Source organism: Nocardiopsis ganjiahuensis DSM 45031 (genome assembly GCF_000341085.1).
GTDB lineage: Bacteria > Actinomycetota > Actinomycetes > Streptosporangiales > Streptosporangiaceae > Nocardiopsis > Nocardiopsis ganjiahuensis.
On the sequence record NZ_ANBA01000016.1, the window covers coordinates 57,098 to 114,768 of the forward strand.

At 71.1% G+C, this 57,671-nt stretch carries 43 protein-coding genes (2 of these 43 running past the window's edge); 19 read left to right on the forward strand and 24 right to left on the reverse strand.

What is annotated here, in order from left to right; genetic code table 11:
- A protein-coding gene (locus D458_RS0122895) for a CHAT domain-containing protein (RefSeq protein ID WP_017589069.1) crosses the window boundary here: on the forward strand, positions 1–964 show its final stretch. 1,235 nt of this gene lie to the left of the window's left edge; only the last 964 of its 2,199 coding nucleotides appear in the window; its start codon lies beyond the left edge, outside the window; the stop codon is at positions 962–964.
- 44 nt (positions 965–1,008) lie between these two features.
- On the opposite strand, the gene D458_RS0122900 is transcribed toward D458_RS0122895, so the two are convergent.
- The 4 genes from D458_RS0122900 to D458_RS0122915 form a co-directional block, all read right to left on the reverse strand.
- Entirely contained in the window at positions 1,009–1,662 is a 654-nt protein-coding gene (locus D458_RS0122900; RefSeq protein ID WP_017589070.1) for an MBL fold metallo-hydrolase, read from the reverse strand.
- A 183-nt stretch (positions 1,663–1,845) separates the two neighbouring features.
- Positions 1,846–2,670: an enoyl-CoA hydratase-related protein gene (locus D458_RS0122905; RefSeq protein WP_017589071.1), complete on the reverse strand. Its 825-nt coding sequence runs from the start codon at positions 2,668–2,670 to the stop codon at positions 1,846–1,848.
- 374 nt (positions 2,671–3,044) lie between these two features.
- Complete coding sequence (locus tag D458_RS0122910) at positions 3,045–3,623, reverse strand: DUF5998 family protein (protein ID WP_017589072.1); 579 nt, start codon at positions 3,621–3,623, stop codon at positions 3,045–3,047.
- Between the two features lie 86 nt (positions 3,624–3,709).
- Positions 3,710–6,430 carry a bifunctional acetate--CoA ligase family protein/GNAT family N-acetyltransferase gene (locus tag D458_RS0122915; RefSeq protein WP_017589073.1) on the reverse strand — a complete coding sequence of 907 codons (2,721 nt, stop codon included), beginning with the start codon at positions 6,428–6,430 and terminating at the stop codon, positions 3,710–3,712.
- A 277-nt stretch (positions 6,431–6,707) separates the two neighbouring features.
- Here D458_RS0122915 and D458_RS0122920 point away from each other — a divergent pair, with 277 nt between their 5' ends.
- A complete protein-coding gene (locus D458_RS0122920) occupies positions 6,708–7,643 on the forward strand; it encodes a carbohydrate kinase family protein (protein ID WP_017589074.1) in 936 nt (311 codons plus the stop codon).
- A gap of 107 nt (positions 7,644–7,750) precedes the next feature.
- Here the strand turns inward: D458_RS0122920 and D458_RS0122925 are convergent, their stop codons facing one another.
- Entirely contained in the window at positions 7,751–10,078 is a 2,328-nt protein-coding gene (locus D458_RS0122925; RefSeq protein ID WP_017589075.1) for a RecQ family ATP-dependent DNA helicase, read from the reverse strand.
- A gap of 327 nt (positions 10,079–10,405) precedes the next feature.
- Between D458_RS0122925 and D458_RS0122930 the strand changes: the two genes are divergently transcribed.
- The 5 genes from D458_RS0122930 to D458_RS0122950 all read left to right on the forward strand — a co-directional run bounded on the left by D458_RS0122930 (position 10,406) and on the right by D458_RS0122950 (position 18,466).
- Positions 10,406–13,348, forward strand: coding sequence for a glycosyl hydrolase (locus tag D458_RS0122930; protein ID WP_017589076.1), 2,943 nt, complete (start codon positions 10,406–10,408; stop codon positions 13,346–13,348).
- 236 nt (positions 13,349–13,584) lie between these two features.
- A complete protein-coding gene (locus D458_RS0122935; RefSeq protein WP_017589077.1) occupies positions 13,585–16,080 on the forward strand; it encodes a DNA gyrase/topoisomerase IV subunit A in 2,496 nt (831 codons plus the stop codon).
- Positions 16,081–16,168: 88 nt separating this feature from the next.
- On the forward strand, positions 16,169–16,699 hold the full coding sequence (locus D458_RS0122940) for a beta-class carbonic anhydrase (RefSeq protein WP_017589078.1): 531 nt from the start codon (positions 16,169–16,171) through the stop codon (positions 16,697–16,699).
- 165 nt (positions 16,700–16,864) lie between these two features.
- A complete protein-coding gene (locus D458_RS0122945) occupies positions 16,865–17,191 on the forward strand; it encodes a tetratricopeptide repeat protein (RefSeq protein ID WP_017589079.1) in 327 nt (108 codons plus the stop codon).
- A 138-nt stretch (positions 17,192–17,329) separates the two neighbouring features.
- Positions 17,330–18,466 carry an L-cysteine desulfhydrase Cds1 gene (locus D458_RS0122950; RefSeq protein ID WP_017589080.1) on the forward strand — a complete coding sequence of 379 codons (1,137 nt, stop codon included), beginning with the start codon at positions 17,330–17,332 and terminating at the stop codon, positions 18,464–18,466.
- Positions 18,467–18,545: 79 nt separating this feature from the next.
- Here D458_RS0122950 and D458_RS0122955 read toward each other — a convergent pair whose 3' ends face one another.
- Positions 18,546–20,651, reverse strand: a complete 2,106-nt coding sequence (locus tag D458_RS0122955; protein ID WP_017589081.1) for a DNA gyrase/topoisomerase IV subunit B — start codon at positions 20,649–20,651, stop codon at positions 18,546–18,548.
- A gap of 495 nt (positions 20,652–21,146) precedes the next feature.
- Here D458_RS0122955 and D458_RS0122960 point away from each other — a divergent pair, with 495 nt between their 5' ends.
- Entirely contained in the window at positions 21,147–21,371 is a 225-nt protein-coding gene (locus D458_RS0122960; RefSeq protein WP_026119599.1) for a DUF7455 domain-containing protein, read from the forward strand.
- Between the two features lie 108 nt (positions 21,372–21,479).
- Here the strand turns inward: D458_RS0122960 and D458_RS0122965 are convergent, their stop codons facing one another.
- Positions 21,480–22,172, reverse strand: a complete 693-nt coding sequence (locus tag D458_RS0122965; RefSeq protein ID WP_017589083.1) for a GNAT family N-acetyltransferase — start codon at positions 22,170–22,172, stop codon at positions 21,480–21,482.
- 104 nt (positions 22,173–22,276) lie between these two features.
- Here D458_RS0122965 and yaaA point away from each other — a divergent pair, with 104 nt between their 5' ends.
- Complete coding sequence (gene yaaA, locus D458_RS0122970) at positions 22,277–23,071, forward strand: peroxide stress protein YaaA (protein ID WP_017589084.1); 795 nt, start codon at positions 22,277–22,279, stop codon at positions 23,069–23,071.
- Positions 23,072–23,419: 348 nt separating this feature from the next.
- Here yaaA and D458_RS0122975 read toward each other — a convergent pair whose 3' ends face one another.
- Together D458_RS0122975 and D458_RS0122980 are read right to left on the reverse strand one after the other, a co-directional pair.
- Complete coding sequence (locus D458_RS0122975; RefSeq protein ID WP_083936402.1) at positions 23,420–25,087, reverse strand: RNA polymerase sigma factor; 1,668 nt, start codon at positions 25,085–25,087, stop codon at positions 23,420–23,422.
- A gap of 197 nt (positions 25,088–25,284) precedes the next feature.
- On the reverse strand, positions 25,285–27,342 hold the full coding sequence (locus D458_RS0122980; RefSeq protein WP_017589086.1) for a SpoIIE family protein phosphatase: 2,058 nt from the start codon (positions 27,340–27,342) through the stop codon (positions 25,285–25,287).
- 579 nt (positions 27,343–27,921) lie between these two features.
- Between D458_RS0122980 and D458_RS0122985 the strand changes: the two genes are divergently transcribed.
- Positions 27,922–28,197: a hypothetical protein gene (locus D458_RS0122985; protein ID WP_017589087.1), complete on the forward strand. Its 276-nt coding sequence runs from the start codon at positions 27,922–27,924 to the stop codon at positions 28,195–28,197.
- A 228-nt stretch (positions 28,198–28,425) separates the two neighbouring features.
- Positions 28,426–30,039, forward strand: coding sequence for a hypothetical protein (locus D458_RS0122990; RefSeq protein ID WP_017589088.1), 1,614 nt, complete (start codon positions 28,426–28,428; stop codon positions 30,037–30,039).
- A gap of 197 nt (positions 30,040–30,236) precedes the next feature.
- Here D458_RS0122990 and D458_RS0122995 read toward each other — a convergent pair whose 3' ends face one another.
- The 5 genes from D458_RS0122995 to D458_RS0123015 all read right to left on the reverse strand — a co-directional run bounded on the left by D458_RS0122995 (position 30,237) and on the right by D458_RS0123015 (position 36,538).
- Entirely contained in the window at positions 30,237–31,034 is a 798-nt protein-coding gene (locus D458_RS0122995) for a tyrosine-protein phosphatase (protein WP_017589089.1), read from the reverse strand.
- Between the two features lie 46 nt (positions 31,035–31,080).
- The gene (locus D458_RS0123000) at positions 31,081–31,815 is read right to left on the reverse strand and encodes a nucleotidyltransferase family protein (RefSeq protein ID WP_017589090.1); all 735 of its coding nucleotides are present in this window, start codon (positions 31,813–31,815) and stop codon (positions 31,081–31,083) included.
- Positions 31,816–31,851: 36 nt separating this feature from the next.
- Positions 31,852–34,353 (reverse strand): AAA family ATPase, encoded by a 2,502-nt coding sequence (locus D458_RS0123005; RefSeq protein WP_026119601.1) that lies wholly within the window; start codon positions 34,351–34,353, stop codon positions 31,852–31,854.
- 196 nt (positions 34,354–34,549) lie between these two features.
- Positions 34,550–35,284 carry a ribonuclease HII gene (locus D458_RS0123010; RefSeq protein WP_051049766.1) on the reverse strand — a complete coding sequence of 245 codons (735 nt, stop codon included), beginning with the start codon at positions 35,282–35,284 and terminating at the stop codon, positions 34,550–34,552.
- 18 nt (positions 35,285–35,302) lie between these two features.
- Positions 35,303–36,538, reverse strand: a complete 1,236-nt coding sequence (locus D458_RS0123015; protein WP_017589092.1) for an MFS transporter — start codon at positions 36,536–36,538, stop codon at positions 35,303–35,305.
- A 56-nt stretch (positions 36,539–36,594) separates the two neighbouring features.
- On the opposite strand from D458_RS0123015, the gene D458_RS0123020 reads away from it, so the two are divergent.
- The 4 genes from D458_RS0123020 (at position 36,595) to D458_RS0123035 (ending at position 39,065) form a co-directional block, all read left to right on the forward strand.
- Complete coding sequence (locus D458_RS0123020) at positions 36,595–37,146, forward strand: CGNR zinc finger domain-containing protein (protein WP_017589093.1); 552 nt, start codon at positions 36,595–36,597, stop codon at positions 37,144–37,146.
- A gap of 142 nt (positions 37,147–37,288) precedes the next feature.
- Positions 37,289–37,930, forward strand: coding sequence for a DoxX family protein (locus D458_RS35730; RefSeq protein ID WP_394296596.1), 642 nt, complete (start codon positions 37,289–37,291; stop codon positions 37,928–37,930).
- A 72-nt stretch (positions 37,931–38,002) separates the two neighbouring features.
- Positions 38,003–38,659 (forward strand): hypothetical protein, encoded by a 657-nt coding sequence (locus D458_RS0123030; RefSeq protein WP_017589094.1) that lies wholly within the window; start codon positions 38,003–38,005, stop codon positions 38,657–38,659.
- 217 nt (positions 38,660–38,876) lie between these two features.
- Positions 38,877–39,065, forward strand: coding sequence for a hypothetical protein (locus D458_RS0123035; protein ID WP_017589095.1), 189 nt, complete (start codon positions 38,877–38,879; stop codon positions 39,063–39,065).
- Between the two features lie 137 nt (positions 39,066–39,202).
- On the opposite strand, the gene D458_RS0123040 is transcribed toward D458_RS0123035, so the two are convergent.
- Positions 39,203–40,675 (reverse strand): SPFH domain-containing protein, encoded by a 1,473-nt coding sequence (locus D458_RS0123040; protein WP_017589096.1) that lies wholly within the window; start codon positions 40,673–40,675, stop codon positions 39,203–39,205.
- Positions 40,676–42,487, reverse strand: a complete 1,812-nt coding sequence (locus tag D458_RS0123045) for an SPFH domain-containing protein (RefSeq protein WP_017589097.1) — start codon at positions 42,485–42,487, stop codon at positions 40,676–40,678.
- A 310-nt stretch (positions 42,488–42,797) separates the two neighbouring features.
- Here D458_RS0123045 and D458_RS0123050 point away from each other — a divergent pair, with 310 nt between their 5' ends.
- Positions 42,798–43,103, forward strand: a complete 306-nt coding sequence (locus tag D458_RS0123050; protein WP_017589098.1) for a hypothetical protein — start codon at positions 42,798–42,800, stop codon at positions 43,101–43,103.
- Positions 43,104–43,149: 46 nt separating this feature from the next.
- Here the strand turns inward: D458_RS0123050 and D458_RS0123055 are convergent, their stop codons facing one another.
- The 4 genes from D458_RS0123055 to nrdR form a co-directional block, all read right to left on the reverse strand.
- Positions 43,150–43,581, reverse strand: coding sequence for a CBS domain-containing protein (locus D458_RS0123055; RefSeq protein ID WP_017589099.1), 432 nt, complete (start codon positions 43,579–43,581; stop codon positions 43,150–43,152).
- A 133-nt stretch (positions 43,582–43,714) separates the two neighbouring features.
- Positions 43,715–44,086, reverse strand: a complete 372-nt coding sequence (locus tag D458_RS0123060) for a hypothetical protein (RefSeq protein WP_017589100.1) — start codon at positions 44,084–44,086, stop codon at positions 43,715–43,717.
- A 92-nt stretch (positions 44,087–44,178) separates the two neighbouring features.
- Positions 44,179–48,048 (reverse strand): vitamin B12-dependent ribonucleotide reductase, encoded by a 3,870-nt coding sequence (locus D458_RS0123065; protein WP_017589101.1) that lies wholly within the window; start codon positions 48,046–48,048, stop codon positions 44,179–44,181.
- A 154-nt stretch (positions 48,049–48,202) separates the two neighbouring features.
- Positions 48,203–48,688, reverse strand: a complete 486-nt coding sequence (gene nrdR, locus D458_RS0123070) for a transcriptional regulator NrdR (RefSeq protein ID WP_017589102.1) — start codon at positions 48,686–48,688, stop codon at positions 48,203–48,205.
- Positions 48,689–49,410: 722 nt separating this feature from the next.
- Here nrdR and lexA point away from each other — a divergent pair.
- Together lexA and D458_RS0123080 are read left to right on the forward strand one after the other, a co-directional pair.
- On the forward strand, positions 49,411–50,142 hold the full coding sequence (gene lexA / locus D458_RS0123075) for a transcriptional repressor LexA (RefSeq protein WP_017589103.1): 732 nt from the start codon (positions 49,411–49,413) through the stop codon (positions 50,140–50,142).
- 83 nt (positions 50,143–50,225) lie between these two features.
- Positions 50,226–51,341: an alpha/beta hydrolase family protein gene (locus D458_RS0123080; protein ID WP_017589104.1), complete on the forward strand. Its 1,116-nt coding sequence runs from the start codon at positions 50,226–50,228 to the stop codon at positions 51,339–51,341.
- Between the two features lie 42 nt (positions 51,342–51,383).
- Here D458_RS0123080 and D458_RS0123085 read toward each other — a convergent pair whose 3' ends face one another.
- From D458_RS0123085 to leuS, 3 genes are all read right to left on the reverse strand, one after another.
- Positions 51,384–52,124: a hypothetical protein gene (locus D458_RS0123085; protein WP_394296597.1), complete on the reverse strand. Its 741-nt coding sequence runs from the start codon at positions 52,122–52,124 to the stop codon at positions 51,384–51,386.
- Positions 52,121–52,717, reverse strand: a complete 597-nt coding sequence (locus tag D458_RS0123090; protein WP_017589105.1) for a hypothetical protein — start codon at positions 52,715–52,717, stop codon at positions 52,121–52,123. The genes D458_RS0123085 and D458_RS0123090 overlap by 4 nt, the downstream gene beginning before the upstream one ends.
- 127 nt (positions 52,718–52,844) lie before the next feature.
- Positions 52,845–55,340, reverse strand: a complete 2,496-nt coding sequence (gene leuS / locus D458_RS0123095; RefSeq protein ID WP_017589106.1) for a leucine--tRNA ligase — start codon at positions 55,338–55,340, stop codon at positions 52,845–52,847.
- A gap of 275 nt (positions 55,341–55,615) precedes the next feature.
- Here leuS and D458_RS0123100 point away from each other — a divergent pair, with 275 nt between their 5' ends.
- Positions 55,616–57,196 (forward strand): long-chain-fatty-acid--CoA ligase, encoded by a 1,581-nt coding sequence (locus tag D458_RS0123100; RefSeq protein WP_026119605.1) that lies wholly within the window; start codon positions 55,616–55,618, stop codon positions 57,194–57,196.
- 78 nt (positions 57,197–57,274) lie between these two features.
- Here the strand turns inward: D458_RS0123100 and D458_RS0123105 are convergent, their stop codons facing one another.
- On the reverse strand, positions 57,275–57,671 hold the final stretch of the coding sequence (locus tag D458_RS0123105) for a carbohydrate ABC transporter permease (RefSeq protein WP_017589108.1). It continues 512 nt past the right edge of the window; only the last 397 of its 909 coding nucleotides appear in the window; its start codon lies beyond the right edge, outside the window; the stop codon is at positions 57,275–57,277.

The following is a 57,671-nucleotide window of genomic DNA, read 5'->3' on the forward strand; positions in this document are numbered from 1 at the left end:
GAGCAGCCTGGACGGCCAGGCGTACGTCCACTACACCGTGGCCGGCACCGAGGCCGTGGCGCTGGTCGCGGTGGCCGGACGGGTGCACGCACGGCCCCTCGGGCCCCTCCTGGCGCTCCGCCGCACGCTCGGCAGGTTCATCCACGAACGCTCCGTCCCGCTGCCCCACGAACGTTCCACGGCGGCGCCAGGTACGCACACGAAGGCGTCAACGGCCCCGGGACCGGGCCACCGCACGACCACCGGGCACGGGCGCCCACCGGAGGCACTGGTGTCCGACGCCCTGCTCGGTCCGGTCCTGTCGCTGGTCGGGGACCGCCCCCTGGTGGTGACCGGCGATTCCTACCTGGGAGACCTGCCCTGGGGAGTGCTCCCGCCGCTGCGGGGGCGGCCGGTACGCCAGGTGTGCACGGCGCGTTCCCTGACGGAGCGGCCCACCGCACGGCACGGTTCCGGGAGGGTCCTGCTCGCGTGCGGGACCGAGCCCCGGGAGGCCCGGCTGGAGGTGGCGGCGCTGGCCGGGCTCCACCCGGGCGCACGGGTCCTGGAGAGGGCCGGCCGGAAGCAGGTCCTGGCAGAACTGCCCCGCTCCGACCTCGCCCACCTCGCCGGGCACGGGCAGGTCGGAGACCGGACGCCCATGCTCTCCCGCCTGGACCTGCACGACGGCCCGCTGCTCGCCTGCGATCTGACGGCCCTGCCGACGGCCCCGTCGCTGGTGATACTGGCCGCCTGCTGGGGCGGCCGCGGTTTCGGCGGGACCGCCGGGCGGCCGAGCGGGTTCGTGGGCACGCTGCTGGCCCGGGGCGCCCACACCGTGGTGGCCAGCCCGATCCCGGTCGACGACGCGTTGACCGGAGCGGCCATGCGGGCCTTCCACCGGGCGCTCGCGGTCGGCACCGACGTGTCCGAGGCGGTGTCCGACCACCTCGGACACATCGGTTTCTGCTGTTACGGCGGCTGAGGTCCGAACGGTCGGGGTGCGACCGGGGCAGGACCCGGCAGGCGTTACCAGCCGCGCTCGCGCCACTGCGCGAGGTGGGGGCGCTCGGCGCCCAGGGTGGTGTCCTTGCCGTGGCCGGGGTAGACCCACGTGTCGTCCGCCAGGGCGCCGAAGATGCGCTCCGACACGTCACCGAACAGCTTCCGGAAATCCGCGTCGGACCAGGTCTTGCCGACCCCGCCCGGGAAGAGGCTGTCACCGGTGAACAGGTGGGTGTGACCCTCGGGGTCGTCGTAGCGCAGGGCGATCGACCCTGGCGTGTGGCCGCGCAGGTGGATGACGGTGAGTACGCAGTCCCCGACGGGGACGGTGCCGCCGTGGGCGACGGGCTCGTCCACCGACACCGGCAGTTCGTCGGCGTCGTCGGGGTGGGCGACCGTACGGGCACCGGTCTGGCCGACGATCTCGGCCAAGCCCTGCCAGTGGTCCTGGTGGCGGTGGGTGGTGACCACGCGGGTCAGCCCGTTCTCACCGATCAGCTCCAGGATCCGGTCGGGTTCGGCCGCTGCGTCGATGAGGACCGCTTCACCCGTGCTCCGGCAACGGAGGAGGTAGGTGTTGTTGTCCATCGGGCCCACGGCCAGCTTGGTGATCGTCAGGTGCGGTAGTTGGCGCAGGTCGGCGGGACCGCCGACCCTGGTATCTCCGGAGTAGCTCACCCGACCATTTTGACATCCTCCCCTGCCTGAAAGAGCAAGGGATTCCAGTCACCGGCTCAGAGGGCTTCGCGGTGCACGGCCCGCCTGCCCGTGGCGTTCAGCGGCGGCTCACCGACGGGGTGCGCAGGCGGGCGCCCGGCCGGTGCCGATGGCCGGGCGTCCGACTTCTGAGGGGTCCCCGCGTCACTGAGTCCAGCGCGGCGGGCGCTTCTCGAAGAAGGCCGCCCGCCCCTCCGCCGCGTCCTCACCGGCGAAGAACTCGGCGGACAGCTCGCCCATCCGCGTGAACGCCTCGGTGCGCCGGTCCGGCGCGGCCTGCGCACCGCCGCCCAGCTCGCCGAGGAGTTCCTTGGTGCGCGACAGCGCGCGCGGGGCCGACCCCCGCAACCCCTGCAGGACCGCGTCCACCGCGTGGTCCATCTCCCGGTCCGGGACGGCCTGGGTGATGAGCCCGGCCTTGGCGGCGGCCGAGGCGTCGAAGAGCTCACCGGTGAGGAAGTAACGGCTGATCTGGCGGGAGTGCATCCGGGCCGAGACCGGGACGGAGATGATCGCCGGGACCACACCGATCCGTACCTCGGTGAAGGCGAAGGTGGCGCTCTTGGGGGCCAGCGCGATGTCCGCGGCGGCCACGAGACCGATCCCGCCCGCGCGTGCTGCGCCGTTGAGGACCGCGATCACCGGTTTGGGCGCGCCCATGATCTGCTCGAAGATCTCCGGGAGCTCCGGGGCGGGTTCGACCGGGGCGCCCTGGAGTGCGGCGCCGATCTCCTTGAGGTCGGCCCCGGCGCAGAAGACCGGACCGCTGCCGGTCAGGACCACCCCGCGGACCTCGTCGTCGGCCATGGAGTCGGAGAGTGCCTTGGAGAGTTCGGAGCGCAGCCGAGCGGAGAGCGCGTTGCGGTTGCGGGGCGAGTCGAGGGTGATCGTGGCGATGGCACGGTCGACACTCGACCGCACGAGGGGAGCGTCGTCCGAGGGGTTCGGGGACGTCGGGTGCTGCGTCATCGCAGACTGACCTTTCTCCGTTGAACGCGCGCGGACCCGGTCACGGCGCGCGGTGAGCGCGGGTGGCTCGTGGCCGTACGCGTCTCGCTTGTGGCGGTATGCACAAAACCGTCACCAACAGTAGACGGGTGGACTGTTACGGCACCACGTCCGCCCACGCCGAATCGGTTAAGTCCGCATCACACGCGGACGCGCCGGTGTTACCTGGACCTCACGACGGCGTTCGCGTTCACCACGGGTCCCGCCCGCCCCGCTCTTCGGCCCCGCCCGCTCCCGGGGACACGAACGGGGCCGGGGGCGGACCTCCGGACGCGGAGGATCGCCGCCCGGCCCCGCCGAGCGTTCTTCGGACGGCCCGTGGGCGCTGCCCGGGGCTAGCCCCGGGTGGTGGCCGCTGACAGGGCGTCGGCGAAGTGCATCATGGTGCTGACGGCGTCGGCGCCGTCAGCCGCCTCGCTGACCCTCAGGGTGAGGGGCTCGGCGGTGATGGCACCGGTGTAGCCGTGGTCGAGCTCGCAGCTCTCGTCCGCGCAGGAGGCGGGTTCGAGGTCGATGTGCGCGACCGCCCCCCAGTTCACCGAGAGGTTGACGCTGAGCACCAGCTCGCTGGGCAGGCTGCCCGGCGTGTACTGGGCGGGGTTGGGCACGACCCGGGTCAGCGCCACCGACTGGATGTTGCCCAGCTGGATGCTGTCGGTCGTGGTCGAGGCGTGTGAGGTCCCGCCCGGTTCGCCGGGCGGGTGCTCGTCGGTGTGGCAGACGACCAGCCGGGTGTCGGTCAGCAGCATCACGGTGATGTGCCGCCGCATCTCCATGGCCGGATCGAAGGTCGCCTCGTGGTGCACGATGAACGCCTTGGCGTCCTCCTCGCCCAGGGTGGTCGCGACGGCGTCGATGACCAGAGCGGGGTAGTACCCGCTCCGCTCGATCTCCAGGCGCCAATCCGTGGACACGGCACGTGTTTTCCTCATACCCCTATCCTGCCTCCTCCCGGTGACACTTCGCGACCGTCCACCGAAACGAGACGCCCATTCCCTGATCAGAACGTCACCCCGCGCAGTCGGCGGGGACCGGCGTCGGGGCGCACGTCAGGGGCTTCGCGCAGCCACATGCGGGCACCCAGGACGTGGGCTCCGGTGGCGTTGACCAGGACGGGGTCCAGGTCCACGTAGCCGATCTCGGGGAAGGCCTCCACCAGGCGGGACACCCGGATGAGCAGTTCCTCCAAGGCCTCGACGTTGGGCTGTTCGGCCAGCGAGGTGGCCCCCGCGGGCAGTCCGAACAGCAGCGGCGCGGCGCGGACCGCGTGGATGAGGTCGGCGGCGTCCATGTCGGTCAGCGGCGCCAGCCGGAACGCCCGGTCGTCGAGCAGTTCGGCGGTGACGTCGGCCAGCCCGAAGGAGACCACCGAGCCGAAGGACTGGTTGTCGCCGGCGCGTACCACCGTGGGCACACCGGGCGCCGCCATGCGCTGGACGACCAGCTCCGCCTCGCCGCCGAAGCGGTCCAGCAGGGAGAGGTAGGCGCTCCGGACGTCCTCGGGGGTGCGCAGGTCGGCGCGGACGAACGTGCCGCCCGCGCGCACCCGCAGGTCGGGGGCGTCGGCCTTGACCACCGCGGGGTAACCGAGTTCGCCGGCGGCGACCACGGCCTCCTCCGCGGAGTTGACCTTGATGTCGGGGTAGGCGGCGATGCCGTAGCAGGCCAGGAGGTCGCGGGCGTCCTCCGGGGAGATCGCCGTCTCCTCGTCGTAGCGGCGCTCACCGCCGAACCAGGCGACGTCCTCCATGGCCGGGGTCGCCTTCTTGAGCGCGCGGCCGATGGTGGCCCGGGCCCGGGCGCGGTCGATGTCGGGCAGCTCGGGGTGGCGTCCGGGTTTGCGGTTGCGCCACTGGGCGTAGCGGGTGGCGTGGGCGACGGCGCGCACGGCGTCCTCGGGCGAGGGGTAGGAGGGGACCGAGCCGTGCAGGGTCTGGCCCTGGTCCCCGACGTGCCGCAGCTCCTCGGGGATGCCCTGGCGGGCCAGGTAGGTGGTGACGATGGGCTTGTCGGAGTCCAGTGAGCGGGCGCGCAGGACGCGGGCCACGTCGTCGCCGATCGGGTGCAGGGCCGGGACGAAGACCACCACGACCGAGTGCACGTCCTCGGCGGCCAGAGCGGCCCGGATCGCGGTGTCGAAGTCCTCCGCGGTGGCCTGCGGGCCCAGGTTGACCGGGTCGTGCGGTTTGAGTCCCTGGCGGACGGCGGCGTCCTTGACCAGCAGCTCCAGGGAGTCGGAGTTGCCGATGATGCCCACGCGCGGCCCGTCCGGCAGCGGCTGGTAGGCGAACACCTGGGCGGCGTCGAACATCTGGGTGATGTCGTCCACACGCACCACGCCGGCCTGCTGGAACAGGGAGGTGACGGCGTAGTCGGGCAGGGCCAGTCCCCCTGCGGCGTGGCCGGTGGGCGTGGTCTGCGCCGAGCCGCCGCTGCGCACCGCCACGACCGGCTTCTGCTTGGCCAGGCGCCGCGCCAGCCGGGTGAACTTGCGCGGGTTGCCCAGGGACTCCAGGTACTGGAGCACGACGTGGGTGGCGGGGTCCTCCTGCCAGTACTGCATGAGGTCGTTGCCGGACACGTCGGCGCGGTTGCCCGCGGAGACGAAGGTGGACAGGCCCATCCCGCGCTCGGCCACCCGCTGGAGGATGGCCCGGCCCAGGGCGCCGGACTGGGAGAAGAACCCGATCGGCCCCTGGGGCGGCAGGTCCGGGGACAGGGTGGCGTTGAGGGAGACCGAGGGGTCGCTGTTGGCGATGCCCAGGCAGTTGGGCCCGACCACGCGCATACCGGCGGCGCGGGCGGTGCGCACCAGTTCGTCCTGGCGTGCCCTCCCCTCGGGTCCGACCTCGCCGAACCCGGAGCTGACCACGATCAGCCCGTGCACACCCTTCTCGGCGCACTGCTCGACCACGTCGACGACCGTGTCGGCGCGCACCGCCACGACGGCCAGGTCGACCTGGTCGGGGATGTCCAGGACGGAGGGATAGGCGCGCACGCCCACCACGGCCTTGGCCTCGGGGTGGACGGGGTAGACGGGGCCCTGGAACTCCCCGCCGAGCAGGTTGCGCAGGGCGGTCTGGCCGATGGTGTGCGCGGTGCGGCTGGCACCGATGACCGCGACGGACTCGGGGAAGAGCAGGCGGGCGATGGAGCGCGACTCGGCGCGCTGCTCACGGGCCCGCATGACCTCCTTGGAGTCGTCCGTGGGCTGGAGGTCCAGGGTGAGCCGGATGACGCCCTCGTCGAAGGTCTGCTGTGCGGTGTAACCGGCTTCGCGGAAGACGTTGATCATGCGCCGGTTCTCGGGCAGCACGTCGGCGATGAAGCGGCGCACCCCGCGTTCGCGGGCGGCGGCTCCGATGTGCTCCAGGAGCACCGAGGCCAGGCCCCGGCCCTGGTGCCCGTCCTCCACGACGAAGGCCACCTCGGCTTCCTCCGGGGCGACCTTGTCGTAGCGCACCACGGAGACGAGGGTGCCGGAGATGGTGGCCACCAGGGCCACCCGGTCTTCGTAGTCGACCGTGGTGAAACGTTTCACGTCACGGTCGGAGAGCTTGGGGTAGGGCGCGAAGAACCGGTAGTAGATCGTCTCCGGCGAGAGCCGGGAGTGGAACTCACGCAGCAGGTCGGCGTCGTCAGGGGTGATGGGGCGCAGGTGCGCGGTGCCTCCGTCGGTCAGAACGACGTCGGCTTCCCAATGGTTCGGGTAGGACTGCACGACTGCGAGACTAGACGACAATCGGTCGAATCCGGGGAAAGTCCATGCGGGCTCCCCGAAATCCCCTCCCCGGGACCCGCCCGCCGAAGGGCTTGGGGCCCGTCTCAGCCGGGCGCCGCGTACCCTGGTGCGGTGGGTCCGTCGACCCTCGGCAGCCCTTGTGTGACCGCGTGTCCGGGGTGCTGTCAGTTCGTTACCCGACACTGATCGTTAAGCTGTTAACGTCGTGCGGGCACAGATTCTCAAACCCTCGGTGGTGGCTGGCGAAATGACTCGAGTGGTCGTGATCGGTGACCTGATGACCGATGCCGTCGCGCGCGCGTTCCACCCGTTGGCCCGCGGCAGCGACACCCCTGCGTCAGTGATCATGTACGGCGGCGGTTCCGGGGCGAACATAGCCTCGTGGCTCGCGGTCGAGGGTACCGAAACCACGTTCGTCGGCCGTCGCGGCTCCGACATCACCGGACGCACCCGCGAGATGGAACTCATGGGCTACGGCCTGGACTCGCGCATGGTGATGGACCCCGAGCGCCCCACCGGCACCTGCGTGGTGATGATCACCCACCGCGGCGACCGGACGATGCTGAGCGACCCCGGCGCCAACGCCCGGCTCCAGCCCGAGGACCTGCCCCGTGACGTGTTCGGCGCCGACGGCCACCTGCACGTGTCCGGCTACACGCTGATCAACTCCGACTCCCGCCGCGCGGCCCGGGTGGCCCTGCGCATGGCGCGGGAGAGCGGGATGTCGATCTCGGTGGACGGCGGCTCGCACGCGCCGCTGGAGCGCGCCGGCGCGGAGAACTTCCTGGACTGGACGCAGGGCGCCCGGCTGCTGTTCGTCAACGTCGACCAGGCCCGGGTGCTCACCGGGCGCGACGACGCCGAGGCCGCCGCCAAGGTGCTGACCGCGTGGTTCCCCAATGTCGTGATCAAGCTCGGCCAGGAGGGCGGGCTGTGGGCCTCCAAGACGCGCGAGGACTGCGTGACCGCCCCCGCCGAGCCGGTGGAGCCCTCCCCGGGCTCCGTGGGCGCCGGTGACGCCTTCATCGCCGGTTTCCTGCCCGCGTGGCTGGCCGGACGCCACCCCAAAGAGGCCCTGGGCCGGGCCAGCAGACTGGCCGCCCGCGCGCTGCACCAGCCGGGGGCCCGCCCGGACCTGGGCGAGGGGCAGCCGGTCCGCCGGGGCGCGCCCCGGGGCCAGCGCATCCGCTGACCCCGCGCACACGTCCGTCAAGGCCCCGCCGCCTCGATGTGGCGGGGCCTTGACGTGTCCGGGATCCGAACCGCTGCCGAACCCGCGGCCCGCGTCCCCGGGCCCGCTCAGCCGCCGGTGGTGGCCAGGGTGAGGGGCAGGACCTCCGGGGCGCCCGCCTTCCGGAGCAGGGCCGCGCCGACCGTCAGGCTCCACCCGGTGTCGACCTGGTCGTCCACCAGCAGAACCGGTCCCGGTGTGCGGTTCTGGAGCTCGGCCACCCGGGCCTCGAGGGCCTCGTCGGCCACCAGCTCCGAGTACACCTGCTCCAGGCGCATGGCGCTGTTGTGGCGGCGGGTGCCCGGCCCGCCCCCGGTCCGGTAGGACAGCGAGCCGAGCGGAACCAGCCGGCCGAGCTCGGCGATGCGGGCGGCGAGGTCCGCGACCAGGGCCGGCCGGGTGAGCGAGGGCATCGCGACCACGCCGACGGGCCGGTCCCGCCACCCCCAGGAGGCGAGGACGCGCACCACGCCCTGGAGGAGCCGTTCGTCCACGGGTGCGTCCGGTGCGCCCTCGGCGAGGATCCGGCGCAGTTCGGTGCCCCAGCCGATGTCGGTGAGGCGGCCCAGGGCGCGTCCCTCCGCCGCTCTGAGGTTCTCGGGGATCTTGCCGGACAGGCGCACGCCGAGGGTGTCCATTCCGGTGGGCCACTGGCGGCGCGGGGTGATGGGGGTGCCGGGCCGGTCCAGGTGGTCGGCCGCGGCCTTGCGGCGCCCTGAGTCGACCTCGGTGGGCCAGTACCGGCCGGTGCACACGTCGCAGCGCCCGCACGGCTTGGCCTCGGGGTCGTCCAGCTGGCGGCGGAGGAACTCCATCCGGCAGGTGTCGACGGCGATGTAGTCGAGCATGGCGCGCTGCTCGCGTTCACGGGCGGCGCTGACGGCGGCGTAGCGCTCGGCGTCGTAGGTCCAGGGCCGGCCGGTGGCGGTCCAGCCGCCGCGCACCCGGCGCACCGCCCCGTCCACGTCCAGCACCTTGAGCATCTGCTCCAGGCGGGTGCGGCGCAGGTCCACACGGGTCTCGAGGTTGGCGGTGGACAGGGGTTTGTCGGACTCCCCCAGCACCTGGAGGGTCTGGCGGACGGTGTCCTCGGGCGGGAAGGACAGCCCCGCGAAGTACTCCCAGATCTGCACGTCCTCGCGGCCGGGCAGGAGCACGACCTCGGCGCGCTCGACGCCGCGGCCCGCACGGCCGACCTGCTGGTAGTAGGAGATCGGGGACTGCGGGGCGCCCAGGTGGACGACGAAGCCCAGGTCCGGCTTGTCGAAGCCCATGCCCAGCGCGCTGGTGGCCACGAGCGCCTTGACCCGGTTGCCGAGCAGGGCGTCCTCGGCCAGTCTGCGCTCGTCGGGGTCGGTCTGCCCGGTGTAGGGCAGCACCTCCATGCCCTGCTCGGTGAGGAACCGGGCGGTCTCCACCGCGGCGCTGACGGTGAGCGTGTAGACGATGCCCGAACCCGGGATCCGGGGCAGGTGTTCGGCCAGCCAGCTGAGCCGGGCGGTGGGGTCGGGCAGCTCGGCCACGCCCAGGCTCAGGCTCTCGCGTTCCAGGCTGCCGCGCAGGACCAGGGTGTCGGCGCGGTCGGCCCCGGCCTGCAGCTGCTCGGCGACGTCGTGGGTGACGCGCTCGTTGGCGGTGGCGGTGGTGGCCAGGACCGGGACCCCGTCGGGCAGGTCGTGCAGCAGGGAGCGGATGCGCCGGTAGTCGGGGCGGAAGTCGTGGCCCCAGTCGGAGACGCAGTGCGCCTCGTCGATGACGACCAGGCCCGCCCCCGCGGCGAGTTCGGGCAGGACGCGGTCGCGGAACTCGGGGTTGTTGAGCCGTTCGGGGCTGACCAGGAGCACGTCCACCAGGCCCTGGGAGACCTCGGCGTAGGTGGACTCCCAGGCGGTGGTGTTGGAGCTGTTGATGGTGCGGGCGCGGATGCCCGCCCGTTCGGCGGCGGCGATCTGGTTGCGCATCAGCGCCAGCAGCGGGGAGACGATGACGGTGGGACCCGCCCCCTCGGCCCTGCGCAGGGCGGTGGCCACGAAGTACACGGCCGACTTGCCCCAACCGGTGCGCTGGACGACCAGGGCCCTCCTCCGGTCGGCGACCAGGGCGTGGATGGCGGTCCACTGGTCCTCGCGCAGGCGGGCGGAGTCCCCGGCGAGGGCGCGCAGGTGCTCCTCGGCGCGTTCGCGCAGGGCACCGCCCGGCCGGGGGCCCGCCGGGTCGGCGGCGGGGTCGGCCGGGCCGCTGCCGGGCTCCTCGGAGCCGGCGGGGGCGTGCCCGGGTTCCGCAGGAGCCGCGGGCTCGTCGACGGGGACCTCCGGGGGCGCGGCGGGTGCCGCGTCCGGGTCCGTTGCGGATACTGCGTCCGGGGCGGGGACGTCGGGCGGGGTGGGAGTGGCCATGACTTCTTTGGTACCAGAGGCGGAGGGGATCGGTGTGGTCGTCCACAGGCTCTTCCGCCCAGCGCAGGGGCGAAACGGAAGATCTCTCTGACGGTGCGGCGGCCTCGTGGGCACCGGCCGCCCCTTGTGGAACACGCGTACGAACCGGCACCCGGTCCCACATCTCCTCCCAAGGCAACAGTGGTAACGGAATAGAAACATTCCCCACATATGGCATTGCGCTCACGCGGTGTTATCTGAACACTCGCCGCAAGGGCTCATGTGTTCACGTATGGGAGCGCTCCCGAAAGGGGAGGGCTCTCCCGAGAGAAGCACGAAAGGCACCCGATGGCAGCACGAAGCCGCCCCACCCCCGACGGCTCCGTCCCCCGATCCCCACGTTCCCTCCTCCCCGGTTCCACCGGACCCCGGCACGCCCGTGGGCGCAACCGCACCACCCTGGGCCTGCTGGCCACCGCCTCCGCCCTCGTGGTCGGCGGCGCGACCCTGGCGGTCGCCGGGGCCGGGACCGACGCCACCCCGGCCTCCGCCGACAGCGCGGCCGAGGTGCCCGTCGGCTCGGGCAGCTACACCGACTCCCGTCCCGCGGGCGCCTCCGGCCCCTCCGACCTGAACGGGGCACCGACCTCCCCCAAGGTCACCGACGACTACACCGGCCCGGCCCCCACCAACGAGTGGTGGTCCTCGCTGATCTTCCAGCGCTACCCCGACAACCCCCACGGCGAGAACCTCTTCGCCCACCCCCTGAGCTACCGGCCCCACGAGGGCGGGCTCGACATGGGCTACCCCGACTCCCACCAGCTCGTGGGCGACGACCTCAAGTACGAGTACACCGCCGTCTCCGACCTCACGCTCGGCGCCGCCGGGCTGGACTCGCCCGACACCCGCACCGCGGACAGCGGCGACTGGACGGTCACCGCGCACTGGGAGGGCGGCGGCGCGCAACTGCGGGTCACCATCGGCCAGGGACTCCCCTTCGCCTACGCCGAGACCGACGGCGCCGGAGCCGAGGTGACCTTCGAGAGCTCCCCCGACATCTGGCACGAGGACGGATCCACCGTCGGCGCCACTGTCAACGGCAGGCACTACGCCCTGTTCTCGCCCTCGGACTCCCCCTGGACCGTGTCCGGTGACACGCTCACCGCCGACACCGGGGACGACGGGTACTACTCCGTGGCCGTCCTGCCCTCACCCGAGGACCTGGACGCCTTCGCCCCCTACGCCCACTCCTTCGTCACCGGCTCCCTCGTGGAGTACGACTACGACGAGTCCGCGGCCACCCTCACCAGCACCTACCAGCTGGAGACCGAGGCCAAGGAGGGCGACGAGACCGGCACCCTCACCGCGCTCTACCCGCACCAGTGGGCCAACGTCACCGGCGGCCTCACCGACCTGTCCTACGTCTCGCCCCGGGGCGAGATGAAGGTCTCCGAGGGCGCCTCCTTCACCACCGAGCTCACCACCCAGGGCATCATGCCCAGCCTGCCCACCGTCGACAGCGCCGACCACGACCGGATGGCCGCGCTCATCGACGAGGTCCTCGCCGAGGAGGAGCTCTTCCCCGAGCCCGGCGACACCTACTGGGACGGCAAGGCCATGGGCCGCCTGGCGCAGCTCATCCCGATCGCCGACTCCATCGGCCACACCGAGGCCCGTGACGAACTCCTCGCGCTGGTCCAGGGCCGCCTGGAGGACTGGCTGACCGCCGGCGGGACCCGCCAGTTCCACTACGACGAGCAGTGGGGCACGATGCTCGGCTACCCCGACAGCTTCGGGGCCGCGACCGAACTCAACGACCACGACTTCCACTACGGCTACTTCGTCTCCGCCGCCGCCGTTGTCGCCCGCTACGACCGCGACTGGGCCGACGAGGACGCCTGGGGCGGCATGATCCGCCTGCTCATCGGAGACGTGGCAGAGACCGACCCCGACAGCGACATGTTCCCGCGCCTGCGCTCGTTCTCCCCCTACGCCGGACACGGCTGGGCCTCCGGCCACGCCGGGTTCGCCGCGGGCAACAACCAGGAGTCCTCCTCCGAGGGGATGCACTTCGCTGCCGCCACCGCCCACTTCGGCGCCATGACCGGCGACGAGGAACTCCGTGACCTGGGCGTCTACCTGCACACCACCCAGGCCTCCACCATCGCCCGCTACTGGCAGAACGCGGGCGGGGACACCTTCCCCGAGGACTACCCCGAGGACGTCGTCGGCATGGTCTGGGGCGACGGCGGCGACTACCGCATCTGGTGGGACGGCGGTGCCGAGGAGCACTACGGCATCAACTACCTGCCCATCACCGCGGGCTCGCTGTACCTGGGGCACGACCCCGAGCACGCCGGTGTGATCTACGAGTCGCTCGTGGACAAGCTCGGCGGCGAGCCCGACATCTGGCGGGACATCCACTGGGCGCACCGCGCGCTCTCCGACGGCGAGGACGCCCTGCGGATGTTCGAGGAGCAGTGGGACACCTACGAACCCGAGGCGGGCGGCTCCAAGCCGCACACCTACCAGTGGGTCTCCACCCTCGCCGAGGTCGGCACCGTGGACGTCTCCGTGACCGCTGACACCGCCCACTACGCCGTGTTCGACAACGGCACCGAACGCGCGTACACGGCCTTCAACCCGGGTTCGGAGCCGCTCACCGTCACCTTCTCCGACGGCACCACGCTCCAGGTCGAGCCCGGCGCGCTGGGCTCCACCGTGGGCGAGGGCGGCGGAGGCGACCCCGGCGGCCCCGGTGACGGCGGGGACCCCGACCCCGACCCCGGTCCGGGCGAGGGCAACGTGGGCGAGGGCTCCCTCCACCTGACCGACACCGCGCTCTCCACCGACCCGGGCGGCACCGAGAGCGGCATCACGGTGCCGAACGCGGCCGGTGGGAACCACGACGGCACCCCGCCCTCGGACAGCGTGGTGCTCGAGCTGGAGGGCCTGACCGGCTCCTTCACCGGTGGCTCCACCTCCTTCGCCCTGCCGGTGGACTCCGGCGACGGGATCGGCAACGCCGTCCAGGCACGCGTCTCCTACGACTTCGACGGCGACGGCACGCACGACCGGGAGGAGACGTACCACTACTTCGCCACCGACGACGTCTCCGGCTGGGAGACCTACACCCACGGTCAGGGCCCGGCGTCCCATGAGGGTTCGTTCGCGGATCTGGACGGCGGATCGGTACGCGTGGAGATCTGGAGCGCCCTCGGCGGCCAGGACTCCGAAGTGCGCGTCGGCGGCCCGGAGGGCGCCACCCTGGGCGTTCCCTTCACCGACTGAGCAACGGGTCCCGCCGCGCGGGGCCGCACGTGAGGGGGCGGGACCGCCGGCGACCGGTGGCCCCGCCCCTGCCCCCGGGTTTCCCGCCCCCGGCTCGCCGGGGGCGGGAAACCGTTCTTCGTATGGGCGGAAACCGTCTCTCGCATGGGCGAAAACCCCCCAGTCGCGCGACTCACACACGCCCAACCACGCGCCCCGGTACGTTTCAGTCTCTGGCACAGGCCAGAATTACGGACATGGCCCGTACTACTTCCCGTCCCCCCGAGGATCTCGCCGAGAAGATCATCGACATCGACGTCTCCGAGGAGATGCGCGGCAGCTTCCTGGAGTACGCGTACTCGGTGATCTACCAACGCGCGCTGCCCGACGCTCGCGACGGCATGAAACCGGTCCAACGGCGCATTCTGTACCAGATGAACGAGATGGGCCTCCGGCCCGACCGCGGGCACGTCAAGTGCGCCCGTGTCGTCGGGGAGGTGATGGGTCGGCTCCACCCCCACGGCGACTCCGCCATCTACGACGCCCTCGTCCGGCTGAGCCAGGCCTTCGCCATGCGCGTGCCGCTGGTCGACGGCCACGGCAACTTCGGTTCGCTGGGCGGCGACGACGCCCCCGCGGCCATGCGTTACACCGAGGCCCGTCTGGACAGTGCCGCCGAGCTGCTGGTGTCATCCATCGACGAGGACGTCGTCGACTTCAAACCCAACTACGACGGTCAGGAGACCGAACCCGAGGTCCTTCCCGCGGCCTTCCCCAACCTGCTGGTCAACGGCGCCTCCGGCATCGCCGTGGGCATGGCCACCAACATGGCCCCGCACAACCTGGGCGAGGTCATCGCGGCCGCCCGCCACCTGATCGCCAACCCCGAGGCCACCCTGGAGGAGCTCACCGAGTTCGTCCCCGGCCCCGACCTGCCCACCGGCGGCAGCATCGTCGGCCTGGACGGTGTCCGCGACGCCTACCGCAAGGGCCGCGGCACCTTCAAGACCCGCGCCACCGTCTCCATCGAGAAGGTGTCCGCGCGCCGCACCGGCCTGGTCATCACCGAGCTGCCCTACAGTGTCGGCCCGGAGAAGGTCATCAGCCGCATCAAGGAGCTGGTGCAGTCCAAGAAGCTCCAGGGCATCTCGGACCTGAAGGACCTGACCGACCGCAACCAGGGTCTGCGCCTGGTCATCGAGCTCAAGAACGGCTTCAACCCCGAGGCGGTCCTGGAGGAGCTCTACCGGCTCACGCCGATGGAGGAGACCTTCGGCATCAACAACGTGGCCCTGGTCGAGGGCCAGCCCCAGACCCTGGGCCTGCGCGAGCTGCTCGAGGTCTACGTCAACCACCGTCTCGACGTGGTCCGCCGACGCAGCGAGCACCGCCGCAAGAAGCGCCAGGAGCGCCTGCACCTGGTCGCCGGCCTGCTCGTCGCCCTGCTCGACATCGACCGGGTCATCGCGCTCATCCGCGAGGCCGACGACACCGCCATGGCCCGTGAGTCCCTCATGGGCGCCTACGAGCTCTCCGAGATCCAGGCGCGCTACATCCTCGACACCCCGCTGCGCCGCCTCACCCGCTTCGACCGGCTGGAGCTGGAGACCGAGCGGGACAAGCTCAACCAGGAGATCGAGGAGCTCAGCTCGATCCTGGACTCGGACAAGAAGCTGCGCCGGGTGGTCTCCAAGGAGCTCAACGAGGTCTCCAAGAAGTTCGCGACCCCCCGCCGCACCCAGCTGCGGGAGAGCGACGGCGCGGCCCGGGCCGCGGTGATCCCGCTGGAGATGGCCGACCAGCCCTGCCACGTGCTCTTCGGTGTCGAAGGCCGTATCGCCCGGACCAAGGGCGCCGCCCCTCCGCGCGTCTACGATGGCCTGCGCGCCCCGCACGACACGATCGAGGTGTCGGTCCCGACCACCTCGCGCTCGGACATCGGCGTCGTCACCGACCTGGGCCGGATGATCCGCGTTCCGGTGGTGGAACTGCCCGAACTCCCCGAGGACGGTGCGGGCGAGCCCGAACGCCCTCCCCTGGCCGCCGGACTGGACGTCGGCGAGTTCATCCAGCTCGACGAGGGCGAGCGGGTCGTGTCGGTGGTCTCCATGAACACCTCCGGCCCCGGCTTCGCCGTGGGCACCGTGGGCGGTGTGGTCAAGCGCGTCGCGCCGGACTTCCCGCCCAACAAGGACGACTTCGAGATCATCTCGCTCAAGGACGACGACCGCGTGATCGGCGTCACCCAGCTCTCCACGGGCGAGGAGGACCTGGTCTTCGTGACCTCGGAGGCGCAGCTGCTGCGCTTCTCCGCCACCACCGCCCGGCCGCAGGGCCGCCAGGCCGCCGGTGTGGCGGGCGTGCGCCTGTCCGACGAGGCCCGCGTGCTGTGGTTCGGCGCGATCTCCAGCCCCGAGGACTCGGTCGTGGTGACCGTGTCCGGCAGCAGCAGCGCCCTGGAGGGCACCCAGGCCGGATCGGCCAAGGTCACCCCGGTCGAGTCCTACCCGGCGAAGGGCCGGGCCACCGGCGGTGTACGCTGCCACCGCTATCTGAAGGGCGAGGACACTCTGCTGTTCGCCTGGGTGGGCCGCGCGCCCGCCCGCGCCTCCCGGGCCGACGGCAAGCCGGTACGGCTGCCCGACCTGACCGAGCGCAGGGACGGTTCGGGCGAGGCCCTGACCAGTGCCATCGCCACGGTCGGCAGCGGACAGACCGACTCCGGGATCACCGCGCCCGGGGCGAACACCTGAGTTTCGCGCCCTCTGCCGTGCACACGGGTGTGGTTACCTGTGTGCACGGCATCGCCGCGCACCCAAAAGACATAGGGAGTAACGACACGTGAGCGCTAGCACCGACGCCACCCCTCCCCCCGGGTCCTTCGACGACGTGTTCGAAGCCAACGCCGAGTACGCCGCGGACTTCTCACTGGACGGCCTCGAACCGCTGGCCGCACGCGGCCTGGCCCTGGTGACGTGCATGGACTCCAGGATCGAGCCGCTGGACATGCTCGGTCTGAAGCCGGGCGACGCGAAGATCCTGCGCAACGCGGGGGCCCGGGTCACCGACGACACCCTGCGCACCCTGGTCCTGGCCGTGTACCTGCTGGGGGTGGAGCGCGTGCTGATCCTGCCGCACACCCGCTGCAAGATGGCGTCGGTGGAGAACGACGACGTCGTGCACGACCTCATCCTGAACGAGCACGGGGTGGACACCCGCAGCCTGGAGTTCCACACCGACAACGACCAGATGGGCGCGCTCAAGCACGATCTGGAGCGCATCAGGCACCATCCTCTGCTGCCCGAGGACCTGCCGGTGGCCGGGGCGATCTACGACGTGGACACGGGCAGGGTGACCCCGGTCGACCTCTGAGCGGGTCGCGCGAGGTGTCGCGGCGGCCCGGCGCGGGGATCACTCCTACGAGTGGTCGAACCACCCGCCCCCGGGCCCCGCACCCGCCTCGTCCACCCCCGGGAATGCGGTCACCCCCGTGGCCGTTGTGACCCGGGACGGTGTGACACCGTTGAGAGGAGCACCGTGGAAGAGAGCACCTACGACACCTTCAACCGCGCCCGCCTGTTCTTGGAGCTGGGCGACCCGATCTACGCCGCCCGCACCCTCGAACCCGTCGTGGAGAGCGAGCCGGGCAGCCGTTCCCTCCTGGAGCTGCTGGGACGCGCCTACTTCCACTCCGCGCAGCTCAACAAGGCCGAGTCGACCTTCCGCAAACTGATCGAGCTGGACCCGGTGGACAACTGGGCGCACATCGCCCTGGCACGCACGCTGGAGAGGCAGAGCCGCCACGAGGAGGCGGCCACCTACCGGCGCATGTACTCGGTGATGTCCGGCGGTTCCCTGGACTGACCGGTCGCAGGACACCGGAGAGCCGGACCCCCCTCGGGTCCGGCTCTCCGTGCGTCCGTGGGCGTGAGGGCGCGAGAGCGCGAGAGCGCGAGAGCGCCGCCAGGATGGGTTTCAGCAAACACGGATACCCTGCTGACCATGGCTCCCACCCCAGAAAGACCAGGTCCGGACGATCCGTGGGTCGACCGGTGTTCCGACAGCACCCGTTCCTGGGCGGACGAGGCCGTCCGCAAGGTGATCGCGGACGACACCCGTTCGGCCGACACCCACCTGCACGTGTTCCCGCTGCCCCCGGAGTGGGGCATCGACCTGTACCTGAAGGACGAGTCGGTGCACCCCACCGGCAGCCTGAAGCACCGGCTGGCGCGGTCGTTGTTCCTGTACGGGCTGGCCAACGGGTGGATCACCGAGGGCACCACGATCGTGGAGGCCAGCTCCGGTTCCACGGCGGTCTCCGAGGCCTACTTCGCCCAGCTGGTCGGGCTGGACTTCATCACGGTGGTGCCGCGTAGGACCAGCCCGGAGAAGATCGCCCTCATCGAGCGCTACGGCGGCCGCTGCCACTTCGTGGACAACCCGCCGGAGATGTACAGCGAGGCCGAGCGCCTGGCCGCGGAGACCGACGGCCACTACATGGACCAGTTCACCTACGCCGAGCGGGCCACGGACTGGCGGGGCAACAACAACATCGCCGAGTCGATCTTCGAGCAGCTCGCCATGGAGCGCCACCCCTGCCCGGACTGGATCGTGGTGGGCGCGGGCACGGGCGGCACCTCGGCGACCATCGGCCGCTACCTGCGCTACCGGCGCCTGCACACGCGCCTGGCCGTGGTGGACCCCGAGAACTCGGCGTTCTTCCCCGGCTGGGTGACCGGCGCCGCCGACTACGCCACCGGCATGCCCTCCCGGATCGAGGGCATCGGCCGCCCCCGGATGGAGCCGAGCTTCGTGCCGTCGGTGATCGACCTGATGATGCCGGTGCCCGACGCCGCGAGCATCGCCGCGATGCGCCACCTGCACGACCTCACCGGCCGGGCCGCGGGCGGGTCGACCGGCACCAACCTGTGGGGCGTGTGGCACCTGGTCGCCAGGATGCTCCGTGAGGGCCGCAAGGGCAGTGTGGTCACCCTGATCTGCGACGGCGGCGAACGGTACCAGCACAGCTACTACAACGACGCCTGGGTGTCGGAGCGGGGGCTGGACCCCACCCCCTACCGGGCCGCCATCGACCGCTTCTTCGCCGACGGGGTCTGGGAGCCGCCGCGGACCCCGTGACCGGCGGACACGGGAAGGGGCCCGTACCGACGGCTGAGAGTTCAGACGGTCGGTGCGGGCCCCTTCGCCTGCGCGGGGCTCAGGCGTCGATGCGCTCCAGGTCCAGCTCCTGGGCGCCCTCCTGGATGAACTTGCGGCGCGGGGCCACCTCGTTGCCCATCAGCAGGTTGAACACGGAGGCGGCCTCCTCGGCCTGCTCCACCCGGATCCGGCGCAGGGTGCGGTGGCGCGGGTCCATGGTGGTCTCCGCGAGCTGGTCGGCGTCCATCTCGCCCAGACCCTTGTACCGCTGCACCGGCTCCTTCCAGGAGACCTTGCGCTTCTCCAGGTCCAGCAGGGTCCGCGACAGCTCCGCGTCGGAGTAGGTGTAGATGTAGCGGTCCTCGGGCTTGGCGCCGCGCTTGCGCCGGACGTTGGTCAGCTCGATCCGGTGCAGCGGCGGCACCGCCGCGTACACCCGCCCGGCCTCCAGCATCGGCCGCATGTACCGGTAGATGAGGGTGAGCAGCAGACAGCGGATGTGGGCGCCGTCGACGTCCGCGTCGGCCATGAGGATGACCCGGCCGTAGCGGGCGGCGTCGATGTCGAAGGTCCGCCCGGAACCGGCACCGATGACCTGGAGGATCGCGGCGCACTCGGCGTTCTTGAGCATGTCCGCGACCGAGGACTTCTGCACGTTGAGGATCTTGCCCCGGATGGGCAGCAGCGCCTGGAACTCGGAGTCGCGGGCGAGCTTGGCGGTACCCAGCGCGGAGTCACCCTCGACGATGAACAGCTCGCTGTGCTCCAGCCCCTCGCTGCGGCAGTCCACCAGCTTCGCGGGCAGGGCCGAGCTCTCCAGGGCGTTCTTGCGGCGCTGGGTCTCGCGCTGCTGGCGGGCGGCCAGGCGGGCCTTGGCGGCGCCGACGACCTTCTCCATGACGGTGCGGGCCTTGGCCTTCTCCGCCTTCTTGGTGGAGGTGAGGAACTCGCGCAGTTCCTTGCCGACCACCTGGGAGACGATCCGGGAGGCCGCGGAGGTGCCGAGGATCTCCTTGGTCTGCCCCTCGAACTGGGGCTCGGGCAGGCGCACGGTGACGACCGCCGTCAGCCCTTCCTGGGTGTCGTCCTTGGTGACCGGGTCGTCGCTGTTCTTGAGCAGCTTGGTGGCCCGCAGCTGGTCGTTGATCACCCGCACCAGGGCGCGCTCGAAGCCGTTGATGTGGGTGCCGCCCTTGGGGGTGGCGATCACGTTGACGAAGGAGCGCACGGTGGTGTCGTAGCCGGTGCCCCAGCGCAGGGCGACGTCCACGTCCAGGCGGCGCTCGACGTCGGCGGGGACCATGTGGCCGGACTCGTCCAGGACCGGGACGGTCTCGGTGAAGTTGCCCGACCCCTGGATGCGCAGGACGTCGCTGACCGGGTTGTCCGGCGCCAGGAAGGTGCAGAACTCGCCGATCCCGCCGTCGTAGCGGAACTCCTCGACGTAGGCGGGCTCGCCCTCGGTGCGCTCGTCGCGCACCGCGATGGTCAGCCCGGGGACGAGGAAGGCGGTCTGGCGGGCCCGGTCGAGCAGGTGGTCGCGGGTGATCTCCGCGTCCTTGAGGAAGATCTGCAGGTCCGGCCAGAACCGGGTGCGGGTGCCGGTGATCTTCTTGGCGATCTTGCGGGTCTGCTCGAGGCCGGAGACCGGGGTGAACTCGGCGTCGGGGCCCGCGCCGGCGAAGCGTCCGGCGATGCCGCGGCGGAAGCTTATGGCGTGGGTGTGACCGTGCAGGTCGACCTCCACGTCCACCCGGGCGGACAGGGCGTTGACGACGGAGGCGCCGACACCGTGCAGGCCGCCGGAGGCGGTGTAGGAGCCGGAGCCGAACTTGCCGCCCGCGTGGAGCTTGGTCATGACCAGCTCGACACCGGACAGTCCGGACTTGGGTTCGTTGTCCACGGGGATACCGCGGCCGTCGTCGTGGACGGAGACGGACCCGTCGCTGTGCAGGGTCACGTCGATGCGTTCGCAGAAGCCGGCGAGGGCCTCGTCGACGGAGTTGTCGATGATCTCCCACATGCAGTGGGTGAGGCCCCGGCTGTCGGTGGACCCGATGTACATGCCCGGCCGTTTGCGCACCGCCTCGAGGCCCTCGAGGACCGACAGGTGCCGGGCGGAGTAGTCCCCGGGATCGTGGACGGCTGCGGTCAAGGCGGTCACTCGGACATCTCCTGCGTCTTGAGGGCCATCGTGGCTGTGCGGTGCGTGCCCTTTGTACCGCGCCGCACCGACTGTTGAGGGGGCCAGGCTACGGCGAGCCGAGGGCTTTGCCGTGGCACGGCTGTGTCTGGGCGGGGTCGTGTCCCCCGGATGCGGGTCTCCGGCGTCGTCGCCGGGGCCGCTGTGACGGGCTCCACAGAGCGACGTGAAGGCCGGTACGGACCGACATGGGGGTCGGACGGGCCTGCCCCGCGCGAGACTACCACCTCCGGTGGATGCGACCTGGATACTCCCGTTTTCCGGGGATAGCCGGGCCTCCTCAAGGGGTACAACAAGGTTGAGGAACCGCGTTCAACGAGAAAGGCCCCAGAGTGTGTCACCCAGGCATGAACCGGGCGGATTCCGCTGTCGGCGTACACGGGACCTGGTTGGGAACGTCTGGGTCGGGTTAGATGTTGTCAGAGGTGACTAACGCCGAGTATTGAGGATGGCGAAGTGACTGGAACCCTTGCCCCCACTCAGCCGCTGACGGCTGCTGACCGCTGCGACCGCTGTGGTGCACAGGCGTACGTCCGGGTGCTGCTTAACTCCGGCGGCGAACTCCTGTTCTGCGCGCACCACATGCGCAAGCACGACGACTCACTCCGCAAGATCGCCTCGGACATCCAGGACGAGACGGACAAGCTCACTGAGAGCAAGAAGGACGCGGAAGAGCGTTAGCCACTACGACCCCGAAACGTCGACGGCGGCCCCCGGTTCCGGGGGCCGCCGTCCTCGTTGTGCGGCCGGTCCGTCGTGGGAGCGTTCCGGTGTCCGCTGCCCGGCTGATCAGTCGGCCAGCACCCGGTTGTGGTAGCGCGAGACCTCCTCGAACCCCGCACCCCGGTACAGGCGGAGGGCGGGTTCGTTGTCGGCCACCACACACAGGTAGGCCCGGCGGGCGCCCTTGTCGTGCGCCCAGGCGAGCAGGTCGGCGAGGATCGCCCCGGCCACACCGCGCCCGCGGGCGGCGCGTGCGGTGACCATCGCGCAGACCGCCACCGACTCGCCGTCCAGCACCGCGCAGCCCCGGCCGTCACCGTCCTCGTGGACCCCGTAGGCGGCGCTCACCTGCCCCAGGATGCGCACGACCCCCTCGGCCCACTCCGCGGACACACCCGTCTCCGCGAAGAGCTCCGTCCAGCGCCCCGCCGGGGTGCTCGAGATCCGGGTCCGCTCCGGTCCCCGAGGCCGCTCGGAGAGCTCCCGGGCCAGGACCAGGGTCGGCTCCACCACCGCGTAACCGTGCTCGGCCAGCCGCGCGTCCACGGCCTCCTCCCCCGGCCACACCTGCACGCAGGGGCGCAGGCCGTGCTCGCGGTAGAACCGCGTGACCTCCGCGACATCGGCTCCGAGGTCCTCCACCAGGGCGCAGTTGGCCCGTTTGGTGAACCCGCCCGCGAGCCCGAACCGCCACCCGTTCCGGATCTCGGTGTGGAACGCGGGCCAGTCCCCGGACACCCGTGCCGCCCATGTGTGCATGTTCGCTTCCTCACTGTCCAGCTGCCGGAAGCGGCACATCCTATCAGCCCGGACACGCCCTAACATGGGCACGGCCCCCGTGACACCTGCGACCTGGAGAGTTCATGTTCATCCTGCTCCCGCCCTCCGAGGGCAAGGCCACCTCCGGTGAGGGACCCCGCCTGGACCCGGGCGCGCTGACCCTGCCGGAGCTGGCCCCGGACCGGGAGCGGGTCGTGACCACGCTGACCGAACTCTGCTCGGGCCCCGAGGACACCGCACGCGAGGTGCTCGGGCTCTCCGTGTCCCAGACCGACGCCCTCAAGCGCAACCTCGACCTGGCCGCCGCGCCCACGCTGCGCGCCGCCGAGCTGTACACGGGTGTGCTCTACGACCGCCTCGGCCTGCCCGGGCTGCTCGCCGAGCACGGCACCCGGGTCCGGGAGCGCGTCCTGGTGTTCTCCGGCCTGTGGGGCGTGGTGGGCCCCGCCGACCGCCTGCCGCCCTACCGCCTGTCCATGGGTGTGAAGCTGCCGCCGCTGGGCGGCCTGGGCGCGTACTGGCGCAAGGCGATGGCCGGGCCGCTCGGGGAGCTCACGGAGGGGAGCCTGCTGGTGGACTGCCGGTCCTCGACCTACGCGGCGGCCTTCAGGCCCACCGGGGCGGCGGCCGAGCGGACCGTGGCGGTGCGCGTGCTCCGCGAGCGCGAGGTGGACGGGGTGGCCGAGCGCTCCGTGGTCAGCCACATGGCCAAGGCCACCCGGGGTGACATCGCCCGTGTCCTGGTCGGCGAGGACGTCCGGGCCCGCACCCCGCAGGAGCTGGTCTCGGCGCTGCGCGACCTGGGCCACACGGCCGAGCTGCAGCCAGCGGGGAAGCCGGGGACGGCGCGCACGATGGATGTCGTCGTCCGCGACTGACCACGGACCGCAGACCCCTGGAGCGAATCCGCACCAAGGCGGACGAAGCGTGCGGGAAATCGGACCGGAACGCCTTTATGCCACACCTACAGTGCGTGGGGCAGCATGGTCGTCATCGGATGGAGATCGGACTCCGTGCGGGGACAGTGAAGCGCCTGATGTCATGCGAGGGACACGCGGGGGTCGCCACACCCGTGAGCATGCAGGGGCACAGACGTCAGGCGCGCCCTCCCGGATCACATCGGGAGAGCGCGCCTGTTCGTCTTCTCAGCCTGGGACTTGGGTCATCGCCCGGACCGGCTGTGTCGGTCGTGCTCGGCGGACCGTCGGGGGCCCGCCGCACACGTCCTAGTCCAGGTAGTCGCGGAGCACCTGGGAGCGCGACGGGTGACGGAGCTTCGACATCGTCTTGCTCTCGATCTGCCGGATGCGCTCACGGGTGACCCCGTAGACCTTACCGATTTCGTCTAAAGTCTTCGGCTGGCCGTCGGTGAGACCGAAGCGCATGGAAACGACGCCGGCCTCGCGCTCGGACAGGGTGTCGAGCACCGAGTGCAGCTGCTCCTGGAGCAGCGTGAAGCTGACCGCCTCGCCCGGCTGGATCGCCTCGGAGTCCTCGATGAGGTCACCGAACTCGCTGTCGCCGTCCTCGCCCAGCGGGGTGTGCAGGGAGATCGGCTCGCGGCCGTACTTCTGCACCTCGACGACCTTCTCCGGGGTCATGTCGAGTTCCTTGGCCAGCTCCTCCGGGGTGGGCTCGCGGCCCAGGTCCTGGAGCATCTGGCGCTGGACGCGGGCCAGCTTGTTGATGACCTCGACCATGTGCACCGGGATACGGATGGTGCGGGCCTGGTCGGCCATGGCCCGGGTGATCGCCTGGCGGATCCACCACGTGGCGTACGTGGAGAACTTGAAGCCCTTGGTGTAGTCGAACTTCTCCACGGCGCGGATCAGACCGAGGTTGCCCTCCTGGATCAGGTCCAGGAACAGCATGCCGCGACCGGTGTAGCGCTTGGCCAGGGACACGACCAGACGCAGGTTGGCCTCGAGCAGGTGCTTCTTGGCGCGGCCGCCGTCCTCGGAGATCCACTCGAGCTCGTCACGGAGCTCGAAGGTGAGGACGTCGTTCTCCTCCGAGAGCTTCTCCTCGGCGAACAGGCCGGCCTCGATGCGCTTGGCGAGCTCGACCTCCTGCTCGGCGTTGAGGAGCGGGACCTTGCCGATCTGCTTCAGGTAGTCCTTGACCGGGTCCGCGGTGGCGCCGGCCGCGACCACCTGCGGGGTGGGCGCGTCGTCGTCATCGTCGTACAGGACGAAGGAGTCGTCGTCCTTGCTCGGCTTCACGGGAGCGCCGACGGTCTCGGGCTTGGCGGGCTTGGTCTCCTTGTCGGAGTCCGCCGCGTCCTCGACCAGTTCCAGCTCGGCGCCGGTGTGCTCGAGGTCGTCGTCCAGACCCTCCTCGACGAACTCACCGGGCCCCGAGGCGAGCTCGAGGTCCTTCTTCGCCGTCTTCTTGGTCGCCGTCTTCTTGGCCGGGGCCTTGGCGGCGGCGGTGGTCTTCTTGGCCGCGGTCTTCTTGGGGGCGGCCGCCTTCTTCGCGGTCGCCGCCTTCTTGGCCGCGGGCTTCTTCGCGGTGGTGCCCTCGGAGGAGTCGACGACGGCGGTGACCGTCTCCGGCTGTTCCTGGGCGGCCGCCGCACGGGCGGGCTTGGCGGCCCGACTCGTGGTCGTGGTCGAGCGGGTGGTGGTGCTGGACCGAGGGGCAGCCGGCTTGCGCCGCGTGGTCTTGCGCCGCGAGGAGGCCGACTCCGGAACCAGTACCGTCACGCCCTCCTTAGCGAGGCTTCGGAGCACGGACTGCGCCTGCGACATCGGAATTTCGGCCTCTTCGAAGGCACGGCGCACGTCCTCGGGCTCAAGAAAGCCCTGGGACCGCCCACGCTCGATCAGCTGCTGAATGACGGGCTCTTGCAGTGACTCGGACTGCTTCGAGCGAGTCGAACTGGCAGATGACACAAACACCTCTCGAACGGACGTGTGGCGAGAATTGATCGGACCCGGTGGTCCGGTTTCGGCCGGGACCGGGTACTGCACCCTCTCCCACCTGCGGCCTGGGATCGTCCCCACTGGGCGGGGAAGCCGGGGTCACCTCCGCATCGCGGGGCGCGGCGGCTTCTTCACTGTAGGCAAGGCAATGGACTTGTTCGTACGGTCTACCGCTCCGACACGGAATCGATCACCGGAAGCTGAACGGCGAGCAGAGTGACATCATCGTCCTGCTCATACCCTTCGAGCATGCTCTCAACAAGGTACTCCAGCATCTGCTGTGGATCGCCCACCACCTCGGGCTGAGCCATCGACGCCACCCTGACGAGCTCGTTGAGACCGGCGTCGACGGATCGTTTGCGGTTCTCAACCAGTCCATCGGAGTAGAGGGCGACAGTGTTACCGGGTTGGACGAAGAATTTGTGATGGCCCCTCGGAGAGCTGACGCCGAGCGGTGTGTCCGGGTCGGTGTCGAGCAGCGAGGGCCCGGCGTTGCCGGCGACCACGAGCGGCGGGAGGTGGCCCGCGTTGCTGAGGTCGAGTTGTCCGGTGACCGGGTCCAGAACGAAGTAGACCAGCGTTGTCACCTGATCCATTCCCTCTGTGGCCGTGAACATGCGGTCCAGTCCGGTCAACACATCGACCGGTTCGGGCATCGAGAACGCCAGTGCACGCAACGCGTTGCGGATCCGACTCATTCCCGCGGCGGCCGGGATGCCCTTGCCCATGACGTCGCCGAGGACCCCGGCGACCCGCCCGTCGGGCAGGGGGAAGGCGTCGTACCAGTCGCCGCCCACCTGCACGTGTTGTGAGCCCGACCGGTAGTAGGCGGCCAGGCGTACCCCGCTCACTTCGGGGAGCTCCTCGGGCAGCAGGCTGCGCTGGAGCTCCTCGGCGGTGCCGTGTTCGCGCTCGTAGACGATGGCCCTGCCGATGGCCAGGGCGCACTGTCCGGCGAGCGCCTCCAGGAAGACCCGCTCCTCGTCGGTGACGTCGCGCTGGGCGTCGAAGGAGAAGCGCAGGGCCCCGATGGGCCGCCCCGCGGCCATCATGGGCAGCGCCACCCAGGCGCGCTCCCCGGTCAGCTCGAGCAGGGCCTCGACCTCGGGCGCGTTCTCCATGAGTTCGCGCAGCTCGGCGGGGCTGGCGGCCAGCCGGGGCGCCCGGGCGGCCACGGCACGGGCCGCGACGTCGGGGTAGTCCAGTGAGAACCCCCGCTCGGGCAGGCCGAGGCAGCCGTCCGCGGAGAGCATCCGCAGGCGCAGCCGGTCCCGGTCGAAGAGGGCCACGGAGGTGTGGTCGGCGCCCACGCCGGAGCGACCGATCTCGGACATGGCCTGGACGACCTCGTCGGCGGTGAGCGCCTCGGCCAGGTCGGAGGTGGCCTTCTGCAGGCGGGCGGTGCGCATGGCCGCCTCGCTGAGCTGCTGGTTGAGGCGTTGGCGCAGTTCGTCGGCCTCGCGCTCGGTAGTGACGTCGACCAGGGTTCCGACCCATTCGGCGGTCTCCGCGCCGTCCGTGATCGGATTGGCCCTGGCCCGGTAGTGTCCGTGGCCGCCCGCGCGGGTGCGCACGCGGAACATGGCGTCGAAGGGTGTGACGTCCAGGACGGCGTCGTCCCAGGCGCGCTCGACGCGGGGACGGTCGTCGGGGTGGAGGGCGTCGAGCCAGCCCCGGCCGAGGTAGGCGTCCAGGTCCTGGCCGGTGATGGCCCGCCACTGGGGGCAGTCCTCCTGGACGTCGCCGCCGGGCCCGGCCGACCAGACGATCTGGTTGCCCGCCTGGAGCAGGGCGCGCAGGCGCTGTTCGCCGCGGTGGGGGCCGCCGTCCTCGTGGTCGCGGGCGGCGATGAGCGCGATGTGCCGGTCACCGTTGGCGGGGTCGTCGACCGGGAACCAGGTCAGGTCCCAGGTCTGCTCGGAGGGGGTCCGGTGGCGGCCGCGCACGGCGTGGCCGCTCTCCCGCACGCCGGCCACCGAGGTGCTGTGGGCGACGGCCCCGGCGGGGTCGCCGGACTCCTCCAGGGCCTCGGTCGGCGTGCGGCCCAGGCAGCGGGCGGGGGTGCTGCCGAAGACGGTGGCCATCCGGGGGTTGATCGACACGAAGACGTCGTCCGGGCCCAGGAGTGCGAATCCGATGGGCGCTTCGGTGAGGAGGGATTTCACCGCGTCCGGCAGTTCCGCCGCGCTGATCCGGGGTGGGGGAATGGACGTCTCGGCGCTCAACTGCTCGACACCTCCGGAACCGTGGGATTCCCCAGCCGTGTTTCGATGGGGCTTTTTCTGGACCGCGTGGTCCCCTGTGCACTGTGCCCGCCACCCGTTCGCGGCGGCGCTGGGGCGCGGGGTGCGCGGCGCCGATTCCGGCCGGGGGCTCCGCGGCTCCCAGGAGTCACGCTCCATGACTCCTCTCGGCCGCTGTCACGGCTCAAGCATAAGACACACCCGCTCACACGCAACGGCTGCCGGGGAGGGGGGCCTACCGTGGACGCGGAAGGTAAATGTTAGGCCACAGGACCCCCTGCGCACAGCCGACCGGGGGTTTTGCGGGCGTGTTTTCCCATAATTCCCAACGATGGGCAAGGATGGCCGGTTTGCGGCGAACTCTTCGAAACGGGACTGTTATATGTCCGAAACGTCCTTTTCGCCTTGTTGACCTGCGGTGATGATGTGACCAGAGTAAACGGCCCCTCCCCCAGGTTTTATCAACAGCGTGCCGCGAGAGGGGTTGACAGTCCGTCCAGAACAAGTGGAATGGGTGGAGGTCACCGTCCAGGCCATCTTCAGCTAGGGGTGTGAGCGAGAATGCTCCAGACCTTCCCGGTCCAGGATCTCAGACAGATCTCGGCGAGGCTTCACGACGAGTTCAGCGGGCTGTCCCACCGCTGCGTCGAGCGCTGCGTCAGCGATACCTGGAACTGCGTCGAACACCTGGGCATCACGGTCACACCACACCTCGTCGAGCGGGTCGCCCGCGAGCACCTCGAGGCCATGGTGAACTCCGTGCCGCCCTCAACCGCGAGGAAGGCCACGCGCCGTCCGGGAACCACGCTGTTCACCGGCCACCGAGCGGTTCCCTGACCGCGCTGACCCGCTGACCGGGCCGGTCACCACGCCAGCCGGACGCGGACGCCCAGGGGCGCCGTGTCCGGCTGGCGTGCTGCCCGCCGCCGGCACGGACCGCGAACCGCGGCCGGGTTGTCCACAAGCGGGAGCGGACCCGGTTCCCACTGGCATACGCTTCAGACCGTGCCATCCCCTTCGCCCTCACCCACAGGCCCTGACGTTCCAGCCGCCGCCTTCGAGGAGATGCTGCGCGCGGCCAGAGCCCTGCTCGCCATGCGGCACCCGCTCGACGCCGAGCTGGCCTTCAGTGAGCTTCTGGGCACCTGGTGGGGCGAACGGCTGCCCGGGGTGGACGTCGAGCGGCTGCTCGGAGAAGGGCTGATCACGCACGCCACGGCCTCCGGGAAGCCGGCCGGGCTGGGCGTACTGGCCGCGATCACGGCGCTCGGCACCTCCGCCTCACGGCGGGAACTGGCCGAACAGGGCATGATCGCCCTGCGCGAGCGGGGACTGCAGGCCCCTGCCTGGGCGTCCCAGCTGGGCGCGGTGACCCCGGTGTCCGTGTACGTCAGCGGCGACCGGTTCGGTGACATCGACGACGTCGTGTGCGTCTTCAGCCGGGACGCGCCCGACAGCAGCGGCGCGCTGCCGCCCGAACACGCGCTGATCCTGGTCCTGGACCACAACAGCGGCGGGCTGCTGCGCGACACCTGGGTCACCACCAAGGTCGACCTGCTCCTCAAGAAGTGCCGCGAACGCGCCGCGAACGACGACTTCGCCCGGTTCGACCAACTGGAGCTGAGCGAGGCCCGGACGCTGCTCTCCCGCGCGCTGGAACGCACCGAACGGGTCGTGACCGGTGCCGCCGCCGACCCCTCCGCAGGACCCGCGGTGGAACCGGTGGGGGTCTCCTCCGCCGATCTGACCGGGGGTTCACTGGCGGCGCACTTCGCGTTGGCCGCCTCCCGGGTCCAGCGGCTCCCCCACCCGCCCGAGGGCGTGCCCGCCTCGCCGGTCCCGGTGTGGCGGCGCGACCGGCGCGCCGTCCTCGCCGCCCGCTTCCTCTCCTCGGACCAGGCCGCCGAACTCTCCGACTCCTACGCGGCGAGCCGGTGCGCGGACCACATCATCGCGCACGGCTGCGACGTGGACTCCGGTCGACCGCTCCGGGTGAGCCCGCGCAAGGTGGAGTCGTTCCTGCTGCACTGGCTCCCCGGCCGGGTGGTGCTGCTGCCCGAGGAGCAGGAGGCGATGCCGCACGTCCTCGCCGCCTGGGTCCGCTGGGCCGGCGCCCGTACCCAGCTCCCCGAAGTGGCCGTCGGCGCGACCCTGGACGCGGTCTGGGAGACCACCTCGGCCTTCGCGAAGACCTACCGCGACCCGGCCCGCCCGCTCGGCCTGCGCCAGGAGGCGGTACGCCGCCTGCTGCCCGACGGCGACTTCGCGTCCCTGGCCCGGCGGATGTTCGCGTTCCCCCTGCTGGCCAGCGAGATCGTCACGGGCGCACCGGAGGAGTTCGCCCCGGACACCTCGAAGGGCCGCCGGGCCCTGCTGCGGCTGGACCACTACGGCGAGTACGACGCCGCCACCCCGCACAGCGGCCGCCACCACTCCACCGGCCAGGACCGCTGGTACCGCCCGGTCACCGGCCTGGACCCCGAGCGCGAACGCGAACTCGACCGCCACGAACGCCTCGCCAAACGCCTCTGGGACGGCCGCCCCGCCAACCTCTGGGCCGCGGCCCGCCGCATGCTCGACCGCGGCCAGGACCGCCCCACGGTCCTGGCCACCCTCACCGAGGTCCTGTTCAGCGCCACCAGCGAGAGCGACCTCCGCCGCCGCCTGGACGCCCTGTAGGCCCCGGTCCCGGCAGAACCCCGGGTCCGGGCCTGCTCGCTGAGATGGCGAACTCCGCTCCGGCGGCGAAGACCCGGTCGGGCACGGCCGCGCGGGGGTTCCGGCCGGGCGGGCGGGCCGCCGAACGGATCCGAAAGACCTCCGGGCCGCGTGGTGTCCGTGGACTCCTATGTGCCCGGCGACGATCTCCGAGCGGGTCAGACGAGCAGGCGGTCCTTCAGCTGGTCGAGGGTGCCGCCGGAGAGCTTGAGGCCGTCGACGACGTAGTTGTCGAAGGAGCCGTAGAGCTCGTCGACGTGGGTGAAGGCCGTGTCCAGGTAGTCGGCGCGGACGCGGGTCATCGGCTGCACGTCCTCCCAGGGCAGGCCGCTGTGCTGGGACAGCTGGCGCATCCAGTGGTCGGTGTTGGCCTGGCGCTCGTTGCTGGTCAGGTAGTCCTCGGTGACCGCCTCGCGCTCCACGCCCAGGAGGGTGAGCAGCAGGGCGGCGCCCCAGCCGGTGCGGTCCTTGCCCGCACTGCAGTGGAAGACCAGGGCGGTGGGTCCCTTGGCGGCGCGTTCGACCAGGTCGCGGTAGCCCTCCAGGGCCTCGGCCTCGGAGACCAGTTCGCGGTAGACGCCGAACATGAACCGCTCGGCCGCCCCGTCGCTGAACATCGCGCGGGCCTGTTCGGGGTCGGCGAGCGTCTCGACGAAGTTCGCCCCCGCGGCCTCGGCGTTCTGGACGCCCACGGCGGCGTACTCGGCCCCGTCGGGGACCAGGTCGGGGAGGCGGTCGCGTTCGTGGTGGGTGCGCAGGTCGATCAGCTGGCGGATACCGAACCCGTTGTACACGGGCAGGTCCTGCTCGGAGATGGTGTGCAGGGCGTCGGACCGGTAGAGGAGACCGTCGCGCACGGTGCGGCCTTCCCTCGTGCGGTGGCCGCCGAGGTCACGGAAGTTGGGGGCGCTGGGGAGGAGGAAACCGTCATTCGTCACGACGGCGACAATACCCACCGCCCCGGTGCCCCGTCACCACACGGTCCTACGTCCGGGTGAACACTCAGCCCGCGGTCTCCCGCATGGCCTCGATCTCGGCTCCCGCCTCCTTGACGTCCTTGGCGGTGTCCACTCCGCGCCAGAACCCGTCGATGCGGTAGGCGGTCAGCTTCCCCTCCTTGGCCAGGTCGGGGAAGGTCGAGGACTCGTGGTCGCCCTTGACCGGCAGGAGCGGGGTCAGGCCCGGCTCGAACAGGTAGACGCCCGCGTTGATCCACACCGGCAGCAGGGGGCTCTGGGTGAAGCCCTCGATGCGGTCGTCCCCGTCCACGTCGACGATGCCCCAGGTGGTGCGGAACTGGGCCAGGGCCAGGGTGCCGAGACCGCCCTTGGCGCGGTGGCGCTCGGTGAGTTCGTCGAGGGGGAACCAGGTGAGCACGTCGCCGTTGAGGGCGAAGTACGGGGCCTCGGGGTCGCGCAGCCCGGTGGCGGCGTAGCGCAGGGCGCCGCCGCGGCCCAGCGGCTCGTCCTCGACCAACAGGGTGATCTCGGGGCCGCCCCGACGGGCTTCGAGGTGTTCGCGCAGGACCTCGGCCTTGTAGCCGCAGGAGACGACGACCTGCTCGACTCCGTGCGAGGTCAGCCACTCCAGCTGGTAGTCGATGATGGGCCGTCCGGCCACCTCCACCATCGCCTTGGGGCGGGTGTCGGTGTAGGGCCGCAGCCGGGTGGCCTGTCCGCCGGCGAGGATCAGTGCCTGTGTGACGGGGGACGCGGAGGATGAGGGTGCAGCGGTCATGTACTGGACAGTAGCAGGGGGCGGGGTCGGGAGTCCCTAGCTCTGTTGGGTGGCATCGGAGTAGGCCTTGCGGACGTCCTCGCTGGTGACCACGGTCAGCTCGGCCGCCGTGGCCGCCTCCCCCACCTCCTGGGAGACCCGCAGGTCGCGGTGGGAGCAGGCCCGCTCGTAGAGGGAGCGGGCGAAGCGCCCGTTGCCCAGCTCGTCGATCCACCCGGTCCGGCACACGTGGGTGAAGATGCTGTGCAGGTCCTCGCGTGCGGTCTCGTCGAAGACGTCACCGGTGCGGGCCGCCACCGTGTCCGCGATCTCGGACAGCTCGTCGGGGCTGTAGGACGGGAACCGCACGCGCACGTTGAAGCGGGAGGACAGTCCGGCGTTGGAGGCCAGGAAGCGGTCCATCTCGTCGGTGTAGCCGGCGAGGACCACCACGAGCCGGTCGCGGTCGTCCTCGGCCCTCTTGAGCAGGGTCTGGATGGCTTCGGACCCGAACGCGTCGCCGCCGCTGTACCCCGGGTTGACCAGGGAGTAGGCCTCGTCGACGAACAGCACGCCGCCCAGGGCCCGGTCGACCAGGCGGTTGGTCTTGACGGCGGTCGCACCGAGGTGCTCGCCGACCAGGTCGGCGCGCTGGGCCTCCACGACCTCGGCGCGGCCGAGCATGCCCAGGGCGGAGAAGACCCGGCCGAGCACGCGCGCGACCGTGGTCTTGCCGGTGCCGGGCGGACCGGTGAAGACGAGGTGGCGCATCGGCGGCTGGTGCGGCAGGCCCTGTTCCTCCCGGAGCCGGGCCACCCGCAGCTGCGCGACCAGGGAGCGCACCTGTTCCTTGACCGGTTCGAGGCCGATCATGCCGTCGAGCTCGGCCATCGCCTCCTCCAGGCCGGGCGACTCCCCGAAGCCGGGGAGGCGGGAGGTGAGTTCGGTGTAGGCGGTCTCTACGTCGGCGGTGAGCACGGTGACCAGAGCGTCCGCGCTGGGCCTGGGTGCCGGTCCGTCGCCGTTCACCCCGGAGGTGACCACACGGACGTCGCGGGCCTGGGAGGCCTTCTCCACCATGGAGCGGGCGAAGCGGCCGTTGCCGAGTTCGTCCACGGCCTCGCGCTGGACGGTCTGGTCGAACCTGCGCCGGAGCGTACGGGCCGCGTCCGGGTCGAGGGTGTCCCCGCGCTGGCCGACGAGGGTCTCGGCGATCCGGAAGAGCTCGGCGGAGGAGTAGCTGGGGAAGCTGATGCGGGTGGCGAACCGGGAGGCCAGACCAGGGTTGGAGGACAGGAAGGCGTCCATCTCCTTCTCGTACCCGGCCAGGATGATCACCAGCTGGTCGCGGTCGTCCTCGGCGCGCTTGAGCAGGGTCTGGACCGCCTCGTTGCCGAACCGGTCGGCCTGGCCGTCGCCCTCGTTGACCAGGGAGTAGGCCTCGTCGACGAACAGCACACCGCCCAGGGCGCTGTCGATGAGCTCGTTGGTCTTGATGGCGGTGGCGCCCAGGTACTCACCGACCAGGTCGGCGCGCTGGACCTCCACGACCCGGGAGGTGGGCAGGAGGCCGAAGGAGTGGAAGATCGTGGCGAGGGTGCGGGCGACGCTGGTCTTGCCGGTGCCGGGCGGGCCGGAGAAGACCAGGTGGCGCAGGGGGCGTTCCACGGCGAGCCCGGCGTCGGCGCGCAGGCGGGCGGCCTCGATGGAGGCGGCGATCCCCCGGACCTGCTGTTTGACCGGGTCGAGGCCGATCATGCTCTCGAGTTCGGCCAGGGCCTGGTCGACCGGGACGGGTTCCTCGTCCGCGTCGGTCCCGTCCTCGGCGGCCCTGCCCCGGCCGGGCGCGTTCGAGCCCCGGCCGCGCAGGCCGCGGAGCCCGCTCCCGTCGCCGGGGACGTCGCCCGTACCGGACCGCTTCCCCGACGGATCCCCCTGCGGTGGTCCCGCCGGTGACCTGGAGGTGCTGTTGCGCCGCTTCTCCTCGTTCTCCCGGCTCTCCTTGGCCACCTGCCCGGAGGCGGCCAGCCGCCAGATCAGGCAGGCGCCCGCGGCGACGTAGAGCGCGGCGATCCCGGCAGCGGCGGGGAAGGGCTCGACGACCATGCCGAACAGTGCCACGGAGAACCCGACGATGAGCCCGGCGGTCAGCGACAGCAGGGCGGTGTGCCAGGCGGGGAACTCGCGGGCGCGACCCGCCGCGAGGACCACCAGGAGGGGCAGCGGCAGGACCAGCAGGGTGACGGGCTCGGCTGTCAGCGGGATCTGGAAGAGCGGTACGGCGATGACCAGCCACGCCACCGACACCACGACGGTGAGGAAGGAGTCGAAGGAGCGCATCAGGGCCGAGAACGCCACCAGCAGCAGCAGGGTGGCGAGCAGGACCCGGAACACGGGCACGCTCAGCACGAAGGCGACGACAGCGACCACCGTGAGCAGGACCAGCGCCGCGACCAGGCGTCTTCCGACCGGGGTCCGGTGGTAGACGGCGCGTAGGCGGTCCAGTCCCGAGGCGCGGCCGGCCTGCGCGGCGGCGGTGGAGCGCGTTTCGCGCGTCATCCGTAGCCCCTTCCTGCGTGGGGGTCGCGTGGTCGGCCCGGGACGGACCGGGGTCGGAGGGGACCGACGCCCGCGGCGCGGCCGCAGACCAGTCAACAGCCTTGCCCCAAGTGGGGCCGGATGTCCAGTGCGGGGCGGCGTGTCGCGGGTCGCCCCCGGGGTGCCGCGGCGGGTCCGGGGCCGTCCCGCGAGCGGTTCAGAGCAGCGGGATCTGACCGCCGGGTGCGGGGCGCACCCGGCGCAGGTGGCTCCATCGCGGCAGGTCGTCGAGGTAGGCCCAGCTCATCCGGTGCTGCGGGGTGGGGCCCACCTCGGCCAGGGTGGCCCTGTGCGTGGGCGAGGGGTAGCCCGCGGCCTTCTCGAAACCGTAGCCGGGGTGTTCCTCGGCGAGCTCGGCCATGAGGGAGTCGCGGCGCACCTTGGCCAGGATCGCGGCGGCGGCCACGCTCACACAGGTCAGGTCACCCTTGACCTGGGTGCGGACCCGCCAGGGGCGGCCGATGAAGTCGTGGCGGCCGTCGAGGAGGACCGCGTCGGGCCGGGGCTCCAGCGCGTCCAGGGCCCGGCGGGCGGCCCGGTGCAGGGCCTCGGTCATGCCGACCTCGTCGATCTCGGCCGCCTCGGACCAGCCGAAGGCGTGGTCGGCGACCCAGGGCTCGATCTGAACGGCGAGCTCGCGGCGCCGCTTGGGGGTCAGGCGCTTGGAGTCGGTGAGCCCGGCGGGCGGCTCACCCTCGCCGGGGACCGCGGCGCAGACCAGGAGGGGTCCGGCCCAGGCCCCCCGGCCCACCTCGTCGACCCCGGCCACCACGCGCGCGCCCGCGGCGCGGAGTTCGTTCTCGACATCGAAGGTGGGCGCGGGCGGGGGGTCGCTCTTCGTCGCACGCCGGCTGGCGCTGTTCTTGGCGGAAGCGGTGTTCGCGGAAGTCATCGTGGGCACGCCACAACCCTAGATCGGCTGGGTGACCTTCCGTGCCGGTTCGGCCGAGGAACGGGACAGGCGCAGGGAGACGAGCAGTGCGGCGGCGGTCGCGGAGGCGGAGGCCACCAGGAGCGCGGGCTGGCCGATGAGCGCCAGGAGGGCGCTGCCGAGGGCGAACCCGGCGTTCTGCGAGGCGAAGGCCCACGAGAAGTACCCCGCCCGCTGGTGTTCGGGGACGACGGTGTCGATCATGTGCGAGCGCAGGCCCAGGAGTGCGGCGACGGGCAGGCCGCTCAGGAACAGGGCCAGGGCGGCGAGGGGCAGGGGCGGCGAGGCCGCCAGGAGCAGGCAGCCCGCGACGAGCAGGGTCACCGCGCCGACTGCCCACGCGGACTCGCGGCGCCCGGGTGCGCGGGCGGCGTCGAGGTAGCCGCCGACGACACTGGCCAGGGACAGGAAGAGGAAGACCACCCAGGCCGTGCTCACGTCGTGTCCGTAGGCGACCACCAGCGCGGTGGCCCCCACCTCGACGGCGGCGAAGTAGAGGCCGATGGCCAGGCCGAACACGATCCAGGACACGGCGGCGGTGTTCCAGCGGAGCCGGTGGGCGCCCTTTCCGGCGGCCGTTCCCCCACCCGCCCCCTCGGTCGTCCCCCGGCCGGTTCCGGCGCTCCCGCCCGCGGGGACGGGCAGCGCGGTCAGGGGGACCGCGACGGCGGCGACCAGGCTCAGGAAGGCGACGGCCGCGATCGGCCCGAGCGGGTGGATCGGGCTGGTGGCCGCCACGACCAGCGGGGCGAGGAAGATCAGCAGGTCCATGAAGGTGACGTCCACGGTGGAGGCCGCCCGGCCCGCGCCCTCGGGGACGGTTCGGGTCAGCAACGAGCGCACCACTCCCCCGGAGCCCGCGACGACGGTTCCGGCCAGCGCGGCGCCCAGGCACCAGGACCAGACCGGCAGGCCGCCCCCGACGGCGGCCCAGACCGCCGACCACAGCAGCCCGTGGGCGCCCATCTGGACGGCGAGGACCCGGTTCGGTGACCAGCGGCCGACGATCCGCGCGGCGACCGGGGTCGCGGCGAGCATGCCGACCACATGGCAGGTGGTCATGAGTGCGCCGGTGTCGATCCGGCCGGTGACGAGCAGGCTCGTGGTGGTCGCCGCGACGGCGACCATGAGCGCGGGTGCGCGGCACAGGGCGGCGACCAGGGAGTAGGACCAGAAGCGGCGGGAGGTGAGCGTGCTCTTGAGGGGTGAGTCCATACGGTCATCGTAACGGTAGGATGAGACATTCTCCCGTTACATGGAAGGATCGGGGAATGACCTCGGAACACACGACGGAGCACCTCCTCCGGGCCGCACTGCGCCTGGTGGCCACCCGCCCCGTGGACCTCTGGCCGGAGGAGCTGCTCTCGCTGGAACAGCTCGGCCCGCCCGCACCGGCCCAGGGGTCGGCGCGGGACCTCGCCGAGGTCCGGGAACTGCGCGACCGCCTCGCACCGCTGGTCCTGGCACCGGACCCGGCCATGGCCCCCGCCGCGCTGTCCGCACTCGCCCGGGAGTTCGCGCTGACCCCGACGGTGGACTCGCTGAACGGCCCGCTCCGGCACGTGAGCCCCGACCCCCGACCGGTGGCACGCGTGGCCGAAGCCCTGGTCCCCGCGATCATGCGCGCCTGGGAGGCGGGGCTGCTCGCCCGCGTGCACACCTGCGGGGCGAACGACTGCGACACCCCGTTCCTGGACGCCTCACCGCGGGCCAACCGGGACTACTGCTCGGACCGGTGCGCCACACGCACCCGGGTCCGCAGGCTCCGGGTGCGGGCGGCCTCGCCCGGGCGCCCGGCCCCGGCTCCGGACGACGGGGACTGAGGGACCGGGAGAGCCCTCGCGGTGCCGCCGGAGCCAATCCGCCGGGTTTTGTGCGACTCACCGGACGTGACAAGCAGTCATGAGCCGTGACTTTCGGTAGTTTCCGCTTGTTGGAACCGCCGTGCCGGCTCGCCCGGGAGGAATGGACATGCAGCGCACCCAGCCGAGGACACGGCCGAAAACCCCGTCGAAACCCCCCTCTCGGTCCGCAGCGAAACCCCGGAGCCACCGGGCCAAACCCTCCATCCTGCGCGGCCGCCTCCACGACGTCGTCTCCGCCGCCACCAGGGTGGGCGTGGGCTGGGTGTTCGCTGAGTACGGCCTGGCACTGCGCGGCCGGGAGACCGCGGTCGCCGAGCGCCTGTCCGACGCCGGAATGCCCGCCGCCGCCTTCGCCGCGCCGCTGCTCCCGGCACTGCTCGTCGCTCTTTCGGTGTCCTTCGCCGTGGGTCTGCTCACATGGCTGACCGGCCCGCTCCTGGCCCTGTCAGCCGTGGTCGGAACCCTCACAGCCGGAGCCGCACACCTGTCCCCGTTCGGCTCCTGGGGAGCGACCGCGCTGGTCACGGCGGTGTGCGTCCTCATGGCGGTGGGTGGCGGACGCTGGTCGTGGGACTACCTGGTCCTCTCCCCCCGCCCCGTCGTGCCCCGACCTGCCCGGCGCCGGGCGCCATCGACGACACAGGGGAAAGCTCCTGCTATTTCACCCCGTCGCCCCGAACACGCCCCACCACTGCTCTATCCTGTGGAACAGGCCGCACTACGACGGCCGTATCGACTGTGACGCGGCCTGTCGAGGCCCCCGACCGCCCTCGGGCCCGCGTCACCACGACCCGGATTCGGTGGGGGGAACGCCATGTCCGCCTCAGCTTCCGGCCAGAACCCTGACGGGTCCGTGGCCAAGCTGATCGAGATCGCCGAGAAGCCGACACCGGCACAGCGGCTGATCAGTTGGGCCTCACGCCCACCAGGTCGGCTCTACATCCCCGCTTGCGCGGTGATCGGACTCGTCCTTCTCTTCGAGGACAGCATGCCCGCGGGGCACCTGCCCACGTTCGTGATCGGCATGGGCGGTGGACTGCTCCTGGCCGGGATGGGCGCCCTGCGCCTGGGGATCGCGCTGGCCGTGGCCCGTCCGATGATCCGCTACTACTGGCTGCGCTGGGTCTCCGCCCCGCTCATCGCCTTCGTGGCACTGGGCCTGGCCGTCGCCGACGTGCCCCTGCAGATGCGTGTGCAGGCCTCCTCGGAACAGCTCCTGGAACTCCGCGACGAGGTGGCCGACCCCACGACCATCCCCCGCAACGGCGAGCGGACCGGCCTGTACTCACTGCGCAGCGTCTCGGTGACCGACGACGTCACCCACTACGAGGTACAGGGCTCCGGCCTGTTCTACCCCTCGGGCCTGGCCCACAGCCCCGAGGAGCTCCCCGTCGGCGTCTTCGTGCCCGGCCAGGGCTCCCGGATCTACGAACACGTGGCCGACGACTGGTACGTCTGGGTGGACCACTGACCCGAACCGGCCTCCGCCCCCGGCGGACCGGTGCGGTGCCCGGGGCGGTGACCTTCACCCGACCCCGGGCACGGACTTCTTACCCGGCTCTTTGCCGGGGGCTGTCCCACTCCAACGTGACTCTCACCCTCGGTGTGTAGAGATGGTGGCGTACCCCCGGGAGACACCCCTCGAGGTTCTCCCCCCAGGCAGCGCCGCCCATCCGAGGAGAGATCCCATGCGCGAGTTCGTGCTCACCCTTCACCTGCGTCTCCACGACTCGATCACCGCGCTGCGCCGCGCCCACGCCGTGGGCGACGACGACCTGGCCTCCACCCAGGCCGGTGAGATCGAGGACCTGGTGGAGATCGCGGCCCGGCACGGGATCGACATCGCCGGCTACGCGGCCCTGTCCCCCACCGGCTGAGCCCCGGCACCACCGGTGGAGGATCCTCCCCCGTACACGCGAGGGCCCCGCGACACTCGTCGCGGGGCCCTCGCACGGTCCACCGTTCCGGGCGGGCGTCCGGCGGAACCGGACCGGCACCCGACGGGCACCAGAGGTCAGCGACCCCGGCGTCCGCCCTGGTTGCCGCCGTAACCCTCGCCGCGCTCGAACTGCTGTCGCATCGCGGCGTCCTGCTGGCCCTGGTACTCCTCGGCCATCTGCTGCTGGCGGGCGGCGGCCGCGGCCACCGACCCCTGCGCGTTCTCGAAGGCCTCCTGCGCCGCCGAGGCGCCCAGCGAACGGCGCGAGGAGCCGCCCCCGCCGTTCATCACCTGCGGCAGCAGCTGGGCGGTCAGCAGCGTGGACAGCGCCGAGCTGTCCCCCGAACCGGCCTCGGTCTGCACCACGACCGGACGCGGCGCGCGCTCGGCCAGTACGGCGCCCACGTCCAGGCGGCGACGGGCCAGCTCGTACTCCAGCACCGCCCGGTTGTCCCGGTAGGCCGTGGCCAGACGCCGCTGCGCCTTGGCCTCGTTCTCGGCGGCGACCAGGTCGGTCCGGCCGCGCGTCTCGATCTCGTACCGCACCCGCTGGGCCTCGGTCTCCTGCTCCTCCAGCATCTGCGCGACGTCCTTGCGCGCCTTGTTGAGGGAGGCGTTGACCTCGACGATCTTGGCGTCGCGGGTCTTCTTGGAGCGCTCGATGTCCATGAGCAGGGTGTCGATGCGGCGCTTGCGCGTGAGCTCCCACTCCTGCTCGTAGGCGACCAGCTCCTTGGCGACCCGCTCCCGCGTGGCCAGGTGCTGCTGGTACTGGCTGGGCAGCTGCACGTCCGGGATGTTGCAACCGGTGATGGTCACGCCGTACTTGAGCAGCTGGGTGTTGAGCAGACGGCGCATGTCCTCGACGTTCGACCCGCGCAGGTCGTAGGCGGACTCGGTGTTGACCATGCGGCTGCGCTGGCGGATGGCGTCCTGCACCGCGCTGGACAGCACCAGGTCGAAGTTGCTCGCACCGATGGTCGTGACGAACCGGTACGGGTCCTCGATCCGGAACTTCAGGAAGAACTCGATCGACTTCAGCGGCACGTTCTCACGGGTCGGGCAGGCCAGCACCGGAGCCGTGTACGGGATCTCCGTACGGGTGTCCACCACGAAGTCCACACGCGACCACGGGTGCCACAGGTAGTGGCGGCCCGGGCCGATGCTCTTGGCGAAGGCACCGTACTTGGTGAGGATGCCGGTGGTGCCCTCCTCGATCTCCACGATCGCGCCGCGCCACCACCACAGGCCCGCGGCCAGGACGCTGAGCACACCGACGAACAGGGTCGGCACCGCCAGGGCGCCGTAGGCGAAGTCCGCCACCGGGCCGCCGAGCGCGACGTTCAGCGACATCATCAGTGCGCTGCTGAGCGCGAACAGGCCGAACCAGACCAGGATGGTCCAGCGCAGGCCCCGGTTGTCGCGGGGGATGACGACCGGGACGATCGCACCCTGGTCGCCGCCGCGCAGCAGACTCGCGAGGTCTCCCCACGAGGCGAGGGACTCCTTGATGTTGGAGCCGCCTCCGGGATTGAAGGACTCACTCATCTACTGACCTCCCGGCTGCTGGCCCTCGGAACCCTGCTGCGACCACGGGGGCAGCGGCGGGTCCTGCGGGTTCTGGAACGGTGCGCCGGCGGGCGGCGGGGCGTCGACCGGGGCCCAGCCCGCGGGCGGAGCCGAGGACTCGGCGGAGGGAGCGTCGTCGGGGGCGGCCTCGGAGATGCGCTCGTCGATGGAGTCGTCGCTCACCGACTGGCGGATCTCCTCCACCAGGTCCTCGCCCGGGTCCTCCGTGGAGGGGCCGCGGCGCGCCGCGTCCTCGTCCTCGACGATGGCGTTGATCTCCTGCTCGCGGTCCGCGATACGGGCCTTGATGTCGCCCAGGCGCTCACGGATCGCGCTCATGTCCTCGTCGGAGAACAGCGCGGCGTCGGTCTGGCCGATGATCTCCTGGGCGATGCGCAGGTAGTCGACGCTCGCGCCGTCGCCCGAGCCGATCCGCAGGACCTGCGGGAGGCTGTCGGCCACCGACTCCAGCTTGTCCAGGAGGTTCTCCCGGAACCGGTAGTTGAGGATCTCCGGGGCCTCGGCGGCGCTGATCGCGCGGATGTCCAGAGCCTGGGCCTGGAGGAGCGCGGCGTTGGCGTTGGCCTCGGACTCGGCCTCCACGAAACGCTGCCGGGCGGTGGCACGCGCCCGGTTGGTCTCGCGTTCCAGGGCGGTGTCCATCTGCGCCTGGTACTGGGCGATGTCGGCCTGGATCGCGGAGAGCGTCTCGTTGAGGGTGGCGAGCTCCTTGTTCAGGTCGCCCTCGTTCTGCTCCTTGCGCAGCTGGAGCTCGTACTCGAAGGTGTAGGCGTCCTTGGCCACCCGCACCATCTCCGGGGCCGCCAGGTCCATCCGGTACTCCTGGCTGGAGGGCTCGGCGTGGGTGATGTTGGCGCTCGTGAGGACGACGATGCCGCCGAACTGGCGGTTCAGGGAGTCCAGGAGGGCCTGGGTGCTCTCGCCGACCATGTCGTAGATCGCCGAGGCCTCCTGCTCGTAGATGAGGCTGCGGGTGGTCTCGCTGATGGCGTTGTTGAGCTTCTCCTGGAAGCCCGGGACACCGCCGAGGGTGTAGACGAAGTCCGTGGCGTTCTCGATCTTGAACTGCACGAACAGGTCGACCGAGGCCTGGACGCCGCTCTTGGTGGGGGCGGAGCGGATCGGCGCGTTGAAGGGGTACTCGCGCGTGGTGTTGACGATGTAGGAGACGCGCTTCCAGGGGTTGAACAGGGTGACCCGCCCCGGCTGGAAGAGGTTCTCCATCTTCCCGAACCGCGTGACGATGGCCTGGCAGCCCTCCGGGACCATGACCATTCCCTGGCGCCACCACATGAAGCCGGTGACGGCGAGCGTGATGACCCAGTAGTGGAGACCGAAGAAGGGGTTCAGGAGGGGGTTGGCTCCGGTGGCCATGGCGGCGGCGGACACCGACACGAACCCGATGACACCGATGACCACCAGGGCGATCGCCGGAAGCATCGTGACGAAGGTACGCCCCTTGGGGATGACCATCGGACAGATGACGTGGACGGGACCGCCCCGGCCGCGCTCGTAGTAGCTGCTGTTGAGGGCCTCGCCCGCGTTGCTGAGCGAGGTGGTCTTCTGCTCGATGCGGGTGTCGACGGAGGCGCCCTGCTCGCGCGCGGCGATGAAGTCCCCCGGGTCGAGGCCGCCCTCCGAACTCTGACCGGACCGTTGGCCGGCCGACTGGCCGGTGGCCTGTTGGACTGCGTCGGTCACGGCCTGGCGCGGGTCGCCCCCCTGGGCTACCGCACTGGCCGCGCCGCGCACTGTCTGCGCGAACGACATAGGCATGCACTCCTCGTGACGAAACGTCGGGAACTATCGGCTTCGACGCCGCGTACTGTGTTCCGGTTCCAGGTCGGGACGGGAACGACGCACGAAAAAGCGGTAGTGGTCTGCGCCCAGACTGTCACGGACACCGTCCGAAACCCATGGGTCGTGTCCCGAGCGTGACGCGGAATCCGCCGCACGGTGACCGGAGCCCGGGCCACGCCCCGGACAGCCCTCCGCGCCGGAACACGCGTGCCGGATGGTGCCGCGTTCCGGGTGGGACTAACGTCGTTGTCACCGATTCGCGTCAAACGAGGAGTTCTCGATGCCCGCAGTACCCAGTGCCGTCCTGACCACCGCCGGCCTGATCGGCGGCTACTCGATGGCCCGGGCGACCGGCAACCGGCCCCTGGGCGGGGCGGTCCTGGCCGGGTTCGGCGCCGCGGCCTTCGAGACCACGCGCCGCAGCTCGGGCCTGGGCACCGCGATCGCGCTGACCGGCGTGTACGTGGCCGCCTTCGGCCTGTCGCACCCGCTGGCCAAGAAGATCGGCTCCTGGCCGGCGGTGCTGGGGGTGACCGCGGCGACCGCCGCCGTCGCCGTGGCGTCGGGGGACCGCTCCGGGGCCTGACCACGGACGCCCGGCCGGGGCGGACAGGCCCCGGAGGGGGTTCCGGCTACCGGCCGTGGATGTAGGCCTCCAGCTGGGCCCGGTCGTCCTCCAGGATCCGCAGACGGCTCTTGACCAGGTCACCGATACTGACGATCCCCGCCAGGCGGCCCTCCGAGGTCACGGGGACGTGCCGGAATCGGCGCACGGTCATGTTCTCGCTGACCTCCTCGACGGAGTCCTCGGGGGTACAGGTGACCACGTCGGAGGTCATGATGTCGGAGACGGGGGCGGACAGGAGCTCCGGTCCCCGGCGCTCCAGGTGTCGGACGACGTCCCGCTCGGAGGCGATACCGACGAGTGTGCCGTCCTCACCGGCGACGACGACGGCGCCGATGTTGTGGCGTGCGAGTTCGGTGAGCAACTGCGCGACGGTCGCCTCGGGGGCGACCCTCACCACCTCCGGGCCCTTGGCCCGCAGGATCGCGGCTATCAGCATGGAAACCACCTTCCACCGGCTGTCGCCGGGTGCCGAAGGATTACCCGCTCCCCTCCCCCGCCAACCACAGGTGTGGACCACGCGCCCCCGAAGGCCCCGACCGAAACCGCCCCGAGAGCCGCTGCGGAACGCTTCAGACGAGCCAGAGGGCGCTGCGGCGGTGGCGTCCCTGAGGCAGGGGCACCTCCTCGGCGGCTTCGGGGTCCAGCCTCCCCTCGGCCGTGTTGACCCGGACTCGGACCTCGGTGACCGCGCGGCGCAGGTTCTGGCGTTCACGGCGTTCCTCCACAGCGGCCCACTCGGAGACCCAGCCGTCGTCGGCCAACAGTCGGGCCGGCTCGTGGGTGCGGGAGCGACGGGTCACAGGGCGCGGGACCGGGCGGCGGCCCTCACGGCGGGCCGCGCGGAGTTCGGCGGCCCCGTAGCGCAGCTCGGTGGCGGTAACGGCGCGGAACAGCTCGAACCCGAGCCGTCCGGTGCGGGTGTGGTGAACGGTGCGTGCCATGGCTGCCTCCCGGCCCCAGGCTAACCGCGGTCGGGTGCACGGCAAAGGGGGACGGCCGGCCTCGCCGTCCCCCTCGGGCCGATCGCTTTCGGTCAGCTGCAGCCGCTGGTGGCGCCGCAGCCCTCACAGGCGTAGCAGCTGCCCGAGGGCCGCATCTTGGTCCCGCAGGTGATGCACAGCGGGGCGTCGGCGACGAACCCCTCGGTGCGGGGCACCTCGGCCGCGCGGGGTTCGGCGTGCTCCTCCCTCGGGGCGGCCGGGGCCTCCGTGGAGGCCGCCGACTGCGCGTACGACTCCACCTGCACCGCGGCCTGGGCCGGGTCCTCGCCGCTGACCTGGGCCTCGCGTTCGGAGGCGGACAGCACGCCCAGGGCGGCCCGCTCCTCGTAGGGCAGGTGGTCCAGGGCCAGGCGGCGGAAGATGTAGTCCACCACCGACTGCGCCATGCGGATGTCCGGGTCGTCGGTCATGCCCGCCGGGTCGAAGCGCATGTTGGTGAACTTCTCCACGTAGGTCTCCAGCGGGACCCCGTACTGGAGGGCGATGGAGATCGCGATGGAGAAGGCGTCCATGACCCCGGCCAGGGTCGAGCCCTGCTTGCCGAGCTTCATGAAGACCTCGCCGAGGCCGTCGTCGGGGTAGGAGCCCGCGGTGATGTACCCCTCGGCGCCGCCCACGGAGAACGAGGTGGTCTCGCTCGGCCGCTTCTTGGGCAGCCGCTTGCGGACCGGCCGGTGGACCTCGACGACCTTGGGCGCCTCCTTGTCCTCGGTCCTGGCCGTGGACAGCGGCTGGCCCACCTTGCAGTTGTCCCGGTAGACCGCCAGGGCCTTGAGCCCCAGACGCCAGCCCTCGTAGTAGATGTGCTCGAGGTCGGCGACCGTGGCCTCCTCGGGCACGTTCACCGTCTTGGAGATCGCCCCCGACAGGAACGGCTGGGTGGCGGCCATCATGCGCACGTGGCCCATGGGCTGGATGTAGCGGCGCCCCATGGCGCAGTCGAACACCTCGTAGTGCTCGGGCCGGAGCGCGGGCGCGTCCACCACGTGGCCGTTCTCCGCGACGTACCCGACGATCGCCTCGACCTGCTCGTCCTGGTACCCCAGGTTCCGCAGCGCCCGCGGGATGGCCTGGTTGACGATCTGCATGGACCCGCCGCCGACCAGCTTCTTGTACTTGACCAGCGAGAAGTCCGGCTCGATCCCGGTCGTGTCGCAGTCGAGCATGAAACTGATCGTCCCGGTGGGCGCGAGGAGGCTGGCCTGGGCGTTGCGCCAGCCGTGGCGTTCGCCGAGCTTGAGGCACTCGGCCCACTCCTGTGTGGCGGCCGCGTGGACGGGCTGCTCCAGGGCGCCGACGGTACGCAGGTCGTCGTTGGCGGCGGCGTGCTTGCGCATCACCCTCTTGTGGGCCTTCTCGTTGCGCTTGTAGCCCTCGTAGGGGCCGACGACCCCGGCCAGTTCGGCGCTGCGGCGGTAGGCGGCACCGGTCATCAGGGACGTGATCGCGGCGGCCACGGCACGGCCGCCGTCGGAGTCGTAGGCGTGGCCGGTGGCCATGAGCAGGGCGCCCAGGTTCGCGTAGCCGATGCCCAGCTGACGGTAGGCGCGGGTCGTCTCACCGATCTTCTCGGTGGGGAAGTCCGCGAAGGTGATGGAGATGTCCATCGCCGTGATGACCAGCTCGGTGAGGCCGGTGAACCGCTCGATGTCGAACGTGTCGTCCTCGCGCAGGAACTTCAGCAGGTTGACCGAGGCCAGGTTGCAGGACGAGTCGTCCAATGACAGATATTCACTACATGGGTTGCTTGCGCTGATACGCCCGGTTTCGGGGTTGGTGTGCCAGTCCTGGATGGTGCCGTCGTACTGGATGCCCGGGTCGGCGCACTCCCAGGCGGCCTTGGCCATGCGGTGGAAGAGGTCCTTGGCGTCGACGGTGGCGATGACCTCGCCGGTGGTGCGGGAGGTCAGCCCGAACTCGGAGCCGGTGTCCACCGCGCGCATGAAGGCGTCGGAGACGCGGACGGAGTTGTTGGCGTTCTGGTACTGGACGCTGAACATGTCGTCGCCGCCGAGGTCGACGTCGAAGCCCGCGTCGCGCAGGGCGCGGATCTTGTGCTCCTCGCGCGCCTTGGTCTCGACGAACTCCTCGATGTCGGGGTGGTCCACGTCCAGCACGACCATCTTGGCCGCGCGGCGGGTGGCGCCGCCCGACTTGATGGTGCCGGCGGAGGCGTCGGCGCCGCGCATGAAGGAGACGGGACCGGAGGCGGCGCCGCCGGAGGAGAGCAGCTCCTTGCTGGAGCGGATGCGCGACAGGTTCACACCCGCGCCGGACCCGCCCTTGAAGATGAGCCCCTCCTCCTTGTACCAGTCGAGGATCGACTCCATGTTGTCGTCGACGGAGAGGATGAAACAGTTGTGGACTCGGAGGTTGCCGGAGAGGTATTCACCGCTCTCGGTCTGGATGTCGTAGACCTTCATGGGACCGAGGTCCTCGATCCTGGCGATCTCCAACCGCTTGAGGTCTTTGGCAACCCGGCCCGGGCGGTCCAGGCTGCGTTCCAGTTTGTGGGCCTTGACAGGGTCGACGAAGCCGATCTCGGCATGGAAGAGCGCCCGGTCCCCCAGCGATTGGATGCCGAGGGCGCACAGATCGTGCCGGTTGGACCTGGGATCCGACTTGGTCCGCACACGGGAGAAGATCCCGAACCGCATCAGCAGCTTCTGGACCCCGCGGACCAGATCCGCGGAGATCATGTCCATGCCGACGAGGGTGGAACGCTCCCGGTCGGAGACGTAGCCCTCAGCTTGGAAGATGCTGCGTAGGTAGGCCCGGACCACCGGCAGAGGGGCGCTGAACAGGAATGGAGGTACCGCCATGTCGGTTCCGCGTGCCCGAAGCCCCCAGCGCGCCACGAAATCCTTCATACCGTTGCCGTAGAGCCGGGTGCGTCGGCAGTCCAGGCTCGTGTCCTGGGTCCGGACCTTGGTTTCCCTGCGATGGATGTCAGGGAACACCCGGTCCAGAGCACTGGTGACCCAGGTCAGCTCGGCCGGGGTCACGGTCATCGCTTCGATGGTGAGGGACTTGTTGGTTCCTTGGTACTGGCCGACGAAGCCGTCGGACTGAAGCCAACCCGCCAGCGCCGCTTCGGCTATGTCGCTCGAACGGATCTCGGCCTCTCCGAAGGAGTCCCTCCGGTGCCACTGAAGGCTGTCACCGGGTCCGAGTGACCCAGCCGGCACGAAACGCCCGGACGTGAGACTGGTTCCGCTGCTCTTCCACACCAAGTGGTCCGCGGTCACATCGAGGGTGTGCCCAGCCTTGGTGTGCAGACGGAGTACCTCCTTGACCCCGTTCTCCTTGGTCGCGACGATGCGGGTCAGCCCGTTGACGTCGTAGACCTTGGTTCCGACCGCGTCGTTCTCCACCAGTTCACCGATCGGCACGAGCCCCGCCGGAGTGCTGACCATCGCGCCGTACGGTTGACACGCGCTGACCTGCTGTTTCGCGGTGGTCCCCACGTTGAACCAGACCGGGGAGTTGAAGCTGAACATCTGGTGCGCCAGGGCGTACTTCAGCTCGTGGTCGAAGACCTCGGCGTCCTCGTCGGAGGCGAAGTAGCCGTGGGCGCGCCCGGTCGCGGTGTAGACGCCGACGACGCGGTCGATGAGCTGTTTGAGGCTCCACTCGCGCTCGGGGGTGCCGACGGCTCCGCGGAAGTACTTGCTGGCCACGATCTGGGTGGCGTTCACCGACCAGGAGGAGGGGAACTCGACCCCGCGCTGCTCGAAGTTGACGGTGCCGTCGCGCCAGTTCGTCATGACGACGTCGCGGAGTTCCCACTCGAGGGTGTCGTAGGGGTGCGTGCCCTCGGTCGTGAAGACCCGGTTGATCCTGAGCCCCTTGCGCGACCCCTTGTTCTTGCGCCCCGCTGGACTGCTCGCGGTCTCCGTCATGGCAACTCCCCGAAAGTACGTTCATGCGCGGACCGGCGGTGACCGCGCGGGCGTTCATGGGTGTTCAGGGTGGCAGGAGGACGCAGCGGCGTCCTCTGCCGTGCCTCCGCCCGCCTGGGGGCAGCTGTTCCGGCACCGCGCGGGCGCCGTGGAGCTACCCCGCGGAAGCAGTGGTGTCGACCGGGGCCTCGTTCTCGCGGTCCTCGCGCAGGCTGGCGATCTCCGCCTCGAAGTCGGCCAGGCTCTCGAAACCGCGGTAGACGCTGGCGAAGTGCAGGTAGGCGACCTCGTCCAGGTCTCGCATCGGCCCCAGGATGGCCAGGCCGATCTCGTGGGCGGGCACCTCGGCCACACCCCTGCCGCGGATCTCCTCCTCGACCTGTTGGCCGAGTTTGGCGAGGGCGTCCTCGGAGACGGGGCGGCCCTGGCAGGCGCGGCGCACCCCGGCGATGATCTTGGTCCGGCTGAAGGGCTCGGTGACCCCCGACCGCTTGGCCACCATCAGCAGGACGGTCTCCTGCGTGGTGAAGCGGCGCTCGCAGACGGGGCAGGACCGGCGGCGCCGGATCGCCGCGCCGTCGTCGGTGGACCTGCTGTCGATCACCCGGGTGTCCGGATGGCGGCAGAACGGACAGTGCATCCCGGTTCACCTGGCTTCCCTTGCCCGACCAACGCCCCTCGGGGCCTTCCCTGGGGTCTACTAAACCACAACTTCTGGATCGCATACCCCTGATTGACACCAGATGTTGTGGTTGAACCTAGGCGCCCGGACGGATGTCCGCAACCCTCTCGCCAGCGTGTCCCCATAACGGGGTCCGAGGACCGCGACCGGTCGGCGAAGGGGGGACCCGAGGAGGGGAAGTGGGGATGTGCGGTGCTGGGCACCGGCTCCAAGGATAAGGGCGCCGGAGCACGCGACTCCCCGGGCGCCACACCCCGCCGCTGGCCGAATCCTCCCTCCGGACATCCCTCTCCTGCGACTCCTCTCCGGGCAACCCGGCACCGACGACGCGTGGGGCGGCCGGGGCGAGACGAACCCCATACCCGCCGGGCCCCGGGAACCCCCGAAACCCTCCTTGAACCTCTTCCCGCATTCGGGGGACAACGACGGGTGAACACGTGTACACACATATGTGGAGGCCGCCGGAAAACAGGGCTCGAAAACACAAAACAAAATCCGCGCGCGACCCCGAGCACCCGTTCTCGAACGCTTGTTTGATATCACCGTGCGCAACGACTAATGTTGACCTTGATTTCACGCCGGTTTCGCCGTCCCGTGGACCACCAGGTCGGCGCGGTCGGACCCGGTGGCTGGCCACACAAGCAGGCCCTGACCGAACCGAACGCCGAGGAGGCCCGGCCGTGCCGGAGGAGAACCCCGGAGCCGTCGGCTCCGGACCCACCACTGTTCTTTCGCCCGTAGGTGACACGGGGACAACCGTTCCCGACGCCCCCAAACTCACCGCGCGCCAGCAGAGTGTCCTCAACTGCATCCAGCGTTATGTCCGGGAACGGGGTTACCCGCCGTCCATCCGGGAGATCGGTGACACGGTCGGCCTGTCCAGTCCGTCCAGCGTGGCGCACCAGCTCAAGTCGCTCCAGCGCAAGGGCTACCTGTACCGCGACCAGAACCGGCCGCGGGCGGTCGAGCTGCGCACGCCGGGCCGGGACACGACGCAGAGCATCACCCCGGAAGAGCTCACCGCCGACTCCACCCGGGCCGCCTCGGTGCCGCTGGTCGGCCGGATCGCCGCCGGCGGTCCGATCCTGGCCGAGGAGGCGGTCGAGGACGTCCTGGCGCTGCCCCGGCAGCTGGTCGGCGAGGGCCGCCTGTTCATGCTCACCGTCGTGGGCGACTCGATGGTCGACGCCGCGATCACGGACGGCGACCTCGTGGTGATCCGCCAGCAGCAGGACGCGGAGAACGGCGACATCGTCGCCGCGATGCTGGGCGACGAGGCGACCGTCAAGGTGCTGCGTCGCGAACCGGACGGGCACGTCTGGCTGATGCCGCGCAACGACGCCTACGAGCCCATCAACGGTGACGAGGCGACCATTCTCGGCAAGGTCGTCACGGTCATGCGCCGGGTCTGAAACCGCGGTCCCGCTCCGTGTGCGCGCACACGGAGCGGGACCGCGCACGTCCGGGGCGGGGGCGGCGGGCGGGCCGATACGCTGTGGGCGTGTCGACACCTGCCTCCTCCGCCGCCCCCAGCACCACTACCGCCCCCGCGACCGGCCGCGCTCGGACCGCACTGGTCGCGGCCCTGGCCGCCGGCGCGCTGCTGGTCACCGCCTGTTCGCCGACCGACGGCGAGGACGGTCCCGGTCTGCCCGGCCGGGCCGGGGACGAGCGCGAGGTCTCCTTCGAGGGCGGCGGGTTCGCGGTGTCCGGTACCTTCACCGCCCCGGCCCGGACCGACGACGGCACGGTCCCCGGGGTTCTCATCATCTCCGGCAGCGGCCCCACCGACCGGGACGGCAACGGCCCGGGGCGCCCCGAGGCCGACACCAACCTGAACCTCGCCCGGGTCCTGAGCGGTGCGGGCGCGGCCTCACTGCGCTACGACAAGTTCGGCAGCGGCGACCCCGCGGAGATGGACGACGCCGAGCTGGAGGCCATGGAGCGCTCCGTGGACCCGAGGGTCTACGACGAGCAGATGGCGGCCGCCTACGCGGAGCTCGTCGCGCAACCCGAGGTGGACCCCGAGCGCACCGTCGTCCTGGGCCACAGCGAGGGCGCACTGTTCGCCCTGCGCGCCCACGAGGTCCTCGACGCCGAACCCGCGCTCGTGCTGGCCGCCCCGCCCGGCACCCGCATGCTCGACCTCATCGACCGGCAGGTGACCGAACAGATCCGCAGCGCGGAGGCCCAGGGCGCCGTCGGGGAGGTCGGCGCCGCGGAGATGCTCTCCGACGTCCGGGCGGGGCGGGCTGCGATCCGCGCGGGCACGGAGCTGCCCCCGGACGACACTACCGGCCTGTTCGACGAGCAGAACGAGGCCTACCTGGCCTGGATCGACGCCTTCGACCCGGTGGAGCTGGCCGAGGAGCTGCCCGCGAGCACCCCGGTGCTGGTTCTCTGGGGCGACGAGGACGCCCAGGTCAACGAGGAGGAGGTCGACCTGCTCATGACCGGCCTGAGCGGCGCGGAGCGGGTGGACCTGCCCGGTGTGGACCACATCCTGCGTGAGTACGACGACTCGCCGGGGGCCGTGGCGCTCGACGCCGACCGCCCCTTCGCCCCCGCGGTCGCCCCGGCCGTGGAGGATTTCCTCGACGGCCTCTGGTAGGCCCTCAGGCCCGGGGCAGGCCCCGGCCCTGAGGAGCGGCCGCTAGTCGTCTTCGGGCGCGGGAAGCTGCTCGACGACGGACCGGGCGAGGCGTTCGGCCTCATCGGCGGCGAGGTCGCCGTCCACGGAGCGGACGGCGTCGTAGTCGGTGGCCGCGGTGTAGCAGGACTCCGCGTACAGGTTGGAGACGCGGACGGCGACGCAGCCCACCTCGAAGGTGCCGTCCTCGACCCACCGCAGGGCCTCGTCGCCCAGGTCCTCGACCGGCTGGGCGCCGTTGCCTTCCGCGGTGGAGCGCAGGGTGTCGGCGGCGACGTCCTCACCGCCCTCCACCGGGGCGGCGACCAGGACCAGGGTGGCGGCGGCCGGCACGGAGTCCCCCGAGCCCTCGGGGGTGGCCCAGCGGCACTGCCAGCCCGTCCCGAAGGTGTCCTGGACGGTGCCGACGGTCTCCTCGATCTCGGTCTCGTAGCCGGGCACGAGTTCGTCGAGGACCTCGGTCTCCCCGATCCCGCACTCGGGTGCGGCCTCGAAGTCGCCGCTCTCCGCGCCGTTGCCCAGCAGGTACCAGACGAGCCAGCCGGCGAGGGCCAGTACGGCCACGACCAGGAGCGCCAGGAGGGCGACGGCCAGTCCGCGGCTCTGCGGCGGTGTGGCTCCGGGATCCTCGGCGTGCTCACCGGGGCCGCTCGGACCGCCCGGGCCGCCCGGGCCGCTCGGGCCGCTCGGGCCACCCGGGCCGTCCGGGCCACCCGGGACCGGGCCGGGGTAGGGCGTGCTCACAGGACCTCCCCGAGCTGTTCGGCGAAGGCCACGGTGGTCTCGCGCGCCTCGTCGAAGGGCACGGGGTCGCCGTCGTCGACCCCGCTGTAGGCGACGCGGACCAGCAGGTTGTCGGTGTGGAAGGCGAGTTCGGCCGTACCGGGGACCTGGCCCCGCCAGACCTCGACCTCGTCTCCGGTCTCCAGGACGACGGCCTCACCGCGCGGCGGAACCACGGCGCTCCGGGCACGGGACGCGAACTCGTCACCGGTGACGACGGGTTCGGCGGAGGCGTCGGTGAAGCGCGCGGACAGGTCCACGCGCAGGACGCCCTGCCCCGTGCCCGTGTCCGCTTGGTCCTCCCCGTCCGGCCGGCCGGCCGAGGTCCACACGCACACCGTGCTCTCCCCGCCCGCCAGGGGGCCGCTCTCGGCCGATTCCAGGACGGCCCCGGGCAGCGCCTCGGCGATCGCCTCCTCGGGGACCACGCCGCACTGGGGCGCCGCGGTGTGCGTGTCACCGCCGTGCGGTTGGTCGGGGTCGTCCCCGGCGAGCCGGAGACCGCCTCCGACGGCGGCGGCGGAGAGCACCACCGTGCCGACCACCACGATCACGGCCCGTACCCAGGGTCGGGGTCCAGCACCCGTCGCAGAGCCCACCCGGCCACCGCCTCCCAGTCAGTTGTCACGCCCACGTTAGAGGGCGGCGGCCGCTGCCGCGACCACCGCCCCGCGTGCAGGGTCAACCGACGACGATGTTCACCAGCTTGGGAGCACGGACGATCACCTTGCGGACCGTCTTGTCACCGATGAAGCTCTGGGCCTTCTCCGAGGCCAGGGCCAGGCGCTCCAGCTCGGCCGGGTCGATGTCGGGGGCCACGGACAGCTTGTCGCGGACCTTGCTCTGCACCTGCACCACGCAGGTCACCGACTCCTGGACCAGCAGCGCCGGGTCGGCCTCGGGCCAGTTGCCGACGGCGACCGTGCCGACGTGGCCGAGCTTCTCCCAGCCCTCCTCGGCCACGTAGGGCGCGAACAGGGAGAGGGCGATGGCCACGAACTCGGCGGCCTCGCGGACGGCCGGGTCCGCGGCGCCGGGGCCGGAGTCGATCGCCTTGCGGGTGGCCGAGACCAGCTCCATGCAGCGGGCGATGGCGACGTTGAAGCGCCGGTCCTCGACCAGGGCGGTGATCTGGTCGATGCTGCGGTGGGTGAAGCGGCGCAGCTCGGTGTCCCCGGCGGCGAAGTCGACGCCGGGTGCGCTGGCCGCCCCGGCCTCGTTCATCACGCGGTAGGCGCGGTTGAGGAACTTCTGCGCGGCGACCACGGACACGTCCGCCCAGTCCACGTCCTCCTCGGGCGGGGAGGCGAACAGCATGGTCAGGCGGACCGCGTCCACACCGTAGGCGTCGATCTCCTTGCCCAGGTCCACACCGTTGCCCAGGGACTTGGACATCGCCCGGCCCTGGTTGATGACCTGGCCCTGGTTGGTCAGGCGGCGGAAGGGTTCGGTGAAGTTCACCATGCCCATGTCGTACAGGACCTTGGTGAAGAAGCGCGCGTACATCAGGTGCAGGGTCGCGTGCTCCTTACCGCCGATGTAGTGGTCGACGGGGCCCCACTTGTTGACCTCTTCGGAGTCGAAGGGCGCGGTGTCCAGGTGCGAGGAGATGTAGCGCAGGAAGTACCAGGACGAGTCCACGAAGGTGTCCATGGTGTCCGTGTCGCGCTCGGCCGGACCGCCGCAGGAGGGGCAGTCGACGTGCAGCCACTCCTTGGCCGCCGCCAGCGGCGAGATGCCCTTGGGGGCCAGCTCGGCGCCCTTGAGGTCGGGCAGGGTGACCGGCAGCTGCTCGTCCGGGACGGCGACCTCGCCGCAGGAGGGGCAGTGGACGATCGGGATCGGGGTGCCCCAGTAGCGCTGGCGGGACAGCAGCCAGTCGCGCAGGCGGAAGTTGACCGTGGCCTCGCCGGTGCCGCGCTCGCCCAGGATGCCGATGATGCGCTCGATGGCGTCGGTCTTGGTCAGGCCGTCCAGCGGACCGGAGTCGCGCAGGACGCCCTCGCCCGCGGTGGCCACACCGGTCTCGGCGGGGTCGGCCTCGCCGGTCTCGACCACGACCCGCACGGGCAGGTCGAAGGCCAGGGCGAAGTCCAGGTCGCGCTGGTCGTGGGCGGGCACCGCCATGATGGCGCCGTGTCCGTAACCGGCCAGGACGTAGTCGGCGGCCCAGACGGGCATGCGCTCGCCGTTGACCGGGTTGACCGCGTAGCGGCCCAGGAACACGCCGGTCTTGGGGCGCTCGGTGGTCTGGCGCTCGATGTCGGACAGCTTGGAGATCTCGGAGCGGTAGGCCTCGAAGGCCTCGCGCTGCTCGGGGGCGCACAGCTCGTCGGCGAGGTCGGCGTCGGCTGCCACCACGAAGAAGGTGGCGCCGTACAGGGTGTCGGGCCGGGTCGTGTAGACGGTGACCGGCCGGTCGCGGCCCTCGATCTCGAAGTGCACGTCGGCACCGGTGGAGCGGCCGATCCAGTTGCGCTGCATGGCCAGGATCTCGTCCGGCCAGCGGCCGTTGTCCAGCTGGTCCATGTCGTCCAGCAGGCGCTGGGCGTAGTCGGTGATCTTGAAGTACCACTGGTTCAGGGCGCGGCGCTCGACGTCGGCGCCGCAGCGCTCGCACTTGCCCTGCACGACCTGCTCGTTGGCCAGCACGGTCTGGTCCTGGGGGCACCAGTTGACCAGGCCGTCCTTGCGGTAGGCCAGTCCGCGCTCGAAGAAGCGGGTGAACAGCCACTGGTTCCACTTGAAGTACTCGGGGTCGCTGGTGTGCAGGCGGTGCGACCAGTCCAGAGCCAGGCCGTAGCGGCGCATCGAGGCGGCCTGCGTCTCGATGTTGGCGTAGGTCCACTTGTAGGGGTGGCTGTTGTTCTTGATCGCCGCGTTCTCGGCGGGCAGGCCGAAGGAGTCCCAGCCGACCGGGTGCAGGACGTTGTCCCCGCGCTGGAAGCGGTAGCGGCCGATCACGTCACCGATGGCGTAGGCCTCGGCGTGGCCCATGTGCAGGTCACCGGAGGGGTAGGAGAACATGTCGACGACGTAGGAGCGGGGCCGGGTGTCCTCGGCGCCCATGTCGGCCTCGAACGGGAGCTCGGCGGCCCAGCGCGCCTGCCATTTGTCCTGGAGGGCGTGGGCGTCGTAGGTGTCGCCCGTCGTCTGGTCGCCGTCTACCGCTGTCATCTCTGAGTAGTCCTTAGCCGGTTCTGGGTGTGTTGCCTTCAGGTTAGCGGCTGCGCCACCCGGCCGAGGACCGGTTTTCCACCACCTGGGACGCCCCCGAACCGGGCATCCATCACGGAGGGTGACGATCGCACCGGTGGTTTTCCGGACCCCTCGCCTCTCCACACCGACCGCCCGGTTTGTTACTCTGCCGTAAAAGTGGCGCAGAACACGCGAGCCAGGTCACACCTGGTCCGTTGCACCTGCCTGGATTCACTCGCCTGCGGGAGGCCCCCATGTTCAATCTTTCTGTGCTTCTTGAGGACGGCGCCCGAGCCGTGCCCGAGAAGGAGTGCCTGGTCTTCGGCGACACACGGCTCAACTACGCGATCACCGACATGATCGCCAACCAGGTCGCGAACCTGTTGGTCTCCCGGGGCGTCGAGCCCGGCGACCGGATCGCCCTGGCCAGCCCCAACCTGCCGTACTTCCCGTTCGTGTACTTCGGCGCGCTCAAGGCGGGCGCCGTGGTCGTCCCGCTGAACGTGCTGCTGACGCCGCGCGAGATCGCCTACCACCTGGAGGACTCCGGGGCCAAGGCGATCTTCGCCTTCACCGGCTCCCCCGAACTCCCGCTGGGGCAGCGCGCCTTCGAGGCCTTCAACCAGGTGGACGCCTGCGAGCTCTTCGTGGACATGCCCGCGGCGGCCGGGGCCACGGAGTCCACGATCGAGGGCGCCGAGACCATCTGGGCGGCGCTGGCCGGCCAGCCGGGCACCTTCGAGACCGTGCAGGCCGGTGCCGACGACACCGCGGTCATCATCTACACCAGCGGCACCACCGGTAAGCCCAAGGGCGCCGAGCTGAGCCACAACAACCTGATGATGAACGCCGTGGTGGCCTCCGGCCTGGTCAACCCGCACCCCGAGGGGCGCGACGTCGCCCTGACCGTCCTGCCGCTGTTCCACATCTTCGGCCAGACCGTGATGCTCAACGCCGCCCTGTACCGCCACGCCACCATGGTCCTCATGCCGCGCTTCGACGGCGACCAGGCGCTGGAGATCATGCAGAAGGAGGGCATCACCGGTTTCGCGGGGGTGCCCACCATGTACTGGGGCCTGCTCAACGCCGCGCAGGCCGCCGAGTCCGGCAAGTACGACCTGGAGGCCATCGCGAGCAACCTCGTCGACTCCGTCTCCGGCGGCTCCGCGCTGCCCGGTCAGCTCGCCGAGGACTTCACCAAGCTGTTCGGTGTGGGCATCAAGGAGGGGTACGGCCTCTCCGAGACCTCTCCGGTGGCCTCCTTCAACAACCCCGACACCGGCGCCAAGACCGGCTCCATCGGCCGCCCGGTCTGGGGTGTGGAGATGAAGCTGATCGACCCCGAGTGGAACGAGGTCGTCAAGGAGGGCGACGAGGACCCCGTCGGCGAGATCGCGATCCGCGGCCACCTGATCATGAAGGGCTACCACAACCGCCCCGAGGTGAACGCGGAGGTCATGAAGGACGGCTGGTTCCGTACCGGTGACATCGCCCGCCGCGACGAGGACGGCTTCTACTTCATCATCGACCGCTCCAAGGACATGATCATCCGCGGCGGCTTCAACGTGTACCCGCGTGAGGTCGAGGAGGTCCTGATGACCCACCCGGCGGTCAGCCTGGCCGCGGTGGTGGGCGTCCCGCACGAGAGCCACGGCGAGGAGATCAAGGCGTTCGTGATCCTCAAGGACGGCGCCGAGGCCACGGCCGAGGAGATCACCGCCTTCTCCAAGGAGAAGCTGGCGGCGTACAAGTACCCGCGCCAGATCGAGTTCCGCAGCGAGCTGCCGATGACCTCCACCGGCAAGATCCTCAAGCGCGAGCTGCGCGACGCCTAGGGGTGCGGGGCGCCCGGGCGCTCCGCACACGGTGAGGGGGGCCGTCCGATCGGGACGGCCCCCCTTCGCCGGTCCCGGTCAGCCCTTGACCGCGCCCTGGACGAGCCCGGACACCAGCCAGCGCTGGACGAGGACGAAGAACACCATCACCGGGATGGTGATGATCGTGGAGGCCGCCATGACGTGCCCCCAGTCGTTGGCGTACTGGCCGAAGAACTGGCGCAGGCCCACCGCGACCGTGTAGTTCTGGCTCTGGGTCATGAAGGTCATCGCGAGCACGAACTCGTTCCAGGCCACGATGAACGAGAAGATCGCCGTGGCCACCAGGCCCGGGGCCACCAGCGGGAAGAGCACCTTCCAGAACATCTGCGGCCAGGAGGCGCCGTCGATGTAGGCGGCCTCCTCAACCTCCTTGGGGACCGCCGCCACGAAACCGCGCATCATCCAGACGGCCAGCGGCAGGGCCAGCGCCACG

Bases quoted from the DNA above. Each gene is read 5' to 3' on its own strand.
- D458_RS0123040 (WP_017589096.1), bottom strand. From the start codon at position 40,675: ATGAGTGAGTCCTTCAATCCCGGAGGCGGCTCCAACATCAAGGAGTCC.
- D458_RS0123060 (WP_017589100.1), bottom strand. From the start codon at position 44,086: ATGGCACGCACCGTTCACCACACCCGCACCGGACGGCTCGGGTTCGAG.
- D458_RS0123010 (WP_051049766.1), bottom strand. From the start codon at position 35,284: ATGACTTCCGCGAACACCGCTTCCGCCAAGAACAGCGCCAGCCGGCGT.
- leuS (WP_017589106.1), bottom strand. From the start codon at position 55,340: ATGACAGCGGTAGACGGCGACCAGACGACGGGCGACACCTACGACGCC.
- D458_RS0122935 (WP_017589077.1), top strand. From the start codon at position 13,585: ATGGCCCGTACTACTTCCCGTCCCCCCGAGGATCTCGCCGAGAAGATC.
- D458_RS0123035 (WP_017589095.1), top strand. From the start codon at position 38,877: ATGCGCGAGTTCGTGCTCACCCTTCACCTGCGTCTCCACGACTCGATC.
- nrdR (WP_017589102.1), bottom strand. From the start codon at position 48,688: ATGCACTGTCCGTTCTGCCGCCATCCGGACACCCGGGTGATCGACAGC.
- D458_RS0123045 (WP_017589097.1), bottom strand. From the start codon at position 42,487: ATGTCGTTCGCGCAGACAGTGCGCGGCGCGGCCAGTGCGGTAGCCCAG.
- D458_RS0122985 (WP_017589087.1), top strand. From the start codon at position 27,922: ATGCTCCAGACCTTCCCGGTCCAGGATCTCAGACAGATCTCGGCGAGG.
- D458_RS0122950 (WP_017589080.1), top strand. From the start codon at position 17,330: ATGGCTCCCACCCCAGAAAGACCAGGTCCGGACGATCCGTGGGTCGAC.
- D458_RS0123050 (WP_017589098.1), top strand. From the start codon at position 42,798: ATGCCCGCAGTACCCAGTGCCGTCCTGACCACCGCCGGCCTGATCGGC.
- D458_RS0122990 (WP_017589088.1), top strand. From the start codon at position 28,426: ATGCTGCGCGCGGCCAGAGCCCTGCTCGCCATGCGGCACCCGCTCGAC.
- D458_RS0122965 (WP_017589083.1), bottom strand. From the start codon at position 22,172: ATGCACACATGGGCGGCACGGGTGTCCGGGGACTGGCCCGCGTTCCAC.
- D458_RS0123055 (WP_017589099.1), bottom strand. From the start codon at position 43,581: ATGCTGATAGCCGCGATCCTGCGGGCCAAGGGCCCGGAGGTGGTGAGG.
- D458_RS0122905 (WP_017589071.1), bottom strand. From the start codon at position 2,670: ATGACGCAGCACCCGACGTCCCCGAACCCCTCGGACGACGCTCCCCTC.
- D458_RS0123020 (WP_017589093.1), top strand. From the start codon at position 36,595: ATGACCTCGGAACACACGACGGAGCACCTCCTCCGGGCCGCACTGCGC.
- D458_RS0123000 (WP_017589090.1), bottom strand. From the start codon at position 31,815: ATGACCGCTGCACCCTCATCCTCCGCGTCCCCCGTCACACAGGCACTG.
- D458_RS0123065 (WP_017589101.1), bottom strand. From the start codon at position 48,048: ATGACGGAGACCGCGAGCAGTCCAGCGGGGCGCAAGAACAAGGGGTCG.
- D458_RS35730 (WP_394296596.1), top strand. From the start codon at position 37,289: ATGGACATGCAGCGCACCCAGCCGAGGACACGGCCGAAAACCCCGTCG.
- D458_RS0123005 (WP_026119601.1), bottom strand. From the start codon at position 34,353: ATGACGCGCGAAACGCGCTCCACCGCCGCCGCGCAGGCCGGCCGCGCC.
- D458_RS0122930 (WP_017589076.1), top strand. From the start codon at position 10,406: ATGGCAGCACGAAGCCGCCCCACCCCCGACGGCTCCGTCCCCCGATCC.
- D458_RS0123015 (WP_017589092.1), bottom strand. From the start codon at position 36,538: ATGGACTCACCCCTCAAGAGCACGCTCACCTCCCGCCGCTTCTGGTCC.
- yaaA (WP_017589084.1), top strand. From the start codon at position 22,277: ATGTTCATCCTGCTCCCGCCCTCCGAGGGCAAGGCCACCTCCGGTGAG.
- D458_RS0123030 (WP_017589094.1), top strand. From the start codon at position 38,003: ATGTCCGCCTCAGCTTCCGGCCAGAACCCTGACGGGTCCGTGGCCAAG.
- D458_RS0122925 (WP_017589075.1), bottom strand. From the start codon at position 10,078: ATGGCCACTCCCACCCCGCCCGACGTCCCCGCCCCGGACGCAGTATCC.
- D458_RS0123100 (WP_026119605.1), top strand. From the start codon at position 55,616: ATGTTCAATCTTTCTGTGCTTCTTGAGGACGGCGCCCGAGCCGTGCCC.